Annotated in this window: 54 protein-coding genes and 1 tRNA gene (1 of these 55 cut by a window edge); 22 read left to right on the top strand and 33 right to left on the bottom strand. The window is 64.1% G+C overall.

What is annotated here, in order from left to right; genetic code table 11:
• Window positions 1-632, top strand: partial view of a precorrin-3B C(17)-methyltransferase gene (locus CK227_RS20820; protein WP_095773031.1) — the 3' portion only. 133 nt of this gene lie to the left of the window's left edge; the window shows 632 of its 765 coding nt (coding positions 134-765); its start codon lies beyond the left edge, outside the window; it ends in the stop codon at window positions 630-632.
• On the opposite strand, the gene CK227_RS20815 is transcribed toward CK227_RS20820, so the two are convergent.
• Window positions 596-1357, bottom strand: coding sequence for a cobalt-precorrin-6A reductase (locus tag CK227_RS20815; RefSeq protein WP_095773121.1), 762 nt, complete (start codon window positions 1355-1357; stop codon window positions 596-598). The two genes, CK227_RS20820 and CK227_RS20815, sit on opposite strands and share 37 nt — an antisense overlap.
• A 1-nt stretch (window position 1358) precedes the next feature.
• Between CK227_RS20815 and cbiE the strand changes: the two genes are divergently transcribed.
• Genes cbiE through CK227_RS20775 form a run of 8 tightly spaced genes read left to right on the top strand, consistent with a single transcriptional unit; the run spans window position 1359 to window position 8457 of the window.
• Window positions 1359-2594 carry a precorrin-6y C5,15-methyltransferase (decarboxylating) subunit CbiE gene (gene cbiE / locus CK227_RS20810; RefSeq protein WP_095773032.1) on the top strand — a complete coding sequence of 412 codons (1236 nt, stop codon included), beginning with the start codon at window positions 1359-1361 and terminating at the stop codon, window positions 2592-2594.
• Window positions 2591-2977, top strand: coding sequence for a cobalamin biosynthesis protein (locus tag CK227_RS20805; protein ID WP_095773122.1), 387 nt, complete (start codon window positions 2591-2593; stop codon window positions 2975-2977). Before cbiE ends, CK227_RS20805 begins: the two co-directional genes overlap by 4 nt.
• Window positions 2974-3738 (top strand): precorrin-4 C(11)-methyltransferase, encoded by a 765-nt coding sequence (cobM, locus tag CK227_RS20800; protein ID WP_095773033.1) that lies wholly within the window; start codon window positions 2974-2976, stop codon window positions 3736-3738. Before CK227_RS20805 ends, cobM begins: the two co-directional genes overlap by 4 nt.
• Window positions 3735-4553 carry a uroporphyrinogen-III C-methyltransferase gene (gene cobA / locus CK227_RS20795; protein ID WP_095773034.1) on the top strand — a complete coding sequence of 273 codons (819 nt, stop codon included), beginning with the start codon at window positions 3735-3737 and terminating at the stop codon, window positions 4551-4553. The genes cobM and cobA overlap by 4 nt, the downstream gene beginning before the upstream one ends.
• Window positions 4550-5869, top strand: coding sequence for a cobyrinate a,c-diamide synthase (locus CK227_RS20790; RefSeq protein WP_095773035.1), 1320 nt, complete (start codon window positions 4550-4552; stop codon window positions 5867-5869). The genes cobA and CK227_RS20790 overlap by 4 nt, the downstream gene beginning before the upstream one ends.
• On the top strand, window positions 5866-6642 hold the full coding sequence (locus CK227_RS20785; RefSeq protein WP_095773036.1) for an adenosylcobinamide-GDP ribazoletransferase: 777 nt from the start codon (window positions 5866-5868) through the stop codon (window positions 6640-6642). Before CK227_RS20790 ends, CK227_RS20785 begins: the two co-directional genes overlap by 4 nt.
• Before the next feature lie 39 nt (window positions 6643-6681).
• Window positions 6682-7692 (top strand): nicotinate-nucleotide--dimethylbenzimidazole phosphoribosyltransferase, encoded by a 1011-nt coding sequence (gene cobT / locus CK227_RS20780; protein ID WP_095773037.1) that lies wholly within the window; start codon window positions 6682-6684, stop codon window positions 7690-7692.
• 24 nt (window positions 7693-7716) lie between these two features.
• Window positions 7717-8457, top strand: a complete 741-nt coding sequence (locus CK227_RS20775) for a hypothetical protein (protein WP_095773038.1) — start codon at window positions 7717-7719, stop codon at window positions 8455-8457.
• Window positions 8458-8572: 115 nt separating this feature from the next.
• Here CK227_RS20775 and CK227_RS20770 read toward each other — a convergent pair.
• Both CK227_RS20770 and CK227_RS20765 read right to left on the bottom strand, forming a co-directional pair.
• Window positions 8573-8648: transfer RNA gene (locus CK227_RS20770), tRNA-Lys, on the bottom strand.
• A gap of 106 nt (window positions 8649-8754) precedes the next feature.
• Window positions 8755-9663 carry a PhzF family phenazine biosynthesis protein gene (locus CK227_RS20765; protein ID WP_095773039.1) on the bottom strand — a complete coding sequence of 303 codons (909 nt, stop codon included), beginning with the start codon at window positions 9661-9663 and terminating at the stop codon, window positions 8755-8757.
• Window positions 9664-9764: 101 nt separating this feature from the next.
• Here CK227_RS20765 and CK227_RS20760 point away from each other — a divergent pair, with 101 nt between their 5' ends.
• The 4 genes from CK227_RS20760 (at window position 9765) to CK227_RS20745 (ending at window position 13459) form a co-directional block, all read left to right on the top strand.
• The gene (locus CK227_RS20760; protein ID WP_095773040.1) at window positions 9765-11057 is read left to right on the top strand and encodes an efflux RND transporter periplasmic adaptor subunit; all 1293 of its coding nucleotides are present in this window, start codon (window positions 9765-9767) and stop codon (window positions 11055-11057) included.
• A 4-nt stretch (window positions 11058-11061) separates the two neighbouring features.
• Entirely contained in the window at window positions 11062-11769 is a 708-nt protein-coding gene (locus tag CK227_RS20755; RefSeq protein WP_095773041.1) for an ABC transporter ATP-binding protein, read from the top strand.
• A 103-nt stretch (window positions 11770-11872) separates the two neighbouring features.
• Window positions 11873-13090 carry an ABC transporter permease gene (locus tag CK227_RS20750; protein ID WP_095773042.1) on the top strand — a complete coding sequence of 406 codons (1218 nt, stop codon included), beginning with the start codon at window positions 11873-11875 and terminating at the stop codon, window positions 13088-13090.
• A gap of 126 nt (window positions 13091-13216) precedes the next feature.
• Window positions 13217-13459 (top strand): hypothetical protein, encoded by a 243-nt coding sequence (locus CK227_RS20745; RefSeq protein ID WP_095773043.1) that lies wholly within the window; start codon window positions 13217-13219, stop codon window positions 13457-13459.
• On the opposite strand, the gene CK227_RS20740 is transcribed toward CK227_RS20745, so the two are convergent.
• Together CK227_RS20740 and CK227_RS20735 are read right to left on the bottom strand one after the other, a co-directional pair.
• Window positions 13456-14172: a hypothetical protein gene (locus CK227_RS20740; RefSeq protein ID WP_095773044.1), complete on the bottom strand. Its 717-nt coding sequence runs from the start codon at window positions 14170-14172 to the stop codon at window positions 13456-13458. The genes CK227_RS20745 and CK227_RS20740 overlap by 4 nt on opposite strands.
• Window positions 14173-14212: 40 nt before the next feature.
• A complete protein-coding gene (locus CK227_RS20735) occupies window positions 14213-15328 on the bottom strand; it encodes an endonuclease/exonuclease/phosphatase family protein (RefSeq protein WP_095773045.1) in 1116 nt (371 codons plus the stop codon).
• A 188-nt stretch (window positions 15329-15516) separates the two neighbouring features.
• On the opposite strand from CK227_RS20735, the gene CK227_RS20730 reads away from it, so the two are divergent.
• Window positions 15517-16113 (top strand): BA14K family protein, encoded by a 597-nt coding sequence (locus CK227_RS20730; RefSeq protein ID WP_095773046.1) that lies wholly within the window; start codon window positions 15517-15519, stop codon window positions 16111-16113.
• Between the two features lie 184 nt (window positions 16114-16297).
• On the opposite strand, the gene ilvC is transcribed toward CK227_RS20730, so the two are convergent.
• From ilvC to CK227_RS20715, 3 genes are all read right to left on the bottom strand, one after another.
• Window positions 16298-17317, bottom strand: a complete 1020-nt coding sequence (ilvC, locus tag CK227_RS20725) for a ketol-acid reductoisomerase (RefSeq protein ID WP_010910140.1) — start codon at window positions 17315-17317, stop codon at window positions 16298-16300.
• Window positions 17318-17343: 26 nt separating this feature from the next.
• Entirely contained in the window at window positions 17344-17997 is a 654-nt protein-coding gene (locus CK227_RS20720) for a TetR/AcrR family transcriptional regulator (RefSeq protein ID WP_095773047.1), read from the bottom strand.
• 168 nt (window positions 17998-18165) lie between these two features.
• Entirely contained in the window at window positions 18166-18624 is a 459-nt protein-coding gene (locus CK227_RS20715) for a MarR family winged helix-turn-helix transcriptional regulator (RefSeq protein ID WP_095773048.1), read from the bottom strand.
• Window positions 18625-18721: 97 nt separating this feature from the next.
• On the opposite strand from CK227_RS20715, the gene CK227_RS20710 reads away from it, so the two are divergent.
• Window positions 18722-19450, top strand: coding sequence for a glutathione S-transferase family protein (locus CK227_RS20710; protein ID WP_095773049.1), 729 nt, complete (start codon window positions 18722-18724; stop codon window positions 19448-19450).
• 38 nt (window positions 19451-19488) lie between these two features.
• On the opposite strand, the gene CK227_RS20705 is transcribed toward CK227_RS20710, so the two are convergent.
• The 3 genes from CK227_RS20705 to CK227_RS20695 all read right to left on the bottom strand — a co-directional run bounded on the left by CK227_RS20705 (window position 19489) and on the right by CK227_RS20695 (window position 24083).
• A complete protein-coding gene (locus CK227_RS20705; protein WP_179296435.1) occupies window positions 19489-22269 on the bottom strand; it encodes a CHAT domain-containing tetratricopeptide repeat protein in 2781 nt (926 codons plus the stop codon).
• A 63-nt stretch (window positions 22270-22332) separates the two neighbouring features.
• Window positions 22333-23619 (bottom strand): NAD(P)/FAD-dependent oxidoreductase, encoded by a 1287-nt coding sequence (locus CK227_RS20700; protein WP_143750513.1) that lies wholly within the window; start codon window positions 23617-23619, stop codon window positions 22333-22335.
• Window positions 23620-23672: 53 nt separating this feature from the next.
• Window positions 23673-24083, bottom strand: coding sequence for a helix-turn-helix domain-containing protein (locus tag CK227_RS20695; protein WP_095773051.1), 411 nt, complete (start codon window positions 24081-24083; stop codon window positions 23673-23675).
• Window positions 24084-24219: 136 nt separating this feature from the next.
• Here CK227_RS20695 and CK227_RS20690 point away from each other — a divergent pair, with 136 nt between their 5' ends.
• The gene (locus CK227_RS20690) at window positions 24220-25113 is read left to right on the top strand and encodes an SDR family oxidoreductase (protein WP_095773052.1); all 894 of its coding nucleotides are present in this window, start codon (window positions 24220-24222) and stop codon (window positions 25111-25113) included.
• Window positions 25114-25147: 34 nt separating this feature from the next.
• Here CK227_RS20690 and CK227_RS20685 read toward each other — a convergent pair whose 3' ends face one another.
• The 3 genes from CK227_RS20685 to CK227_RS20675 all read right to left on the bottom strand — a co-directional run bounded on the left by CK227_RS20685 (window position 25148) and on the right by CK227_RS20675 (window position 28978).
• On the bottom strand, window positions 25148-26173 hold the full coding sequence (locus tag CK227_RS20685) for an aldehyde reductase (RefSeq protein WP_095773053.1): 1026 nt from the start codon (window positions 26171-26173) through the stop codon (window positions 25148-25150).
• Window positions 26174-26214: 41 nt separating this feature from the next.
• Window positions 26215-28134: a potassium transporter Kup gene (locus tag CK227_RS20680; protein WP_095773054.1), complete on the bottom strand. Its 1920-nt coding sequence runs from the start codon at window positions 28132-28134 to the stop codon at window positions 26215-26217.
• 100 nt (window positions 28135-28234) lie between these two features.
• Window positions 28235-28978 carry a pyridoxine 5'-phosphate synthase gene (locus CK227_RS20675; RefSeq protein ID WP_095773055.1) on the bottom strand — a complete coding sequence of 248 codons (744 nt, stop codon included), beginning with the start codon at window positions 28976-28978 and terminating at the stop codon, window positions 28235-28237.
• A gap of 159 nt (window positions 28979-29137) precedes the next feature.
• On the opposite strand from CK227_RS20675, the gene CK227_RS20670 reads away from it, so the two are divergent.
• Window positions 29138-29557, top strand: coding sequence for an STAS/SEC14 domain-containing protein (locus CK227_RS20670; RefSeq protein WP_095773056.1), 420 nt, complete (start codon window positions 29138-29140; stop codon window positions 29555-29557).
• Window positions 29558-29559: 2 nt separating this feature from the next.
• Here the strand turns inward: CK227_RS20670 and CK227_RS20665 are convergent, their stop codons facing one another.
• From CK227_RS20665 to CK227_RS20625, 9 genes are all read right to left on the bottom strand, one after another.
• On the bottom strand, window positions 29560-30687 hold the full coding sequence (locus CK227_RS20665; protein WP_010910153.1) for an ATP-dependent RecD-like DNA helicase: 1128 nt from the start codon (window positions 30685-30687) through the stop codon (window positions 29560-29562).
• A gap of 136 nt (window positions 30688-30823) precedes the next feature.
• Window positions 30824-31186, bottom strand: a complete 363-nt coding sequence (locus CK227_RS20660; RefSeq protein WP_179295870.1) for a nitrile hydratase accessory protein — start codon at window positions 31184-31186, stop codon at window positions 30824-30826.
• Window positions 31155-31814, bottom strand: a complete 660-nt coding sequence (gene nthB / locus CK227_RS20655) for a nitrile hydratase subunit beta (RefSeq protein WP_095773058.1) — start codon at window positions 31812-31814, stop codon at window positions 31155-31157. Before nthB ends, CK227_RS20660 begins: the two co-directional genes overlap by 32 nt.
• Window positions 31811-32428, bottom strand: a complete 618-nt coding sequence (nthA, locus tag CK227_RS20650) for a nitrile hydratase subunit alpha (RefSeq protein ID WP_095773059.1) — start codon at window positions 32426-32428, stop codon at window positions 31811-31813. Before nthA ends, nthB begins: the two co-directional genes overlap by 4 nt.
• 78 nt (window positions 32429-32506) lie before the next feature.
• A complete protein-coding gene (locus tag CK227_RS20645) occupies window positions 32507-35668 on the bottom strand; it encodes an efflux RND transporter permease subunit (protein ID WP_095773060.1) in 3162 nt (1053 codons plus the stop codon).
• Window positions 35665-36927, bottom strand: a complete 1263-nt coding sequence (locus CK227_RS20640) for an efflux RND transporter periplasmic adaptor subunit (protein ID WP_095773061.1) — start codon at window positions 36925-36927, stop codon at window positions 35665-35667. The genes CK227_RS20645 and CK227_RS20640 overlap by 4 nt, the downstream gene beginning before the upstream one ends.
• A 213-nt stretch (window positions 36928-37140) precedes the next feature.
• Window positions 37141-37737 carry a LysE family translocator gene (locus CK227_RS20635; protein WP_095773062.1) on the bottom strand — a complete coding sequence of 199 codons (597 nt, stop codon included), beginning with the start codon at window positions 37735-37737 and terminating at the stop codon, window positions 37141-37143.
• Between the two features lie 119 nt (window positions 37738-37856).
• Window positions 37857-38432 (bottom strand): acetolactate synthase small subunit, encoded by a 576-nt coding sequence (gene ilvN, locus CK227_RS20630; RefSeq protein ID WP_095773063.1) that lies wholly within the window; start codon window positions 38430-38432, stop codon window positions 37857-37859.
• 78 nt (window positions 38433-38510) lie between these two features.
• The gene (locus tag CK227_RS20625) at window positions 38511-40292 is read right to left on the bottom strand and encodes an acetolactate synthase 3 large subunit (protein WP_095773064.1); all 1782 of its coding nucleotides are present in this window, start codon (window positions 40290-40292) and stop codon (window positions 38511-38513) included.
• A gap of 516 nt (window positions 40293-40808) precedes the next feature.
• Here CK227_RS20625 and CK227_RS20620 point away from each other — a divergent pair.
• A complete protein-coding gene (locus CK227_RS20620; RefSeq protein WP_095773065.1) occupies window positions 40809-42611 on the top strand; it encodes an NAD(P)/FAD-dependent oxidoreductase in 1803 nt (600 codons plus the stop codon).
• Between the two features lie 278 nt (window positions 42612-42889).
• Here CK227_RS20620 and CK227_RS20615 read toward each other — a convergent pair whose 3' ends face one another.
• A complete protein-coding gene (locus CK227_RS20615; RefSeq protein ID WP_095773066.1) occupies window positions 42890-43474 on the bottom strand; it encodes an HD domain-containing protein in 585 nt (194 codons plus the stop codon).
• Window positions 43471-44622, bottom strand: a complete 1152-nt coding sequence (locus CK227_RS20610; RefSeq protein ID WP_095773067.1) for a gamma-butyrobetaine dioxygenase — start codon at window positions 44620-44622, stop codon at window positions 43471-43473. The genes CK227_RS20615 and CK227_RS20610 overlap by 4 nt, the downstream gene beginning before the upstream one ends.
• A gap of 118 nt (window positions 44623-44740) precedes the next feature.
• Between CK227_RS20610 and CK227_RS20605 the strand changes: the two genes are divergently transcribed.
• Complete coding sequence (locus CK227_RS20605) at window positions 44741-45628, top strand: LysR substrate-binding domain-containing protein (RefSeq protein WP_095773068.1); 888 nt, start codon at window positions 44741-44743, stop codon at window positions 45626-45628.
• Window positions 45629-45704: 76 nt separating this feature from the next.
• Here CK227_RS20605 and CK227_RS20600 read toward each other — a convergent pair whose 3' ends face one another.
• Together CK227_RS20600 and CK227_RS20595 are read right to left on the bottom strand one after the other, a co-directional pair.
• Complete coding sequence (locus CK227_RS20600) at window positions 45705-46013, bottom strand: hypothetical protein (RefSeq protein ID WP_095773069.1); 309 nt, start codon at window positions 46011-46013, stop codon at window positions 45705-45707.
• A gap of 4 nt (window positions 46014-46017) precedes the next feature.
• Entirely contained in the window at window positions 46018-46581 is a 564-nt protein-coding gene (locus CK227_RS20595) for an XRE family transcriptional regulator (RefSeq protein WP_095773070.1), read from the bottom strand.
• Window positions 46582-46735: 154 nt separating this feature from the next.
• On the opposite strand from CK227_RS20595, the gene CK227_RS20590 reads away from it, so the two are divergent.
• Window positions 46736-48568: an ATP-binding protein gene (locus CK227_RS20590; RefSeq protein WP_095773071.1), complete on the top strand. Its 1833-nt coding sequence runs from the start codon at window positions 46736-46738 to the stop codon at window positions 48566-48568.
• A gap of 208 nt (window positions 48569-48776) precedes the next feature.
• Here the strand turns inward: CK227_RS20590 and CK227_RS20585 are convergent, their stop codons facing one another.
• Window positions 48777-49568: a GGDEF domain-containing protein gene (locus CK227_RS20585; RefSeq protein ID WP_095773072.1), complete on the bottom strand. Its 792-nt coding sequence runs from the start codon at window positions 49566-49568 to the stop codon at window positions 48777-48779.
• A gap of 105 nt (window positions 49569-49673) precedes the next feature.
• A complete protein-coding gene (gene miaA, locus CK227_RS20580) occupies window positions 49674-50639 on the bottom strand; it encodes a tRNA (adenosine(37)-N6)-dimethylallyltransferase MiaA (protein WP_095773073.1) in 966 nt (321 codons plus the stop codon).
• On the opposite strand from miaA, the gene serB reads away from it, so the two are divergent.
• The gene (serB, locus tag CK227_RS20575; RefSeq protein ID WP_095773074.1) at window positions 50629-51516 is read left to right on the top strand and encodes a phosphoserine phosphatase SerB; all 888 of its coding nucleotides are present in this window, start codon (window positions 50629-50631) and stop codon (window positions 51514-51516) included. The two genes, miaA and serB, sit on opposite strands and share 11 nt — an antisense overlap.
• Window positions 51513-52085 (top strand): GNAT family N-acetyltransferase, encoded by a 573-nt coding sequence (locus CK227_RS20570; RefSeq protein ID WP_095773075.1) that lies wholly within the window; start codon window positions 51513-51515, stop codon window positions 52083-52085. Before serB ends, CK227_RS20570 begins: the two co-directional genes overlap by 4 nt.
• Window positions 52086-52236: 151 nt before the next feature.
• On the opposite strand, the gene CK227_RS20565 is transcribed toward CK227_RS20570, so the two are convergent.
• From CK227_RS20565 to hflK, 4 genes are all read right to left on the bottom strand, one after another.
• The gene (locus tag CK227_RS20565; protein ID WP_095773076.1) at window positions 52237-53751 is read right to left on the bottom strand and encodes a DegQ family serine endoprotease; all 1515 of its coding nucleotides are present in this window, start codon (window positions 53749-53751) and stop codon (window positions 52237-52239) included.
• Between the two features lie 149 nt (window positions 53752-53900).
• On the bottom strand, window positions 53901-54089 hold the full coding sequence (locus CK227_RS20560; protein WP_056573074.1) for a DUF2065 domain-containing protein: 189 nt from the start codon (window positions 54087-54089) through the stop codon (window positions 53901-53903).
• 3 nt (window positions 54090-54092) lie between these two features.
• Window positions 54093-55058 carry a protease modulator HflC gene (locus tag CK227_RS20555; RefSeq protein WP_095773077.1) on the bottom strand — a complete coding sequence of 322 codons (966 nt, stop codon included), beginning with the start codon at window positions 55056-55058 and terminating at the stop codon, window positions 54093-54095.
• Window positions 55058-56101 (bottom strand): FtsH protease activity modulator HflK (gene hflK, locus CK227_RS20550; protein WP_095804204.1); only part of this gene is annotated, 1044 nt, incomplete at its 5' end. The genes hflK and CK227_RS20555, both read right to left, overlap by 1 nt.

Here is a 56101-nt window from a genome sequence, read left to right as displayed (position 1 = left end):
GCCCGGACCAGGCTCGTGTCGCGTCCGACAACCGCGAGGAACTCGCCCGCTCCAAGGATGCCTTGATCAAGGCCGCCGAGGGCCACGACGTTGCCGTGGTTTCCGGCGGCGATCCCGGCGTCTTTGCCATGGCCGCGGCCGTCTGCGAGGCGATCGAGGCCGGCCCGGCCGAATGGCGCGCGGTCGATGTCGCCGTCGTGCCTGGCATCACCGCAATGCTCGCTGTCGCCGCCCGTATCGGCGCCCCGCTCGGTCATGATTTCTGCGCCATTTCGCTGTCCGACAATCTGAAGCCGTGGGACCTGATCGAGCTGCGTCTGCTGGCGGCGGCCGGCGCCGGCTTCGTCATCGCGCTCTACAACCCGATCAGCAAGGCGCGCCCCTGGCAGCTTGGCCGCGCCTTCGAGTGCCTGACCGCGATCCTGCCCGGAACCACGCCAGTCATTTTCGGCCACGCCGCCGGCCGTCCGGACGAGCGCATCGAGGTTTATCTGCTGGCCGATGTCGACGCGCAAAAGGCCGACATGGCGACCTGCATCATCATCGGCTCGCCGGAAACCCGTATCATCAAGCGCGGCGACAAACCGGCGCTGGTCTACACGCCACGCTCGGCAGCGGGCTCGACGAAATGATCCACCATCGCGGCGAGCTCATCGACGGTTTGAGCCGAAGGCACCTCCGGCAGATCAGGCCTGCGGACCATGATCACCTCGATGCCAAGCGATCGCGCGGCGGCAATCTTGCCGTACGTGGCAGCGCCGCCGCTGTTCTTGGAGACGACCACGTCGATGCGATGCTTTTCGAGCAGCGCGCGTTCTTCCGCCTCGCCAAACGGCCCGCGCGCCAGCAGATAGGTCGCATCCGGCACGGCCAGCTGCGGCTCGACCGGATCGACGCTGCGAATGAGGTAGTGATGCCGGGGGGCTGCTTCGAAGGCAGCAACCTCTTGCCGGCCAAGCGCCAGGAAGACGCGCCGCGGCGCCGGGCCAAGCGCTCGCACGGCATCGCCTGTTGTATCGACCAGCGTCCAGCGGTCGCCTTCGACTGGCTCCCAGCCGGGGCGGCGCAAAGCAAGGATCGGCACACCGGTCAGCCGCGCCGCTTGCGCGGCATTGGCGGCGATTCGCGCCGCGTAAGGATGTGTGGCGTCGATCAGCAGACCGGTGCCGGTCTCCCGGAGATAGGCGGCCAGCCCCTCGGCGCCGCCAAAGCCTCCGCTTCGCACTGGCACGCCTTGCGCGATCGGGTTTTCCGTGCGGCCGGCCAGCGACAGCGTGACCGAGGCGCGTACCGCCAGTTTGACGGCCAGTTGCCGGGCTTCCGTGGTGCCGCCGAGGATCAGAATGCGGTGGGTCATCATGCCTGCTGAAAGTTCGCGCGGCGCCAGGCCGAAATGGCTGACGGTGATCGGCATCGGCGAGGACGGTTTAGCGGGTCTCGGCGACGAGGCCAAGCAGCGGATTGCCAAGGCCGAGATCATCTTCGGCGGCAAGCGGCATCTGGCGCTGGTCGCGTCCTTCGCCAAGGGCGAGCCGCGGCCCTGGCCGGTGCCATTCGATGCCGGGATGGCCGATGTGCTGGCGCTTGCCGGCAGAAACGTCTGTGTGCTCGCCTCCGGCGATCCTTTTTTCCACGGCGTGGGCGCCACCCTCGCCCGCAAGGTCAAGCCGCGGGAGATGCATGTCATCCCCGCGCCGTCGGCGGTTTCGCTGGCCGCCGCCCGCCTTGGCTGGGCGCTGCAGGATATCGAGATCGTCTCGCTGCATGGCCGGCCACTCGACCTGATCCGGCCGTTGCTGCAGCCCAATGCGCGCATCCTGGCGCTGACATCTGATGCCGAAGCGCCTGATGCAATTGCCCGCCTGCTCACCGAACTCGATTTCGGCGCCTCGCGGTTGACGGTTCTTGAGGCGCTGGGCGGGCCAAAGGAGAACCAGCGCGCCGCCCGCGCGGATGCCTTCGACGTCGAAAACATCAATCCACTCAACGTGCTGGCGATCGAAATTGATTCGAACCCGCAAGCCCGCGTCTTGCCGCTCACGGTTGGTCTTGCCGACCACCTGTTCGACCATGACGGCCAGATCACCAAACGCGAAATCCGCGCCATCACCCTGTCGTCGCTGGCGCCGAGGCGCGGCGAATTGCTGTGGGACATCGGCGCCGGCTCGGGCTCCATCGGCATCGAATGGATGCTGGCGCACCCCTTGATGCGAACGATCGCCATCGAAGCCGATCCGACCCGCGCCGCCCGCATCCACCGCAACGCCGCCGCCTGTGGCGTTCCCGGCCTTGTCGTGGTGGAAGGCAGCGCGCCCAAGGCGCTGGCCAGACTGGACACGCCGGACGCGATCTTCATCGGCGGCGGCGGCAGCGATACCGGCGTGTTGAACGCTGCCATCAAGGCGCTGCGTTCCGGCGGCCGGCTCGTCGCCAACGCTGTGACGCTGGAGATGGAAGCCTTTCTTCTCGCGCAGCACACAAAGCTCGGCGGCGATCTTACCCGGATAAACATCTCTCGCGCATCTCCGGTCGGCTCGATGCAGGCCTGGCGGCCGGCAATGCCGGTCACCCAATGGAGCTGGGTGAAGCCATGATGGTCGCAGGCATCGGCAGCCGCAAAGGCGTGAGCGCTGAAGACGTGCTTGCCGCGATTGAAACCGCTCTCGAAGCGCATGGGCTGGCCGTGACGGCGCTTTCCGCACTGGCAACTGCCGCACCGAAGAAGGATGAAGCGGCGATTGCCGCCGCCGGCCGCACGTTGAACCTTCCGCTCATCATCGTCGATGACGCGGCCCTTCGTGGCGCCGCAGGGGACACGCTGAGCCACTCCGACCTGTCGCAAGCAGTCGCCGGCACGCCCTCGGTTTCCGAGGCATCCGCCCTTGCCGTGGCCGGCACCGGCGCAAAGCTGCTTGGCCCCCGCATCGTGCTCGGCCCGGTCACCTGCGCCATCGCCATCAGCGGAGACGCGCCATGACCGTTCATTTCATCGGCGCCGGTCCGGGTGCGGCCGACCTCATCACGCTGCGTGGCGCAAGGCTCCTGGCAAGCTGCCCGGTCTGCCTGCATGCCGGCTCGATCGTCGCGCCTGAATTGCTGCAGCATTGCGCGCCGGGGACGAAACTGATCGACACCGCGCCGATGTCGCTCGACGAGATCGAGGCGGCCTATGTCGAGGCACACAAATCGGGCCATGATGTCGCCCGCCTGCATTCCGGCGACCTGTCGGTGTGGAGCGCCGTTGCCGAACAGATCCGCCGGCTGGGAAAGCACGGCATCCCCTACACGCTGACGCCGGGCGTGCCCTCCTTCGCGGCCGCGGCCGCAGCACTTCGCCGCGAGCTGACCATTCCCGAAGTCGCGCAAAGCCTGGTGCTGACCCGCGTTTCCGGACGTGCTTCAAAAATGCCGCCGGGCGAAACGCTGGCCGGCTTCGGCCGCACCGGCGCGACGCTCGCCATTCATCTGGCCATCCACGCCATCGACCGCGTCGTCGCCGAATTGACGCCGCATTATGGCGGCGATTGTCCGGTGGCGATCGTCTTCCGCGCCTCCTGGCCGGACGAGCGGGTGCTGACCGGTACGCTGGAAACGATCGAGGCACGGCTGGCCGCCGATCCGATGGAGCGCACCGCGATCATCTTCGTCGGCCGCTCGCTGGCAGCGGAAGGTTTTGGCGAAAGTTCATTGTACGACGCCCACTACCAGCGGCGTTTTCGCGGACGGGACGGATTGTGAGCGGCAACACCAAAAACAACGGCGGCAACGCCACGCTCGAACGGGCCTTTTCGCGGCTGAATTTCAAGCCGCACCCGCTGGAGCCGGGCCATGTCTGGCTGGCCGGGGCCGGCCCCGGCGACCCCGGCTGCCTGACGCTGGAAGTGCTGGCGGCTTTGGCCGAAGCGGATGCGCTGGTCTACGACGCTCTGGTTTCACCTGACGTCGTCGCCGTTGCCGCAAGCGCCGAGCTGTTCTTTGCCGGCAAGCGCGGCGGCCAGCCCTCGATGAAGCAGGATGACATCACCGCTCTGCTGGTCCGGCTGGCGCGCGCAGGCCGCCGCGTTATCAGGCTCAAGGGCGGCGATCCCTATATTTTCGGCCGTGGCGGCGAAGAAGCCTTGGCACTCGCACGCGAAAACATCCCCTTCCGCGTGCTGCCGGGCCTGACATCCGGCCTCAGCGCGCTCGCCGCAACCGGCATCCCGGCCACCATGCGCGGCATCAACAAGGCTGTGATCCTGGCGACCGGCCACGCCGCCGGCACTGACGACGATATCGACTGGGCGGCGATCGCCCGCACCGGCCAGCCTGTCGTGGTCTATATGGGCATGGCCAATTTGCCTTTGATCGCGGCAGCTCTGCTCGATGGCGGGCTGGCGCCGTCGACGCCGGCGGCGGTGATCGTCGCCGCCACCACGCCGCAGGAGCGGACCGTCGTCGCCACGCTCGCCACAATCGCCGAGGAAGCAGCCGCCGCCGGGCTGACCTCGCCGGCGCTGATCGTCGTCGGCGGCATAGTCGCCATGCGCGCCGCATTGACGGGGCAGGCATGACCGCCCGCGCCATCATCATCGGCGCGCCGCGCTCCGGCTCGGGCAAGACTAGCGTCACCATCGGTATCTTGCGCGCGCTCGCCCGGCGCGGCCTGAAGGTGCGCGGCGCCAAATCCGGCCCCGACTATATCGACCCCGGCTTCCACACCGCCGCCACCGGCCTTTCCGGCGTCAATCTCGACAGCTGGGCGATGCCGCCGTCGCTGCTCAATGCGCTGGCCGCGCAACAGGCCGACGACACCGATTTCGTCATCCTCGAAAGCGCCATGGGCCTGTTCGACGGCATTCCGGCCGCGCCGGGGCGAACCGGCTCTGCCGCCGACCTTGCCCGGCTCTATGGCCTGCCGGTGCTGCTGGTCCTCGACGTGTCGGGCCAGTCGACCACGGCGGCCGCTGTCGCCAAGGGGTTCGCCACCTACGATCCGCATGTGCGCATGGCCGGCGTCGTGCTCAACCGGCTGGGCAGCGAACGCCATCGCAAGCTGTCCGGCGACGCCATCGAGGCGATCGGCCTGCCCGTTGTCGGCGCCATTTTACGCGACCCTACGCTGAACCTGCCCGAGCGCCATCTCGGCCTCGTCCAGGCCGGCGAGTATGATGATCTGATGGCGCATCTCGACCGGCTGGCCGACATGGCGGAGAAATCGCTCGACCTCGATGCCGTGATGAGGCTGGCGACGCCCCTCGCCCCGGCGGCCGGCGATTTTGGCGATGCGCTGCGGCCCCCCGGTCAACGTATCGCGCTTGCCGAGGATGCCGCCTTCACTTTCCTTTACCCGCATGTCGCAGCCTATTGGCGCAAGGCCGGCGCGGAGATCGTTCGGTTCTCGCCGCTTGCCGATGAGGCGCCCGACGATAGCTGCGATGTCTGCTGGCTGCCCGGCGGCTATCCCGAGCTTCACGCCGGCAAGCTTGCCGCCGCTGCGAATTTCCATACCGGAATGGCGCATTTCGCCGCGACCAGGCCCGTCCATGGCGAATGCGGCGGCTTCATGGTGCTTGGCGAAGCGCTGGAGGATGCTGCCGGCGAAACGCATCGCATGCTCGGCCTGCTCGGACACGCCACCAGCTTCGCCAAGCGAAAGATGAATCTCGGCTATCGCGAGGCGCGGCTGCGCGCCGATTGCCCGCTGGGGGTTCAAGGCGCGCTGATCCGGGGCCATGAATTCCACTATGCGCAGATGACGGCCACCGGCAATGACGAGCCTCTGGCCGACCTTGCCGACGGCCAGGGCAATCCGATCGGCGCTTCCGGCTACCGGCGTGGTCGTGTCAGCGGTACCTTCTTCCATGCGATAGCGAGGGCCAGCGCGTGAAGCTCCCGAATTTGACCCTTTCGCCCAGGCAAATCCTCGACGACATCGCGCTTTGCCTGGTCTTCTTCACCCGCCTGCCTTTGCCCGACCTCGACTTTCGCGGCCGCGGCCTTGCCGCCGCGATCTGGGCCGCACCGGCCACCGGCCTCGTCGTCGGCCTGATCGGCGCCATCGTCTTTGCCACAGCGGAACGATTCGGCCTTGCCATGGGGCCGGCGGCAGCACTTGCCCTCGTGGCAACCGTGATCACCACCGGATGTCTGCACGAGGATGGACTGTCCGACGTCGCCGACGGCTTTGGCGGCGGCAAGTCGCGCGGCCGCAAACTCGACATCATGCGCGACAGCCGCATCGGCGCCTATGGCGCCATGGCGCTGGCCCTGTCGCTGCTGATTCGCTGGAACGTGCTTTCGGAACTGGTGGATCCCACCCAGGCGCTCTTTGCCCTTGTTGCCGCGCACGCGGCATCGCGGGGCGTACTGGGCGCCTTCATGCATCTGTTGCCGCCGGCGCGCACCGACGGCCTCTCGGCCGGCGCCGGCACCGTCTCGCTTGAAACCGCGATCGCCGGCGCCGTGCTTGGCGCGATCCCGCTCCTCTTGCTCGGGGCCGGCGGCGCCATCGCCGCGCTGATCCTGCTCGGCCTGTTCTTTGCCGCCTTCCACGCCCTTTGCCTCAACCAGATCGGTGGCCAGACCGGCGACACGATCGGAGCCTTGCAGCAGGTGAGTGAAATCGCGGTGCTTCTCGTCGCCTCCGTTGCGCTTTCCTGATTCCCTTCGACTTGATTCCCTTCCGGAGACCTTGCCCCCATGCCTTTCAAATCCCTCGATGAATTGCGCGCCGCCTGCCTCGACCTGCCTGCCGGCAGCGATACAGCCGCCAAAGCCGTTGCCACCCGCCAGGACACGCTGACGAAGCCGCAAGGCAGCCTCGGCCGGCTGGAAACCATCGCCGCCTGGCTGGCGCGCTGGCAGGGCCGCGACATGCCCAGGCTCGACCGGGTGAAAATCTTCGTCTTCGCCGGCAATCACGGCGTCACCGCTCAAGGCGTGTCGGCCTATCCCTCCGAGGTCACCGTGCAGATGGTGGCGAACTTCGCCGGCGGCGGTGCCGCCATCAACCAGCTTGCCCGCATCGCCGGCGCCGAACTCGATGTCATCCCGCTCGATCTCGATCATCCCACCGGCGACTTCACGCAAGTGCCGGCAATGGATGAGAAAGCCTTTCTCGCCGCGGTCTCGGCGGGCTATGACGCCGTAACGAAAGACCTCGACCTGGTCTGCTTTGGTGAAATGGGCATCGGCAACACCACGCCGGCGGCTGCCATTTCGGCGGCGCTGTTTGGTGGTGGGGCGGAAAAATGGACCGGGCGCGGCACCGGCGTCGACGACGCCGGCCTGAAGCGCAAAGTGGTCGCCATCGAAGCCGGGCTCGAGCGGCACGCCGCGGCCCTCACCGACCCGCTGGCTATCGCCGCGGCCCTTGGCGGCCGCGAACTCGCCGCCATCTTCGGCGCGACGCTGGCCGCCCGCCATCTCGGCATACCCGTGCTGCTCGACGGCTTCGTCTGCACCGCCGCCGCCGCCCCGCTGGCCAGGCTGCATCCGACTGGCCTCTCCCACACCATCGCGGCCCATGTTTCGGCCGAATCGGGCCATCGCCGCCTGCTCGAAGCGCTCGGCCTGCCCCCCCTGCTCGATCTCGGCATGCGGCTCGGCGAAGGCTCCGGCGCCTGCCTGGCCGTCAACATCGTCCGCTCGGCGCTGGAGTGCCATGCGAGGATGGCTAGCTTTGCCGAGGCCGGGGTATCGGAGAAGTAGACCGCAACGCCCGGATCACACCTGATGAATGAGCCCTTGCAGATTCTCGGGGACCCCAAACAGGGACTTCGCGATATTCTTGCTCGGATTATCCGGGATTTCGACAGCAAAAGCGGGGCTTTTGCCGGCCTGAAGTACAATTCGCCGTGGATACTGGCAACACAGGATTGGGCAGAACGATCTGGCCATACGGTCGAAGAGCTGTGCGAGATGATTTCTCAATGGCGAATTTCAATCTTTTCCGGCGAGCAGGCAGGCCCGGGAATCGTTCAAGTTTTTGAAGACGTCCGCAGCGCTGCAGAAGAGTGGAGAACCGAGACAGGTTACGTCGATCCACCCCTTCCTCATGATCCTGAAGAGGCAAAATTCCCCAATCGCAAAGAACTAAAGGCGCATACCCTTAAAGCTTGGGATTCTTTGGGATTATCGACGCAATGGCATCACTATGATGCCCGAGACCTTAGTTTCAGCGGAATCTTCGAAGATAGATTTGGTCACAACGTTAGATTATCGATGACGTTCAAGCTCGCATATGGTGGCCCTATAAGATTGTTCTTCCAATTCCCTTACTATTCGGAAGGCGATCCGAGACATCTAGATCTCTTTATACTTTCGGGCGGGTTTGTGCGCCAGGACCTTCGTTTGCCCGAATCACCCGATCTTAAATGGATCGTCGGTAAAAGCAGGACAAACTTCGACACCATCGACGGCGTCTTGGCCATCGTGCGGGCAATCCTCAGTTATTTGCGACCCACGCTTCAGTAGCCAAGCCCGCACCGCCGCTCGAGCCTCGGCAGGCTCGCGCCGGAATCGACGCATGCTTAAGACGCGCCAAACGCATCTCGCTTTCAGGGTCTTTCCACCAAGTCTTCAAGGAATTTGGTGGGTGCGCACAGGATTGAACTGTGGACCCGCTGATTAAGAGTCAGCTGCTCTACCAACTGAGCTACGCACCCACTCGGCCGGCAAAAACCGGCGTTGGCGGGCATATAGCCGCCACCATCGGTCATGTCTAGCCCTGCCGGAATCATTTCCCGACAAATCGACAAACCCTTCCTGCGATCAGACGAACAGCCTGCCTTCCGCCACCTTGACCGCGTTACCGCCAATGCGCGCCGAGGCCAGTTTTCCGCCCTGCACGGTCAGTTCCAGGCGGATGCGCGACGGCCGGCCCATCTCCAGCCCCTGCTCGATCCACAGCTGCGAAATGCCATCCGTCGGAGCATCGAAATGCATGATGGCGCCGGCAAAGGCCGCCGCTGCCGAACCGGTCGCCGGATCTTCATAGGAAGGCGTGCCCGGCACGATCATGCGCACATGGAAGGCGCTTTCATGGTTCACCGTCTCGCGGCAATAGACATAGGGGCTGGCGAAGGCCCACTCGCTCTTGCGCGGCGCCAGTTCCGACCAGGCCTGGTTGTCCAGCCGGATGCGGCCCGCCGCTTCGAGATTGGCAACAGGAATGGTCACATAGGGCACGCCCGCCGACCAGAAGGCGACGCGGTGATTCTCGAAGCCGATCTCATGCGGCGCCAAGCCGAGGGCGGCGCCGATCGCCTGCGGATCGGCCTCGAGCTTCAACGGCTCCGGCAATTTCGCCAGGTCGAATTCGGCGAAAGCGGCGCCGTCATGCCTACTGACGGCGCAGCGCACCGGGCCGATGTTTTCCTCCAGCACGAAGATGCCGGCCCCGCTTTCGCCAGCCAGGTCGGCCAGCGCGATTGCCGAGCCAACTGTCGGGTGGCCGGCGAACGGCATTTCATAGTCCGGCGTGAAGATGCGGATGCGGTTTTTATGCTTGGGATTGTCCGGCGGCAGCACGAAGACCGTCTCGGACAGGTTGAATTCGCGCGCGATGGCCTGCATCGCTGCCGTGTCCAGACCTTTGCAATCCAACACCACGGCCAGGGGGTTGCCGGCCAGTCGCACGGTCGTAAACACATCGTAAAGCAAGTAGTTCCGGGGTTGCATTCCTGCCTCAATCCCAACATGGGCGAAATTTAATTTGATATTTGAACCGGTAACCCTGATCTGTGCACAGATAGGGACATTGCGCATCATAGGGGTCCGACGTGGACCAGATTGTCAATCTGCCAAAGACGGAATCGGATTCCGCCATCGCGACGGCGCTCGGGCTCGACAAGAAGGGGCGGAGCAAGACGCGCCGGCGTGGCTGGCTCTATGTGTTGCTGGCCCTGACCGTGCTCGCCGCCGGTCTTGGCCTCTATCAGTGGTATGCGGGCACGCCCGCCAGGATCGACTACACCACGGTGCCGGCCGCCAAGGCCGACCTTACCGTCCAGGTCTCGGCAACGGGCACGCTGCAGCCGCTCACCCAGGTCGATATTTCCAGCCAGCTCTCCGGCATCATCCGCTCGGTCTCTGTGAATGAGAACCAGCAGGTGAAGAAGGGCGACGTGCTGGCGGCCCTCGACACCACCAAGCTGCAGGTGCAGATCGAGCGCGCCGAGGCTTCCGCCAAGGGCGCGGCCGCCAATGTCGAGGACGCCACGGTGACGCTCGCCGAGAACGAGCGCGCGCTGGTGCGCGCGGCCGCCTTGACCAGGCGCGGCATGGCGACCGACCAGTCGCTGGAGGCGGCGACGGCGACGCGCGACCGCTCGAAGGCCGCGCTTGATAGCGCTCAGGCCAATCTCGCCATCGCCAATGCCGATCTGAAATCGCAGCAGACCGACCTTGCCAACAGCACCATCTATGCGCCGATCGACGGCATCGTGCTGACGCGCTCGGTCGACCCCGGCCAGACGGTCGCCTCCTCGCTGCAGGCGCCGGTGCTGTTCATCATCGCCGCCGATCTGCGGAACATGGAGCTGGTGGCGGCGGTCGACGAGGCCGATATCGGCGCCGTCAAGACTGGCCAGCATGCGCGCTTCACCGTCGACGCCTTCCCCGAGCGGCCATTCGACGCCGAGATCCGCGACATTTCCTATGCCTCGGTCACGACGGACGGCGTCGTCACCTACAATGCGCGGCTCGAGGTCGACAACAACGAGTTGTTGCTGCGCCCCGGCATGACCGCCACGGTTTCGGTCGTCACAAGACAGGCCAAAGATGTGCTGACCGTGCCCGCCAGCGCCTTCCGCTATCGCCCGACGCAGCAAGCAGCACGCGCATGGAGCTTCAGCGACCTGTTCACCGGCCGCATGGGCCGTCCGGGCGGCAATCGCCAGCGCCAGGCCGCAACGGCCCCCACCGACGGTTCGCGCACGCTCTATGTGCTGGAGAACGGACGGCCGCGTGCGGTCAACGTCAAGATCGGCTCGACCGATGGCGAACTGACCGAGATCACGTCCGGCCTGGAGGAAGGCGCGCAGGTCATCACCGCCTCGCAATTGCGGAGCTGAGGCCGTGGCCGCGGGCGCGCCTCTCATCACCTTCGACAAGGTCTGGAAGAGCTACGGCCAGGGCGAGGCCCGGGTGCACGCGCTGGCCGGCGTCGACCTTGCCATCCGGCGCGGCGAATTCGTCGCCATCATGGGCCCGTCCGGGTCGGGCAAATCGACGGCGATGAACATCATCGGCTGCCTCGACACGCCGACGGCCGGAACCTACTCCTTCTTGGGCGTCGACGCCGGCCGGCTCGACCGCAACCGCCGCGCCATGCTGCGTAACCTCTATGTCGGCTTCGTCTTCCAGGGCTACAATCTCCTGGCGCGCACCACGGCGGCGGAAAATGTCGAACTGCCGCTGATCTATCGCGGCGTGGCCAGCCGCGAGCGTCGCGACCTTGCCATGCAGGCGCTCGCCCAGGTCGGCCTGGTCGGCCGCGAGCATCACACGCCGGCCGAGCTCTCCGGCGGCCAGCAGCAGCGCGTGGCCATCGCGCGCGCCATCGTCACGCGGCCGATGCTGCTCGTCGCCGACGAGCCGACCGGCAATCTCGACACCGCCCGCACGCATGAGATCATGGAACTGCTGACAAAGCTCAACAAGGAGCTCGGCCTGACCGTCACCATGGTCACCCACGAGGCCGATGTCGCCGACTATGCCGAGCGCACCATCCGCTTCCTCGACGGCCATGTCGCCTCCGACGACGTGAACTTGGAAACGACTTAGCCATGACGCCGAAAAGTGGAATCCGGTTTTCGGTCAGAATCATGGCCAAACAGGAAGATAGAGCCCCATCCCGGCTCTTTCGGGATGGGTCAGGCACTATATCATGATCTGGGAAACCGTCCGCCTCTCGCTACGCTCGATCCGCCGCAACGTGCTGCGCTCCTTCCTGACGCTGCTCGGCATCGTCATCGGCGTCGCCGCCGTCATCGCCATGCTGACCATCGGCTCGGGCACGACGCAGAAGGTCAAGGCCGACATCTCCAAGCTCGGCAGCAATCTTCTGGTCGTCCGCGCAGGACACCCGGCAGGCCCCGGCGGCCCGGGCGGGCTCGACCAGGTGGTGCGGCCGCTCGCCGAGAAGGACCTCGCGACGCTGGTCGCGCATTTGACCGGCGCGCGCGCCATTTCGCCGGCCTCGCAAAAGCAGGTCCGCGTCATCTTCGGCACCGAGAGCCTGACCTCAGGCGTCACCGGCACCGACAGCGCCTATCTCGATGCGCGCGACTGGAAGCTGGTATCGGGCCGTCCGTTCAGCGATTCCGAAACCCGCTCGGGCACCGGCGTCTGCCTGATCGGCGAGACGGTGCGCCAGCAATTCTTCGGCGCAGGCGATCCCGAAGGCGAGATCATCCGCGTCAACCGCACCTCCTGCAAGATCATCGGCCTGCTCGAACCCAAGGGCTACACCGGCTTCGGCCAGGACCAGGACAATGTCGTCCTGATGCCGCTGCACGCCTATCAGCGCCGCATCGCCGGCAATCGTGACATCGACAACATCTACATCGCCGCCGACGACCGCACGCCGACCAGCGAGTTGCAGCCGCGCGTCGAGGACATTTTGCGCGATATCAGGCGCATCACGCCGGATCGCGAAAGCGATTTCGCCATCCGCGACATGACGCAGATCGCCGACGCCATGGCCAGCGCCACCACCACCATGACCGGCATGCTGGGCGCGGTCGCCGGCGTCAGCCTTCTGGTCGGTGGCATCGGCATCATGAACATCATGCTTGTCTCGGTCACCGAGCGCACGCGCGAGATCGGCATCAGGCTCGCCATCGGCGCGCACGAAAAGCACATCCTGATTCAATTCCTGGTCGAGGCGACGGTGCTGTCGCTGCTCGGCGGCATCATCGGCATCCTGATCGGCCTGGCACTCGCCGGCCTGGCCTCAGCGACGCTGACCATCCCCTTCGTGCCGAGCCCGGCGGTCATCCTGCTCGCCGTCGGCTTCTCGGCGCTGATCGGCATGGTGTTCGGCTTCTTCCCGGCCCTGCGCGGTGCGCGCCTCGATCCGATCGACGCGTTGAGGCACGAGTAAAAGGCCGGACCGGCTCCGCCACGACTGCGGCCATCCCCAACCTTGGACGCTCGCCTGCATCGACAGCCCTGTCGCCTGCTGGTCGACGATGCTAAGGCAAGACATCTCCGGTCGAGGGAACGACACATGAGCAAGAAGACACGACTGATCGTGACGATGGTGATCATCGAGGCCGCCCTGGCAGGCATCTGGTGGTATCTCGCCCGCTTCGGCATGGCCAATCCCGATCGCGTCACCTCGGATTTCCAGGCAGTCGTCGGCCAGACCATGGGAATGGCCATGGGTGGGTTGCTGGGCATCGGCTTTATCTTGTTCCTCGTCGCGGCCCGCAACGACCGCAAGGCGGCGCAGGAGAAGACGCGCCCTTAATCCACGCCGGAAAAGTGCCACTCGATCAGCGGCTTCATATACGATGTCAGCCCGTCCGGCAGGTCGCCGGCATGGCGTATGACCACCGGCCCTTGGATCTCCGGATCGGTTTCGCTGGCGACGAAGGCTGAGATTCGCCGCGCGATCTCATCAGCCGGCGCCGGCTCGTGATAACGGCGGAAGATCACCGTGCCGCTGTTCGTCGACAAGGCGTGATAGCGCTCGCCGCGCTCAGCAGCCGACAGGTCGAGGCCGGTCTCCTCGCGCACCTCGCGGATCATGTTGAAGTCGACATCGACCAGCCCATCGCGGAAATCGACCGGCTCGAACGAACCGGCGGCGAAATAGACGCGGCCGGCATTGACCGTGTGACGTCCCATGCGGATCGCCACCAGCGCATTGTCGCCGGCCACCAGCATGGCATGGGCATAGGCGTGCTCGGCTCCGGAATTCTCGCGCTGCTTCCGCCAGAGCATGAAGGTGGAGTAGTTGACCGCATGGCAGCGGCCGATCAGGCTGTTGTCACGCCAGGCAAGCTGCGACAGCAGCACCACCGTGCCGTCGAACAGCGCCGGATTGGCTGCTATCTCGCGCTGCCAGTTCTCGGCGATCGCCGCGGCATTATCCCTGGCGAAGGGATGCGGGCCGGGATCGAGCCGGACGTCGACGGCATCGACGGGCAGGATGACATTGCGCGGAAGATCGAAACTCATGCGTCTAAGCCCCAATGTCGCCTATCGAGCCCGATTATGCTTATCCAACCATGTCCAGCGTGATCGCCACCGGGCAATGGTCCGATGCTTTCGGCCGGTCCCAGCCGGCGCGCGGAAAGCGCTCGACTTCCTGGCCAGCCGGAAAGATCGTGCGCCAGGGCTGGCCATTGCGGATGATTTCGGGAACAGCGGTGGTGTTCTTCGCCGCCAGCCCCCTGGACAGCAGGATATAGTCGAGCTGGCAGAGATGCCGCTCCTCGGGTCCGCGCGTGTGATAGAAGGTCCAGCGGTTCATTTCCGGCCGACGCTCGATGACGTTCTCGCAGAAGCCGCCGGCGGTCAGCACGTCGATGCAGGACCGCGCCTCGTCGATCACCTCGAAATGGTAGCCGTCGACATCATCGCCGGCGATCTTCACGCGCTGGCGGTAATCGTTCATGTCGCCACAGATCGCCCAGCGCTTGTCGGCGGCATGGTCCTTGCCGAAACGCTCCTCGATGATCCGCCGCACCGCTTGCGCCTCGGCGATGCGCACCGGCATCGTCGCCTCGCGCCCGTCGAGCCCGTTGCGCGGCGAGCCCATCGACTTGAAATGCACGAGATAGAGCGTCAGCGGCACGCCGCCGACGGTGATGTCGACTTCCAGGCAGTCGCGCCGGAAGATGCGTTCATTGGCCTGGCTGCCGAGGGCCGCCAGTTCAGGCGTGTGCAGCCCGAACTGCTCGTAGGTGACGTAGGCATGGCTGGTCATGCGCACGAATTCGATCGGCTGTCCCTGCGCGGTCTCGTTGCGCATCATCACGGCGACATCGATGCCGCGCGAGTCATTGCCCGAGGTGGTGTATTTCTGCCGATAGCCCTGCCCCACCATCTTGAACAGATAGCCGTATTCGAAGGCCTTCAGCGCCTCGATATTGTCGACCTCCTGCATGCAGATGATGTCGGCCCGGGTGGCGGCGATCGCCAGCGCCGTCAGCTGGCGCGTGTCGTCGGACTGCGCGATGGCGCGGGCCTGCTCCAGCATCTTGTATTCGGCTTCGCTCTGTATATCGAACAGCGCCAGCGTCCGATCCTCGTTGAGCTGGTTGCGATAGCCGGAAAAGTCGAACCTGTTCATCAGGTTCTCGACATTGAAGGTGGCAAGGCGCAGCGACATGCCCTGACCTTTGCCTGCAAGAGCGCCGGAACACAAGATCGCAGGACCACAAGCCAAGATCGTTTGGACCTGACGGCATTCGCGCCATGGTTGACGGAACCTTTCCGTTCATCCGCCGTTCAGACGCAAAGATCCACAGTAGGCCCATTCCAGGGTAGGCGTGGGGCCTTTAGCTCTTGGAGAGTGTTATGAACTCGCTCTTTTCATCCACGGTAAAATCGGGGCTTGTCGCCCTGGGCGTCATATCAGGCATCACGGCGCCATCAGCTGCCGGACCGATCATGCAACCGGATCTGGCGCTTCCCACAAGCACGCCGGCGCCAACGGTCACGCCGGTTCGCGACGAGTGGGCGGGCGGCAATGACCGCCAATTCAACAACGACAATTGGAGATGGCGCCGGTCAGGTAACTGGAACGGTGGTCGGCACTGGAACGGTGGAGGCAACTGGAACGGCGATCGGCACTGGAACGGTGGAGGCAACTGGGACGGCGGCGACAATTGGCGCTGGCGCCATGGTCGCCGGCACTATCACGGCGGCTACTATGACGATGGCGCAGCCGCGATCCTTGGCCTTGGCCTCGGGCTTGGCCTCGGCAGCATGTACAACAATTACAACAACTACGACTACTATGCGCCGGCACCGCGCCGCTACTACCGCGCCGGGCGGCTTTCCAACGCCCATGTCCGGTGGTGCTATAACCGCTACCGGTCGTACCGCGCCTGGGACAACACGTTCCAGCCCTATGGCGGCCCGCGCCAGCAATGCTGGTCGCCCTATAGCTGAGCTGTAGGTCAGACCGAACAAGGTAAAATGAAAACGGCGCCGCGCGGCGCCGTTTTTTGTTTTGATCAGGAAGAACGGATTTCGCTCAGCTCTTGGCCTTGTCGACCAGCTTGTTCTTCGAAATCCCCTGCGTGCCCGCAGGGCGCAGCCCGAGGACGCGCAAAGGCAATAATGGGGATTTCGATCAGTTCTTGGCCTTGTCGACCAGCTTGTTCTTCGAAATCCACGGCATCATCGCGCGCAGCTTGGCGCCGACTTCCTCGATCTGGTGGCTGTCGTTCATGCGGCGGATGCCCTTGAAGCGCGACAGGCCGGCGCGGTATTCCTGCATCCATTCCGAGGTGAATTTGCCGGTCTGGATGTCCTTCAGCACGCGCTTCATCTCGGCCTTGGTCTCGGCGGTGATGATGCGTGGGCCGGAGACATACTCGCCCCATTCGGCGGTGTTCGAGATCGAGTAGTTCATGTTGGCGATGCCGCCTTCATAGATCAGGTCGACGATCAGCTTGACCTCGTGCAGGCACTCGAAATAGGCCATTTCGGGCGCGTAGCCGGCTTCCACCAGCGTCTCGAAGCCGGCGCGGATCAGTTCGACCAGGCCGCCGCACAGCACGACCTGCTCGCCGAACAGATCGGTCTCGCATTCCTCGCGGAAATTGGTCTCGATGATGCCCGAACGGCCGCCGCCGACGCCGCAGGCGTAGGACAGTGCCAGGTCGAGCGCATTGCCCGAGGCATCCTGGTTGACGGCGACCAGGCACGGCACGCCGCCGCCCTTCTGGTATTCGCCGCGCACCGTATGGCCCGGGCCCTTCGGCGCGATCATGACGACGTCGACGGTCGACTTCGGCTCGATCAGGCCGAAATGCACGTTGAGGCCGTGCGCGAAGGCGATCGCCGCGCCGTCGCGGATGTTCGGCGCGATCTCGTTCTTGTAGATGTCGGCCTGCAGCTCGTCGGGCGTCGCCATCATCATCAGGTCGGCCCATTTGGCGGCGTCCGCCACGCTCATCACCTTGAGCCCGTCGGCCTCGACCTTCTTGGCGGTCGCCGAGCCGGCCTTGAGGCCGATGGCGATTTCCTTGGCGCCAGAATCCTTGAGGTTGAGCGCATGCGCCCTGCCCTGGCTGCCATAGCCGATGATGGCGACCTTCTTGCCCTTGATCAGGTTGAGATCGGCATCACGATCGTAATAGACGCGCATTTTTACTTCCTTCCCGTTTCTTGAGATCAGAGGCCCTGCGGCCCGGTTTTTGCTCCGAAAAGAGCGAGAAACTGCTGCGTCGCCCGCACGGCATCGCCGCCGATCGTCGCCTCAGTCAATTCCAGCCGGTCGCCAAGCAGCAGACGGATCTGCACGTCACGGGCGACCAGCCCGAAAAAGCTGCGGAATGCCGTCTCGGCATCCGCGAAATCGAGAAGCCCGGCCTGGCGCCCTGCCTCGAGCACCGGCTTCAGGCGCCTGGCCAGCGCGAAGCGGCCATTCTCCAGCACCACGGCGCCAAGGTTGTCCTTGCCAGAACCGGCATGGCCGACCGCCACCCGGTTGAGCGCGATCGAGGTGTCGCTGGAAATCACCTTCAGCCAGTCGGAAGCAAAACGCTCGAGGCTCGCCGTCAGCGAGGCAAGGTCGAGCCCTTTGCCGTCGACGGGCGCCACGCGCACCTTGGAGGCCTGCCACTGCACGGTCGCCGTCAACAGCCCGTCGCGGTCGCCGAACCATTTGTAGAGCGTTTCCTTGGAACAGCTGGCCCGCCGCGCCACCGCGGTCATGGTCAGCTGATCGCCCTCCTCGACCAACAACCGCAACGCCGCATCCAGAACGGCCTTCTGCCGCTCCGTCAGCGTCTCGCTGGTGTCGATGTCAGGTACGATGTGCAACACGCTCTTCCCTCGCGGACAGCCAAGCCAATCATCCTGGCAAGCCGTACCGTACGTTACGGTTCGGCATATTGCGCAATCCGGCCCGGCGCGCAAGGGGCGGCGCGGAAAAAGATCGACGGCCGCGAGCGCCAACGCTTTCATTGAGGCATCGCGGCACAGCGGCCAAGATCAGTCGAGGACAGGCGGATCACGCAGCCGGCCAAGCAGCGTCGACATCATCTTCAGTTCGTCCGCTGAAAGTTTGCCGCCAACCAGTTCGGCGATTGACCGTCCGTAGACAGTCCACATCCGGCGGCGCGTCTCACGCCCCTTGGCCGTGATGCGGATCGTCTGCCCGCGACCATCGTCGGCCACCGGCAGCTTCTCGACCAACCCGTCCGCCTCGAGCCGGGCCAGCAGCCGCGAGATGTTGTACTGCGCAAACAAGGTGCGCTCGATCAGTTGAAACGGCCGCAGACCGCCCTCTCCCGCTTCGGCAAGCTCGTGCAGCACGTCGTACCAGGCAAGCGGCGGCAGGCCGCCCTCCTTCAGCGCGTCTTCGACGCTTTCCACAAGCTGGCGCGAAACCCGCATCAGGCGAGCCCAGGCCTTGATGGCTTCCGGCGAAGGCGTGGCTTTCTCGGTCATGGCCCACCCTAGACGATAGATGCAAATGCATCAAGCTTGACGGTAGATGCAATTGCATCTATATGCATGCAACTGCATTAACATCGGAACCAAATCCATGAACGCCCTCATTCTCGTCAGCCACCCTCTCTGCCCGTATGTCCAGCGTGCGGCGATCTCGCTGATCGAGAAAGGCGTGCCGTTCGAGCGCGTCGACATCGACCTCGCCGACAAGCCGGACTGGTTCATGGCCATCTCGCCGCTAGGCAAGGTGCCGCTGTTGCGCGTCCAGCGAAATGGCGACGAAACGACAATCTTCGAATCCGCCGTCATCCTCGAATTCCTCGAGGAGACGCAGGCCAAGCCCCTCCACCCGGCCGACCCCTACGCCCGTGCCCGGCACCGTGCCTGGATCGAATACGGTTCGGCCGTGCTGAACACCATCGGCCGGCTCTATTCGGCACCGACCGAGGCCGGTTTCCTTGCCGAGTCCCGCGCGCTGTCGGGGATGTTTGACCGCCTTGAGGCCGAACTGGCGGACGGTGCCTTGCGGAGCGCGCCATGGTTCGCCGGCCACCGCTTTTCGCTGGTCGATGCGGTGTACGGCCCTGTCTTCAGATATCTCGACGCGTTCGACCGCATCGGCGATTTCGGCATCCTGGACGCCAAGCCGCACGTCCAGTCCTGGCGGAAGGCGCTGAATGATCGTCCGTCGATCAAGCACGCCGTCGCGCCGGACTATCCGCAGCGTCTGCATGCTTTCCTGCAAGCAAAGGGATCCTTCCTGTCGAGCCTCATCCGCCAAGGCGGTCAAGCCGGACCTTTTGCTTTGGCACGATCGGCTTGAACGCACGGATCGCGAGCAAGCATGTGCTTCGAGTGGCCTCAGTTCTCGAACATGACAAAGGCGGCCCAGACCCGCGGATCCTGGGCGCCTGATATCTTGCCGTCGCGGGCATCGCGTCGGGTCTGGCGCAGCGCTTCCGGATAGGTTTGTCCCGCGGCAAGATGGCCGTAGAACCCTACCATGAAAGCAGCGGTTCCGGCGTCGTCCACGGGCCACAGCGTCAACAGCGAGCGTTTCGCGCCGGCAATGTCGATTGCCGTCGGCAGGCCGCGCAAACCGCCGACGAATGTCTCCTGGCCGCGAGCCGTCTCACAGGCGGACAGGACAAGCAGATCGAGGCCCGACAAATCCCAGTTCATCAATTCCATGCCATAGAGCCGACCGTCATCGTCATCACGTTTCATCGACTGCCGGTCTCCCGACTGCGACAGCACGACCTGGCTCTGCCAAAGCGCGTTGACGGCGCCCACGCCGCCCTCTTTCTCATCACGGTAGGCGCCATGGGTGGCCAGATGCGCAATCGTCGCCTGCTCCATATCCTTGCGCAGCATCCGCTCGCTGGCCGCTGTACCGGTGAGCATTTCGACCGAATAGTGATCGGCGCCCAGGATCGAGGCGATCGCGTCGACCTCCTTGCGGGTGCCCGGCAGCGGCTCCGCCCCTTTTTCCGAACCGCGCGCATAGTCCAACCCGCCGGTCAGCAAGGCTCTGCCCGTCTTGGGAAAACTCTGATCGACGCCGGCATTCAACAGCGATTCCGGCCGCGTCAGCACGCGCACCACGAAACGATCATCGAGCGACGCCCCCCTGCCGTCCTGCAGCAAGGGGAATGGCACCGAAAACAGTTTTCCGTCCGGCACCACGAAAAGCGTATCGGCGCCACCAAGCGACGGCTCCAACGGCGCGATCAGACCGGAATAAAGCCCGGTGAATGTGGCGTTCAGATCGATCAAGGTCACGGCGCCCCGTTCCTGCGCGGAGCGCGTCGACCTCAGCTTCGCGATGCGTGTTTCGCGGGCGGCCGGGATGAGCCGGCGGGGATCGCCGAGATCATAGAGAGACGGCGGCCGATCCTTGCGGGTGACGATCGCATAGAGGCGCTCGTCTTCCAGCGGTTGGGCACTCTCCCGATCCGCCCGCCACTTGCGGGTGATGAAGTAGTCGATCAGCGCCTCGTTTGGCTTCAGCAGGGCGCCGGCCGACGGCAGTGGCTTGTCCACCACGCCCTGGCTGAAACTGTATTTGGCCATGACTCTGGCCGTGGCCTTTTGGTATGCCGCTTCAACCTGCTCCGGCTGCACTGCCCCAGGATCGTCGGAACTGTCACCGCTGGAGGCCGCCTCCTGATAGGCCAGGGACATCCGGATCCCGGCCTGGATCAAATACCGCGTCTCCGTATCGTTCGGATCGATCAAGCGGGACAGTCTGCGCAACAGATCGCGTTTCTCGTTTTCAAGCGTCGGCCAGCGGCGCACGGCTTCGGCAAACGCCGGCACCGCCGATGCATTGTCTTTTGCGAGGCGCGCATAGTCGTACAGCATGTCGTCGGCGAGGGCGCGGCTGGCCTCGGCCACGATTGGATTGCCGGCCGTGCTCACCTGGAACCAATTCCAACGCAGCATGTCTTCGTCGAGAGCCGCGAAATCGGCAGCCGCCTTCTCCGGGTTCGTCTTCGCTTTGAGATTTGCGATGGCCTGCCGCGCGGCAAAGGTCAGCGGGTGCACCACCCCGTACGTCGCTTCGGCGATGCTTTGGGCTCGCTCAAGCTGGCCCATGCCGTTTTCCCTGTCGCCCACTGCGACGAAATGCGCGGCGAGCAGGTTGGCGATCTTGATTGCCAGTATTTCGGGATAGTTCGGGTCGGTGGTCAGTTGTTGCAGCCTTGCCAGCGTCGGCTGATCGAGCGGCTGCGCGCTAGAGAGCGCCCTGGTATAGAGCAGCCAGGCATCGGCCTGTTCGACCAGATTGCCTTCCTGCTTGAGAACGACGGCAATGTCTCGATCCTGCTGGAAGTAGCGCAAGGCCTCGTCGTATTTGCCAAGGTCCAGATAGTCCTGTGCCGTGTTATTGGCGCTGACCAAAACGTTGAAGTGATCCGAGCCGTAGTAGCCGATCCGCTTCTCCAGCACGGCCAGATCGTATTGCAAGGCGCGTGTCGGAGCCCCCATCTGGCGCAGCATGTCGGCCAGATTGTTCTGCAGCTTCCAGATGAAACGATCATCGGGACCGGCTACCTGCGCCGCCAACTTCAGATTACGCTGTTCGATATTGATCGCCGACGCGATTTGACCGAATGCGGCGACCCCAGTCGCCAACACATCGTTGGCAAACAGGAGTTCCTGGGATTCCTTGCCGTGGTATTGGGCGTATAGATTGGTGGCTGTCGCGCACATGGAAACGAAGCCCTGATAGTCCTTCTCGGCCTGCTTCAGCATTGCGTAATTGAGATAAAAGTCGCCGCGCTTCTCGACATCCTGCTGCATCGCCCGGGTTTTCAGGCCTTCGGCAAAAATCTCTTCGGCGTAGTCGAGGATCTGGTTGTTGAGGAAAGTCGCGCCGGCGTTCGAGTAGCTCTCCACGGTGAAGTCGTAAAGGTCGCTTCTGGCGGCATCGAGCAGCGTTGCGCGCAATTGCGCATAACCTTCATCGAAGCGTCCTGCGTCCATCATCAGCTTGTAGGCCGCGTCAATGCGGGCTTTCAGCGCCACTTCGGTGTCAGCCGCCCCCTGCTGGCTCGCTTGGCCCGGCGTCTGGGCTTGCGCCTGCGGTGAGGGAAACGCTACCGCCAGCATCACTAGGATAGATGCAACAACGCGCATCAGATGTTGCGATTCTCGCGTTCTGAACATGGCGTGCATGCGAACCGGCATGGGCGAAAAACTCTATGAAGAGGTCGTATCATGACCTGAATTTTGACCGAAGTCCCATCGCGCTTCCGTCAATCCTGCCCGCCTGAACGGGTCGATCACCGTGCCGGCGACCATCGAGGCAAGAAACTGCGGCGCCGGCGGAATTTTCGCGACGGTCGCCACCAGCCTGTCGCGGATGAAGGGCAGTGCCACCGAATCCGATTGGTAGAACGGCGTGAATGCCAGCGACAGCGCCTGGAAGACACGCACGTGCCAGCGCCGCGCCTTGGCATAGGCTTCGAGCGCTGCCTCGATGCTCTGCGTGCGCGCCAGCGCATGGCTGAGCGCCGCGGCATCGAGCAGCGCCATATTGGCCCCTTGCCCAAGCTGCGGGCTGGTCGAGTGCGCGGCATCGCCGATAACGGCAAGCCTCCGCGCGACCGGCATCTTCATCGTGTGGTGGCCGTAGCGGGCCAGCGACAGCTGGTCGAAACTGTCGATCTGACTGGTGAACGCTTCGCTTTGCGGCCACAGCCGCACCACCCTTTCCTTCCAGGCGTCGATGCCGACAGCGCGCACCGCGTCGGCATCATCAGGCTTCAGGCTCCAGAAGAAGGCCGCCATCTTCTCTGCGCCCGGCTCCGGCCGGCCGATCGGCAGCACGCCGATCATCACGCTGGCCTTGTCGTAGCGCTGCGACAGCGCGTGCTCGTCAAAACCTTCGCCACGCCAGCCGAGCGATGCCCAGAACGCACCATAAGTCAGAGGGCGCGGCGCGCCCGCAGCGCCAACGCATTGCCGCAGTTTCGAGCGCGAACCGCTGGCGTCGACGACCAGATCGAAGGGCCCTGCGTTTGGCCCATTGCCTCGGATCAGCGTCGCCCTTTCGCCTGCCTCGACCGTCTCGACCTCGACGCCGGTCTCGATGGCGATGGCCTCGCGCCGAGTGGCGCGGAAGAGCACGCCGAACAGCGCCGCACGGTGCACGGCCAGGCCGAAACGGCGGCCGCGCTGGGCGTCGTAGCGAACGTCCAGCACGGTGCGACCGGTCGAGGCATCGGCGCCGTGCAGCCGGTCGATGCGGGCGCCGAGCGCCAGTATGTCGTCGAGCAGGCCGAGATCGGCCAGAACGGTCAAGCCGGTCGGCTGCAGGATCAACCCGGAGCCGACGGGCTTCGGCTCCTCGAAGCGCTCGAAGATGGTGACCCTGTGCCCTGCCCGCTTGAGATACAGCGCCACGGCCAGCCCTGCCGGACCGGCGCCTGCAATTGCAATGTCGTAGGAAATGCCGATGCCCCCAAGCCGAACTGGCCGGGACAATCCTTCAGCCGCCTGATGAAATCAAGTCGCGCCGCCGAACGCCGTCGCGCTGCTCAAGCCTGCGCTGCGTCGAAACCGGCGCGCGCCTCACGCACCGCATCGTGGTTGAGTTCGGCCCATTGGATCAGGTGATGCAGGGCGCCGAACATCGAGCGTCCGAGGTCGGTGAGGCTGTATTCGACGCTGGGCGGCTTGGTCGGGAACACTTCGCGATGCACATAGCCGTCGCGCTGCAGGTCGTGGAGCGTCTGGGTCAGCATGCGCTGCGAGATGTCGGGCACCAGCCGCCGCAATTCGCCGAAGCGATACGGCTGTTCGGCGAGCGCCGCCATCAGCAACGAGCTCCATTTGCCATTGAGCCCCTGGATGACCTCGCGGACCGGACAATCGGCAAGGTTTCCGCCACCGGTCATGGCCTTGTAGACGTCGAGTTTGGACCTCAGATTGACGATCCGGCTGTCCATGGCTGGTTCCTTGCGTGTGCCTACCTCCCGAAAAACTGCCTTCTTTACGGCACCGGGTCAATTCCTATTTTAGTGCTGGTCTCTTTTTGAGACCATTAAGAGCACCCGCCATGCTGGCGCAAAATCAGGATCTCCCATGACCGAAACCCTTCTCGTCACCGGCGCTTCCGGCCAGCTCGGCCGCAGCGTCATCCGCTATCTCCTGGACACGCACAAAGTTCCGCCGGGAAAGATCATCGCCACCACCCGCAACCCGGAAAGCGTCGCCGATCTGGCGGCGCGTGGCGTCGTTGTCCAGGCCGCCGACTTCAACGATGCGACCTCGCTGGAAAACGCATTCAAGGGCGCCGACAGGGTGCTGATCATTTCGACCAGCGATCTCGATCTCAAAACCGGCAGGCGTCTGAAGCAGCATGAGGCGGCGGTGGCGGCTGCGAAGAAAGCAGGCGTTTCGCATCTGCTCTACACCTCGATGCCCAATCCGGAGCCGGTTTCGCCAGTGCTGTTTGCCGGCGACCACTACGGCACCGAGCAGGCGATCAAGGCCAGCGGTATCGCCTATACGATCTTCCGCAACGGCTGGTACCAGGAGAACCTGTTCATGGCACTGCCGAACGCCATTGCCTCGGGGCAGTGGTATACGTCCGCCGGCGACGGCCGCATCGCCCATGGTGCACGCGACGACATGGCCGCGGCCATCGCCGCTAGCCTCGCCTCCGGTTCGGCCGACAGCAAGACCTACACGCTAACCGGGCCGCAGGCCTATACGACAGCCGAAATCGCCGCCCTGGTGAGCGAAGTCACCGGCAAGCCGCTGAACGTCATTCAGCTGCCCGACGAGGCCCTGACCGAAGGCGTGAAGGCGGCCGGCGTCCCCGAGGAGTTCGCTCGCGTCATCGTGTCTTTCGATGCCAACACGCGGTCCGGCCGCATCGCCATGGCAACGGACGCGGTCGAAACGCTTTCCGGCAGGAAGCCGCGAACGCTGAAACAGTTCCTCGAAGCCAACAAGGCCGCACTGGCTGGTTGAAAGGTGCGCGGCGGGAGGTCTCCCTCCCGCCGCGCTACGTCTTGAGCAGGCCGAGCCGGATCAGACTCTCGCCGGTGGCGGCCAGCGCGTCTTCACGCGAGCGCGGCGCCCAGCCGAGCACATGTGCCGCCTTGGCGTTGGTGGTATTCTTGACCTTGCCCAGTTCCGTCACCAGCTGCGCGGCTTCAGGGTTGAACAGTCCCACGATCCGCACCAGCCAATCGGGAAGTTCCCGGGTCTTGACGCGCGCAGCCGCCTCGCCGAGCCTCGTCTTCAAGGTCTGCGCGATTTCCCGCACAGTCATGAAATCACCCGATACCGCCAGGAAGCGCTCGCCTTCGGCGGTTGGATCGGCCATGGCGCGCACGTGCAGGTCAGCCACGTCGCGTGCGTCGACCACGCCGAAGGACAGGCGCGGCAGCCCCGGCATTGCACCGTTCATCATGCGCTGGACGAATTCGGTGGAGGTCGAATGGTCGGAGCCGAGCACAGGCCCGAAGATGCCGACCGGATTGACGACCGCCAATTCCAGCCCGCCGCCTTCGGCGGCAATGAAATCCCAGGCTGCGCGCTCGGCAAGCGTCTTCGACTTCACATAGGCGCTGACCTTGGCCGTCGGATCGGTCCAGCTCTCCTCGGTGAAGGGCCGGCCGTCGGGCGGCATCTTGCCGTAGCCGATGGCCGCGAAGGACGAGGTCAGCACGACGCGTTTGACACCAGCGTCCCGCGCCGCCCGCAGCGCCCCCTCGCGAGCCGGGATGATCAGGTCATCCTCGTGCTTCGGCACGCCGGGTGGAAATGGCGAGGCGACATGCAGCGCATAATCACAGCCTGCGACCGCTTGCGGCCAGCCGGCGTCGATCATGAGGTCGGCGACGGCAAAGGACAGCCGACCGCCCGGTTCGGCACCGCCAGCCTTGAGCATGGCCAGAACATCGGTTTCACGCCTGGCGGAGCGCACTGTCGTGCGCACGCGGTAGCCCGCATCCAGCAGGGCAAGGACACAGTGGGCGCCGAGGAAGCCCGATCCGCCGGTGACAAGCACCACTTCACCGCTCATGCCCGCCTCCGCACCTTGTCAGGTAAAGGCGATCGAGCTCGTCAGATCGCCACCTGTGTGCCGATCTCTACCACGCGCCCGGTCGGGATCTGGAAATATTCGGTCGCGTCCGCCGCCGTGCGCGCCAGGCCGATGAAGAGGCGGTCCTGCCACACCGGCATGCCGGAATTGGGCGAGGCCTTGAGCGAGCGCCGCGACAGGAAGAACGACGTCGTCATGATGTCGAACTTCCAGCCCTGCTTGCGGCAGATTGCCAGCGCGCGCGGAATGTTGGGCTGTTCCATATAGCCGAAGGTCAGCGTCACCCGCATGAACAGCTCGTTGACCGTCTCCATCTTGACCCGGTCGCTGTCGGACACCACCGGCTGCGGCGCCGTCACCACCGAAAGGATGACGTTCTGCTCATGCAGCACCTTGTAGTGCTTGAGGCTGTGCATCAGCGCTGTCGGCGCGCTGAGCGGATCGCTGGTCAGGAACACCGCGGTGCCGGACACCAGCTGCGGCTTCTTCTTCAAGAGATTGCCGGCGAGGAAATCGAGCGGAATCTCGTTGCGGCGGGTCTTGTCGAACAGATAGCGGCTGCCGCGCACCCAGGTCCACATGGCCATGATGATCGCGAAAGCTACCGCCAGCGAGGCCCAGCCGCCCTCGAACACCTTGACGATGTTGGAGGCAAAGAAGCCGATGTCGATCAGGCCGAACAGCGCCGTCAGCGCAATTGCCGGCCAGAGATTCCACTTCCAGATGCGCGTCATGATGACGAAGAGCAGCGTGGTCGTCACCAGCATGTTGCCGGTGACCGATATGCCATAGGCCGAGGCCAGCCTGCTGGACTCGCCGAAGCCGACCACCAGCAGCATCACCGCCAGCGCCAGCAGAAGGTTAACGCGCGGCATGTAGATCTGGCCGGACTGTTTTTCCGAGGTGTGCAGGATTTCCAGGCGCGGCAGCATGTTGAGCTGCACCGCCTGCCTGGTCAGTGAGAAAGCGCCTGAAATCACCGCCTGGCTGGCGATCACCGTCGCCGCTGTTGCCAGCACGACCATCGGGATCAGGGTCCAGCCCTCGTTCATTTCGAAGAACGGATGGCCGACGACGCCGCCATTCGCCAGCACGAAAGCGCCCTGTCCGGCATAGTTGAGCAGCAGGCAAGGGAACACGATCGCCAGCCAGGCCAGCACGATCGGCTTGCGGCCGAAATGGCCGAGATCGGCGTAGAGCGCCTCGGCGCCGGTGACGGCGAGGAAGACCGCGCCGATCGTCACGAAGGAAACGTCGGGCGAATTGATCAGGAAGGCAACGATATAGTGCGGGCTGATCGCCCACAGGATTTCCGGGTCGGCGATGATGTGGTTAAGGCCGGAAAGGCCAATGGCCAGGAACCAGACCGCGGTGATCGGACCGAAGACCAGCCCCACGCCGCCGGTGCCGAAGCGCTGCACCGCGAACAGCATTGCGAGAATGACCAGCGTCAGCGGCACGACATAAGGCTGGAAAGCGGGCGTGACGACATTCATGCCCTCGACTGCCGACAACACCGAAATCGCTGGCGTGATGACGGCGTCGCCGAAAAACAGCGAGGCGCCGACGATGCCGATGCCGAGAATCAGTGCCGAGCGCTTCGGGAAACTGCCGCGCGCCAGCGCCATCAATGACAGCACCCCACCCTCGCCGCGGTTGTCGGCGCGCAGCACGAACATGATGTATTTCACTGTCACCGTAATCGTCAGCGACCAGATGATCAGCGACAGCACGCCGAGAATATCGCCACGGTTGGCAACGTTGCCGCCGGACGAGGCATGCAGAGCTTCGCGTAACGCATAGATCGGGCTGGTGCCGATATCGCCATAGACAACGCCAAGCGCACCCAGCATCAGCACCTTCGTGCTGTGCTGCTCGATTTCGGGATGGCTCGATTGGTCGACGGGTTCTGCCTCACTACCAGCATTGGCAAGGGCCATATACGACACTCCGGTAAACGCGCGGTGCTCTACTCTTGCTGCGATGCAATATCAAGTACCGTCGCGTTATGGCTGCCATGCTTACCGCGCGAGGCTGCCGTCATTTCCACCCGCAAGCCCTGAGGAACCGGCCCACCGTGCCGGCCATGCCATACTCCAACGCGTCGGCTGTCAACCCATGTCCGATCGATACTTCGGCCAATGCCGGAATGCGCTTGGCCAGGGCCGGCAGATTGCCCACCGTCAGATCGTGCCCGGCATTGACCTGCAGACCGGCGGCGAGTGCAGCGTCGGCCGTTTTTCCCAATCGTTCCAGTTCCTTGGCGGCTTTTGCGGAATCGGAATGGTAACTGCCATAAGGGCCGGTATAGAGCTCGATCCGGTCGGCGCCGGTATCGCGCGCGGCTGTCATGCCGGCGGGATCGGCGTCGGAAAACAGCGAAACCCGGAGGCCGCCCTTCTTCAGGCGCCTGACGATAGGCGTCAGCAACGCCGCATCGGCGACGAAGTTCCAGCCATGGTCGGAGGTCGCCTGCGCCGGATCATCGGGAACCAGCGTCACCTGTTCGGGCTGATGCTTTTCCACAAGCGCCAGGAAATCCTCGCTCGGGTAGCCCTCGATGTTGAATTCCGCCTGCGGAAACTCATCGTCGATCAGCGCCCGGATCTCGGGCAGGTCGGAATGCCGCGTATGACGCTCGTCGGGACGCGGATGCACGGTCAGCCCATGCGCCCCGGCGGCAAGCGCAAGCCGGCCGATGCCGGTGACACTGGGCCATGGCAGGTCGCGCCGGTTGCGCAGCATGGCGATGGCGTTGAGGTTGACGGAAAGCTTTGCGGGCATGTCTGGTGTCCGTGAAATCAGGCGGTTAGCACGCGCCACACCTATCCATTCAGCCGCGGCGCGCTTGAGACTGGGCATCTATAGCGCCTTTGACGGGAACAGATAGGGGTTTCCGGTGTTCCAGAAGACCGACGCTGTTTTGCGCAAGGAGGCCCATTCGTGAATTTCCTGCAATCCGTGCCGACGATCCGTCGCATCGACACCGATCGCGACGACCTGTTCGCCATCGACGTGGTCGGTCATGTGTCGGCGGCCGATGCGGAAAACCTGTTCGGTCTGCTGGAGGCGGCCTACGCGCTGCATCAGCGAATCGACGTGGCCGTGCGCATCGTCGATCACGACGGCGTCGACTGGACCGACATCTCCGACGAGACCCTGAAGCAGGGCACCATCCATGCGCTGGAGCATATAGGTCGCTGCGCGGCGATCGGCACGCCGGACTGGACACCGGACGCGCGACACGCTTTGCCCGCATCGTCGCCCATCGAATTCAGGCATTTCAAGGCCGAGGACGAAGAAGAGGCCTGGGAATGGCTTGGAGTCCGGCGGGTCGGCGTACGAGAGAAGCCGGCGTCGTAACTCTATCGGACAATGGTCAATCGTTCGGCCGCGCGGGTGATCGCGGTATAGAGCCAGCGCTGGCGCGTTTCCTTGAAGGCCCAGCTTTCGTCGAACAGCACGATTTCGTTCCACTGCGAGCCCTGCGCCTTGTGCACGGTCAGCGCATAGCCATAGTCGAAATCATCAAAACGCTTCTTCTGCTGCCAGGGGATATCGGCGTCGGGATCCTCGAACGCCGCCTTGAGCAGCTTGATCTTGGCGACGCCGCGGTCCGGATCGTCCTCTTCCGGCGAAACCAGGAGGTTGATGCCGGGCTTCACTGTCTCGCGCGACGAGGTCATAACTTTCCACAGCGAGCCGTTGAGCAGGCCCTTGGCCGGGTCGTTGCGCAGGCAGACCAGCTTGTCGCCGGCCTGGGGATAGTCGGCGTTGAAGCCCTTGAGTTCGCGCAGGCGCTGATTGTAGCGGCGGCGCGTGCGATTGGTGCCGACCAGCACCTGGTCCGCCTTCAGCACCAGTTCCTGGGTGACGTCTTCCTTGCCGATCACCTGCGCCGTGCCATAGTCGCCGCGCATGAATTCGCGGCCTTCGCGCACGTCGAGCGCCAGCCGCAGGATCGGATTGTCGCGCGCCTGCCGGTGGATTTCGGTGAGCAGGAAGTCGGGCTCGTGATCGGTGAAGAAGCCGCCGCCCGAGATCGGCGGCAACTGGCCGGGATCGCCCAGCACCAGGATCGGTGTGCCGAAACTCATCAGGTCGCGGCCGAGTTGCTCGTCGACCATCGAACATTCGTCGATGACGACCAGTTTCGCACGCGAGATCGGGCTCTGCCGGTTGAGCGAAAAGGTCGGCGACATCGATGTCTTGCCGGTCACCTCGTCTTCCACCGATTCCTCGCCCTTGGGCCTGTAGATCAGCGAATGGATGGTGCGGGCGTTGACCGCCCCCTTGGAGCGCAGCACCTGGGCGGCCTTGCCGGTGAAGGCGGCGAACTGCACCTGGCCGTCGACATGTTCGGCGAAATAGCGCGCCAGCGTCGTCTTGCCGGTGCCGGCATAGCCGAACAGCCTGAACAACTGCGGCTTGCCGGCCTGCAGCCAGCGGGCGACCGCTTGCAGCGCCTCATCCTGTTGGGGAGAAAATTCCATCTGATCGTGTGACCGGATTCGCAAGGGAAAGACAAGATAGCCGCCACCATCGATACAAACGGCGGCTAACTCCCCACGCGCAGACTATCAGGCGCAACCAAGAACGTAAAGGGAACAAACGTCGCTCCGCCCGTGATCATTGCGCGGCGTGCGGATCGTTCTCCAGCAGGATCGGCTTGCCGTGCGGCGTGGCATGAGCCGCGCGCTCCCAGGCCTGCGCCATCGCATCGACATCGGATTTGGCGGCCAGCCCCTTTGAGGCAAGCAGGCTTTCCAGCGCCGCCAGCCAATGCTCGTAATAGTCATGGCCATCGCTTGCAGCGCCCGGCTTCTTGACCTCGGCGGACAGGGCCTCCGCCCATTCGCTCCACGAAAACAAGCCCTTGTCGTGCAGTGCCACCGTCATCGCAAAGGCTTCAGCCTGCCATGGTTCTGAAAATACCGGTTCGTCGAACGGCAAGGTGCCTTCATGCCGGCTCAAGATAGCTCTCCCAGGCATCGATCGAAACGGTCAGCGTCGGATCGGCGCCCTCGCCCCAGATCTCCTTACCTTCGAAAACCACCGTATAGACCCATTGCGGGTTTTCGCCTTGCCCATGCGCGTTGCTGTCGGGAAAGACGAAGCCCTCGCGCACCGCCTCGATCTTGCCTTGCCTGCCACGCGCATAGCGCGGCAGCCTTGTGTGGCCGGTCGGGTTGAAATTCTTCGTCCGCACGGGATCGCCGGCCTTGAACCGCGCCGGCTCCGCCATCGGCCGGTTGCAGGGACCGCCCTTGGCCAGCACGGCAGGCACATTTTCCGCCTTCAGCACCCGTTTCGGGGTCGCCGCCGCATCGATCGCTTCGCCCGCCTCGATATCGCGCTCGCTGACGAACCCATGGCGCTTGAGCAGCGTTTCCAGCGCCTTGATCCAGATCTGGTAATAGCTGGAGGAATAATAGTCGGCCGGATGCAGCGATTCCCGCGCATGCCGGCTCTCGTCGATGGTCCAGGCGCCCATGGCGCCGGCGCACAGCGTGACGCCGAGCGCCCGCCTCTCCCATTCGGCGTGGAAATAGGGCTCGTCCTTTTCGGGCGCGACCGGCCCGAACCCCATTTGTCCGCCGAGATCCTGCGGCCCGTTCATGCCGGCGCCCCCTCCGGTGCTTTGGCCAGCGCGGTGCCGATCATCGCATCGCGGCTCACCAGTGCGGCCAGCCGTTCCTCGCTCCAGCCTTCGGTACCCTTGGGGCGCATCGGCACGACGAGATAACGTAGTTCCGCCGTCGAATCCCAGACGCGTATCTTGGTGGTGGCCGACAGCGCCAGCCCGAATTCCTCGAGCACGCCGCGCGGATCGATCACCGCGCGCGACCGATAGGGCGGCGCCTTGTACCAGACCGGCGGCAAGCCAAGAACCGACCATGGATAGCAGGAGCACAGCGTGCAGACGACGATGTTGTGCGTCTCCTCGGTGTTGAACACCGCCTGCATGTGCTCGCCCTGGCGGCCGGTATAGCTCAACGATTCGATCGCCGCCGTCGCATCGCGCTTGAGCCAATCCGCATAGGCAGGATCGCTCCAGGCCTTTGCCACCACTCTGGCGCCGTTGCGCGGGCCGATCTTGGTCTCGTAGGTATCGACGATGACGTCGATCGCCGCCGGATCGATCAGCCCCTTGCGGGTCAGGATGGTCTCCAGCGCCCGCACCCGGGCGGCAAAAGGATCGAGCTCGTTGTCGTGGTCATGATCATGGGACATGGCCGCAAATTACGGTCGCGAGCCGCCGGTCGCAAGCATGACGACTTGGGCCAGCGGAAATCAGCGCCTACTGGCCGGCTATTCGGCCGCCGTCTTCTGCGGCTCGGCCGGGATGTCGTCGTTGATGCCGAACAGCGAGGGCTGTTCGGCATTCCCGACCGCGGGCAACTCGGCCTTGCGCTTCGGCATGAGCCCGGCGAGCCAGCCCGAGAAATTCTCCATGTAGACGTAGATCACCGGTGTCACGAACAGGGTGAGCGCTTGCGAGGCCAGCAGGCCGCCGACAACGGCAACGCCCAGCGGCTGGCGTAGTTCGGCGCTGGCGCCGGTACCGAGCGCGATCGGGAACGTGCCCATCAGCGCCGCAAGCGTCGTCATCATGATCGGCCTGAAACGCATCAGGCAGGCCTTGTGGATGGAGTCCTTGGCCGACATGCCCTCTCGTCGCAATTCAAGCGCGACATCGACCATCATGATGCCGTTCTTCTTGACGATGCCGATCAGCATCAGAATGCCGATCACCGCGATGACTGACAGATCCATGCCGGCGAAGCGCAAGGCAACGACCGCGCCCAGCACCGCCGACGGCAGGCCGGTGAGAATGGTGAGCGGGTGGATGAAGCTCTCGTACAGGATGCCGAGCACGATATAGATCGTCAGGATGGCGCCGCCGATGAGCAGGCCCTGATTGGCAAGCGAATCCTGGAAGGTCTTGGCCGTGCCGGCGAAGGAAGTCGAGATAGCCGTCGGCATGCCGATCTGCTCCTTCAGCGCGCTGATGCGAGCCGTACTGTCGCCAAGCGCCACGCCTTGCGGCAGATTGTAGGAGATGGTCACGGCCGGAAGCTGACCGAGCTGGTTGACCGTCAGGGTGCCCGCCGTGCGATCGACGCGGGCGAAGGCGCCAAGCGGAACCAGGCTGCCGCTTGCCGTCCGCATCTGGATGGCGAGCATCCGCTCGGGCGACCATTCGATCTTGGGATCGAGCTCGGTGATGACTTCGTAGCTGTCGGCCGAACCGAAGATCGTCGAAACCTGGTCCGTGCCGAAGCCGCCATAGAGGGCGGAGCGCAGCGTGTCGGTATCGATGCCAAGCTGGGCGGCCTTGTCGCGATCGACGACCAGCGATGCCTGCAGCGCATTGTTCTGCAGGTCGCTGGTGACGTCGGTGAAGGTCGCATGGTCGGCCGCCATTGCGTCATTCAGTTTCTGCGCCCAGATATCGGTCTGGACGGTATCGAGGCCTTGGACCACCAACTGGTAGGCGCTAGCGGACGACCGCGAACCCAATCTTAGGTTCTGCACTGGCTGCATGTAGGTTTCGATACCCGCCACGCCGGCCAGCTGCTTGCGCAGATCCGCCTGTACCTTCTCGATGTTGGGTCGCTGACTCTTGTCCTTCAACTGCACATAGAGCTGGCCCTGGTTCAATGCATTGTTGCCGCTGCCTGCCGACCAGGCCACATGCGAAACATAGGGCGAATGGGAAAAGACGCTTGCCACCTGGCCCTGCAGCTTTGCCATGGCGTCAAAGGAAATGTCCTGACGCGCGATGGTGGTCACCGAGATCTGGCCGATATCCTCTTGCGGGAAGAAGCCCTTCGGCGAAATCTCGATCAGCCATACAGACATCGCCGCGGTGCCGATGAAGACGAGGAACACCAGGAACGTGTGGCGCAGGCAGAAGCTCAGGACCCGGTCGTAGCCGCGCGTGACGAGATCCCGCTTGTGGCCAGGGGCGTGTGCTTCGCGATCGGCCTTGGTGACCGACAAGAGCCGCGAGCACAGCATCGGCGTCAGCGTCAGCGACACGAACATCGATGCCAGGATGGCGACCGTCACGACCACGGCGAACTCGTTGAAGATGCGCCCGATGACACCGCCCATCAGAAGCACGGGGATGAACACGGCCACCAGCGAGATCGAGATCGAGATGATGGTGAAGCCGATTTCGCGCGCGCCCTTCAACGACGCGTCGAAGGCCGACAACCCATCCTCCTCCATGTGGCGGAAGATGTTTTCCAGCATGACGATGGCGTCGTCGACGACGAGGCCCACCGCCAGCGTCAGACCCATCAGCGATATGTTGTCGATGGAAAAGCCGAACAGGAACATCGCAGCCAACGTGGCAATCAGCGAGATCGGCACCGCCACGGCCGGGATGATGGTCGCCGTCACCCGGCGCAGGAACACGAAGATCACCATCACCACCAGGGCGATGGTCAACAGCAGCGTGAACTGCACGTCGTCGACTGCCTGGCGAATCGAGGTCGAGCGGTCGTTGAGCAGCTTGATCTGGGCAGCGGCCGGCATCTGGTCCTGGAAGGACGGCAGCATCGCCTTGACCTTGTCCACGACGTCGACAGTGTTGGCATCGGGCTGGCGCTGCACGGCCATGATGATCGCGCGCGTGCCGTCATACCAGCTCGCCGTCGTCGTGGTCTGCACCGAATCGACGACGCGGGTCACCTCGCCCAGCCGCACCGGATGGCCGTTCTTAGTGGCGATGATGAGGTTGGAGAACCCCGCGGCGTCGGTCAGCTGGGTGTTTGCTGTGATGGTCAACTGCTGCTTGTTGTTCTGCAGCACGCCGAGCGGCGTATTGCTGTTGGCCGATGCGACCGCCGCCTGCAACTGGTCGATCGAGATGCCGCGCGCGGCAAGCGCTGTCGGATCGATCTGGATGCGCACGGCATATTTCTGCTGGCCGAAGATCGAGACCTGCGCCACGCCGTCGATGGTCGACAGCGACGGCGAGATGACGTTCTCGGCAAAGGCGTCGAGGTCGGTCAGCGGAACCGTGTCGCTGACCAGCGACATCAAAAGGATCGGCGCATCGGCCGGATTGACCTTGCGATAGCTGGGTGGCGACGTCATCTGCGGCGGCAGCGATTTTTGCGTTCGCGCGATCGCGGCCTGCACATCCGCCGCCGCTGCGTCGATATCCCTGTTGAGCACGAACTGGATGGCGATCGAGGTCTGGCCGAGCGAGTTCGTGGTCGAAATGGAATCAATGCCGGCGATGGTCGCGAACTGCTTGATCAGTGGCGTCGCCACCGATGTCGCCATGGTTTCCGGCGAGGCGCCAGGCAGCGAAGCCGAGACGTTGACCACCGGGAATTCGGCGCTGGGCAGTGCGGCCACCGGCAGGAATTTGTAGGCAAACAGTCCGCCCAGCACCAGGGCGAACGACATCAGGAGGGTGGCGACGGGCCTGCGAATACAGAATTCGGAGATCATCGGGCCGCCTCGCCGGCATTGGTTGCCTCAGCCACCTTGGGCGCGGCGGCCGCGGTGCCTTCGTGCACGGCGGCGCCATCCTTCAGCCTGGTCTGGCCTTCCGTGACCACTTTCTCGCCGGCTTTGAGGCCTTGGCTGATGGCGCTGTTTTGGCCTTCGGTCAACGCCACTTGCACCGGCCGCATCTCGACCGTGCTGTCCGGCTTGACCACATAGACGAACGGCCCCTTCTGGCTGGGCTGCACCGCGACGGTCGGAACGGAGGTCATCTGCGGCATGATGCCGGCGTCGAGCACGACATTCACATACTGGCCCGGCCACAGCGAAAGATCCGCGTTCGGTATGCTCGCCCGCGTGGCGATCGTGCCCGAGGCGGTATCGACGCTGGAATCGACGAAATCGAGCGTGCCCTTGCCGATCGGCGTCGGCTCGCCATCCTTGGTCAACGTCACCGCCCCTTGCTGCGGATCGGCAAGCGCCTTGTGCAGCAGCGCAAGGTTGCTTTCCGGCAAGTTGAAGTTGACCTGCAACGGGTCCATCTGGGTGATGGTTACCAGCGGCGTCGAGGTGCTGCTGTTGCCATTGCTGGTGGTCACCAGATCGCCGACGGCAACGTTGACCGCACCCAGCCTGCCCGCGATCGGCGCCGCGATGGTGGCAAAGCCAAGCTGGACATCGTCCGCGTCGATCGTCGCCTTGTCGGCGTCGACAGTCGCGGCCGCCGCCTTCTGTGCGGCCACGGCCTGATCATAGGTCTGCTGCGTGCCGGCCTGCTTGGCGACAAGGTCCTTGGCGCGCTGAAAATCGGAATTCGAACTGGCAAGCAGCGCCTGGTCCTTGGCGAGCGTGGCCTGGTCCTTGGCGAGTTGCGCCTTGAGCGCCCGGTCGTCGAGCGAGAACAGGATGTCGCCCGCCTTCACCATCTGCCCGTCCTTGACGTTGATCGACACGATCTGGCTGGAGACCCGCGCGTTGATGCTGACCACGGCGGGCGAAGAGACGAAGCCGATGGCGTAGCGCCGGATCGGGAAGTCGGCCGTGGTTGCCGTCGCCGAAACGATCGAGGCCGAACGGACGCCGCCGCCGGCCCCCTGCTTGCCCCCGGCTGCCTGCTTGTTGGTTGCCGCCTTGTCCGACGCCGCGACCTGCTTTGCGCCGATGAGTTGCTCAATCTTGCCCAGCGTGTCCGGAGACAGATAGAGCCAGCCCGCGCCCGCACAGGCGACGACAAGCAATGAAACAATGACTTTTCCACGCATCGACAAAGGCCTCTCCGTCCGACACGCCGTAGTCTGGGGTCGTATTCTAGCGCAATCCACGGCTCGTTGCCGCGATTTCGCCGAATAGATAGGACACGCATTTGTTGGAAAAGGGCCAAAACACGGCATTACGAAGATTTAATGTGCACTGCACAATCGGTAGGCAGCGCCGCTATCGCCGCGAGCCGACGCCCATCGAACCTTCGGGGAACCCTATTTCAGCATCGGCCAAAGCGTGGCCGCCAAGAGCACGCCCATGGCGATGTTGAACCATTTCAGTCGCACCGGATCCGACAGAAAGCCCCGCAGTGCCGTGCCGAATCCCGCCCAAACCGAAACGCTCGGCAGGTTGACGATGGTGAAGGCGATCGAGATCAACACCACTGACAGGAACGGGTGCTCGGCATTGGCATAGACAGCCATGGCGGTGATCGCCATCACCCAGGCTTTCGGATTGACCCACTGGAATGCAGCCGCATCGATGAAGCGCATGGGCCGCCCTTTCGTGTCACCCTTGCCGGTCAGCGAGCGCGACATGGCGATCTTCCAGGCGAGATAGAGCAGATAGCCGCCCCCGGCGATCTTCAATCCAGTGTGCAGCGCCGGAAACGCCGTCAACACAGCGCCAAGGCCAAGGCCGACGGCAAGCAGCAGCACCAGGAAGCCCATGCTGATGCCAAGCATGTGCGGAACGGTTCTGGTAATGCCGAAATTCACCCCCGATGCCAGCAGCATGAGGTTGTTGGGCCCCGGCGTGATCGAGGTCACGAAGGCATAGATGAGCAGTGCGAGGAATGCGTCGAATGACATGTTATCCCCCCAGATATGTCAGCATTATTGTCTCTATTTTGCTGGCCGCACAAAGGCCAGCGCCCGGCCACCGATCGAACCAGGCGTTGTAGCGACGGATTCCTTGCGCGGTGGCGTGTCTACATGCCCTGCGGGCCGCGGTTCATGGCCGCCACGCCGGTGCGGCAGATTTCGACCAGGCCAAGCGGCTTCATGATGGCGATGAACTGGTCGAGCTTCGAGCCCTTGCCGGTGATCTCGAAAATGAAATGCTCGGTGTTGGCGTCGATGACCGAAGCACGAAAAGCATCCGCCAGGCGCAACGCCTCGACGCGGGTCTCGCCGGTGCCGGCCACCTTGACCAGCGCCAGTTCACGCTCCAGCGGCCGCTCCTGGCCAAGCTCGTGCGAGCGCACGGTAAGGTCGACCACGCGATGCACCGGCACGATGCGCTCGAGCTGGTGCTTGATCTGCTCCATCACATGCGGCGTGCCGCGCGTCACGATGGTGATGCGCGACAGGTGCTTTTCGTGCTCTGTCTCGGAAACGGTCAGGCTCTCGATGTTGTAGCCGCGCCCGGAGAACAGGCCGATGACCCGGGCAAGCACGCCCGGTTCGTTGTCGACCAGCACGGAGAGCGTGTGATTCTCCGGCCGCTCCGTTTCCTTGGCGATGAAATAGGCGGAGCCGGTCGGTTGAAGGTGCTGTGCGTTCATGGCATGGATCTCGAATTCTTGGTCTGATTGTTTGTTTGCGCACGGCTTCTTTCGACAAGCCCTGCCTCGGCCCGTCGATTACACCAGCTCCCTGCCCTTGGCGTCGATGGCATTGGCCACGGCCTCGTCGGTGGCCTCGTCCGGCAACAGCATCTCGTTGTGCGCCTTGCCCGACGGGATCATCGGAAAGCAGTTGGCGAGGTTCGCCACGCGGCAGTCGAACAGCACGGGCTTGCGGACCGAGATCATCTCGGTGATGGCGTCGTCCAGTTCGTCCGGCTTCTCACAACGTATGCCATGGCCGCCATAGGCCTCCGCCAGCTTGACGAAGTCAGGCATCGCCTCGGTGTAGGAATGCGACAGCCGGTTGCCGTGCAAGAGCTGCTGCCATTGCCGCACCATGCCCATATACTGGTTGTTGAGGATGAAGATCTTGATCGGCGCCTTGTACTGCACCGCCGCGCTCATTTCCTGCATCGTCATCTGCACCGAGGCGTCGCCGGCAATGTCGATGACCAGCGCATCGGGATGCGCGATCTGCACGCCGAGCGCCGCCGGCAGGCCATAGCCCATCGTGCCCAAACCGCCTGACGTCATCCAGCGGTTCGGCTTTTCGAAATGATAATGCTGCGCCGCCCACATCTGGTGCTGGCCGACCTCGGTGGTGATGTAGGTGTCCTTGTCCTTGGTCAGTTCGTAGAGCCGCTGGATGGCGTATTGCGGCATGATCACGTCGTTGTTCATCTTGAAGGCGAGTGAATCGCGCGCACGCCATTTGGCGATCTGCTCCCACCAGGGGTAGAGCGCCTTCTTGTCGGCCTTGGCGGTTGCCCGCCACAGCCGCACCATATCCTCCAGCACCCGGCCGACATCGCCGATGATCGGAACCTCGGTGTGCACGTTCTTGTTGATCGAGGACGGGTCGATGTCGATGTGGATCTTCTTCGAGTGCGGCGAGAACGCATTGAGCCGGCCGGTGATGCGGTCGTCGAAGCGCGCGCCGATGCAGATCATCACGTCGCAGTCATGCATGGCCATGTTGGCCTCGTAGGTGCCATGCATGCCGAGCATGCCGACCCAGTTCTTTCCCGACGCCGGATAGGCGCCGAGCCCCATCAGCGTCGAGGTGATCGGGAAACCGGTGAGGTCGACCAGTTCGCGCAGCAAATGGCTCGCTTCCGGACCGGAATTGATCACACCGCCGCCCGAATAAATGATCGGCTTCTTGGCGGTGGCCATCAGTTCGACCGCGGCCTTGATCTTCTCCAGATCGCCCTGGACCTTCGGCTGGTAGCTGGTGCGCGGCGCGATCTGCGGCGAGACGTAAAACCCCTTGGCGAACTGCACGTCCTTGGGGATGTCGACCACAACCGGACCGGGACGACCCGTGGTGGCGACGTGGAAAGCCTCATGGATGGTCGCGGCGAGCTCGTTGACGTCCTTCACCAGCCAGTTGTGCTTGGTGCAGGGCCGCGTAATGCCGACCGTATCGCATTCCTGAAACGCGTCGGAGCCGATAAGAGAGGTCGGCACCTGGCCCGTCAGGCAGACCAGCGGGATCGAATCCATCAGCGCATCCTGCAGCGGCGTCACCGCATTGGTGGCGCCGGGGCCCGATGTCACCAGCATGACGCCGGCCTTGCCGGTCGAGCGCGCATAGCCTTCGGCCGCGTGGCCGGCACCTTGCTCGTGCCGCACGAGAATGTGCTCGACCTCGTCCTGCTGGAAGATCTCGTCATAGATCGGGAGAACCGCGCCGCCGGGATAACCGAAGACATGCTTGACGCCATTGTCCTTCAGCGCCTGCACCACCATTTCGGCGCCCGTCATCTCGCGCCGCTCACTCTGTCCGTTGCTCATCGGTCTGGTCCCGTACTGTCGCCGCTTGGGCGTTGCCACTTGGGTGTTGTCGGTCGTTTAGTCGTGTTTCAGGCAATAAAAAAGGCCCCCGAGGGAGCCTGTGTGTTGCGCATGGGAGGTTTTCGCCCGGCGGTTACACCGCCTTGCCCACGCGCCTTCCTACGAGAATGAGTGCCTTTTTCATGGTCGCGGACACTACGGGCCGGCAAGGCGCCCTGTCAACGGCAAAAATCTCAACGGCAAAAATCGCGCCGGCGATCAAGGCGCTTTCCAATTCGACAAATGGCCCGTCACGATTTCGCGATGGGCGCCGCATCGTGCCGACACCGCCACCATCGCCCTTCGCAAGAGCGCTCCAATCCGGCTCGGAAACCGCTCTCTCCAGATAAGTCCTTGAAGCCACGCGAAACTATGGTGGGGCGTGACGAAGGCCGTCCTCTCTGCCGATACTTCATCGTCCGGCTTGCAAGTCGGGAGGAGCCACCATGACGGCCTGGATTTCACGGAGGAAAACTTATGCTCGACAAGGCCCCAAGCAAGAAACTGTCCGACCTGCTCGACCAATTCGGCGGAGCCCTCGCCGCCAATGACATCGACAGGGCTGTCGGTTGCTTCCAGGAGGATTGCTACTGGCGCGACCTCGTCACCTTCACTTGGAACATCAAGACCATGGAGGGCAAGGACCAGATCCGCGACATGCTGAAGAGCCAGCTGTCGAAGACAAAGCCGTCGCATTGGGCACTCGCCAAGGGCGAGGACGCGACCGAGAGCGGCGGGCTGATCGAGGGCTGGATCAGTTTCGAGACCGAAGTGGCGCGCGGCTTTGGCCACATCAGGCTGAAGGACGGCAAGATCTGGACGCTGCTGACCACCATGGTCGAATTGAAAGGCCACGAGGAACCGGCCGGCTTCGCGCGGCCGATGGGCGCCAAGCATGGCTCGGGCAAGAACCGTCCGACATGGAAGGAAGAACGTGAGAAGGAAGCCGCCGAGCTCGGCTTCAAGACGCAGCCCTATACGCTCATCATAGGCGGCGGCCAGGGCGGGATTGCGCTCGGCGCAAGGCTGCGCCAACTCGGCGTGCCGACCATCATCGTCGAGAAGAACGAACGGGCCGGAGACAGCTGGCGCAAGCGCTACAAGTCGCTCTGCCTGCACGATCCGGTCTGGTACGACCATCTGCCCTATATCGATTTCCCGAAGAACTGGCCGGTCTTCTCGCCGAAGGACAAGATCGGCGACTGGCTGGAAATGTACACCAAGGTGATGGAGCTGAACTACTGGTCGTCGACCGAGGCCAGGAGCGCCTCCTATGACGACGAGAAGAAGGAGTGGACCGTCGTCGTCCGCCGCGACGGCAAGGACATCACCTTGAAGCCCAAGCAATTGGTTCTGGCCACCGGACAGTCAGGCAAGGCCAATCTGCCAAAATTCAAGGGCATGGAGAGTTTCAAGGGCGATCAGCATCACTCCTCGAAGCACCCTGGCCCCGATGGCTATGCCGGGAAAAGAGCCGTTGTCATCGGCTCCAACAATTCCGCTCATGACATCGCGGCGGCCCTTTGGGAAGCCGGCGCCGACGTCACCATGGTGCAACGCTCGAGCACCCATATCTGCAGATCCGACACGCTGATGGAGATCGGACTGGGTTCGCTCTATTCGGAGCAGGCGCTGCAGAATGGCATCACCACGGCCAAGGCCGATCTTATCTTTGCTTCGCTGCCCTACAAGATCCTGCACGAGTTCCAGATCCCGGCCTATGCCGAGATGAAGAAACGCGACGCGGCGTTCTACAAAGGGCTGGAGAAGGCCGGTTTCATGCTCGACTGGGGCGACGACGAATCCGGCCTGTTCATGAAGTACCTCAGGCGCGGCTCCGGCTATTACATCGACGTCGGCGCCTCCCAGTTGATCATCGATGGTTCGATCAAGCTGAGGAGCGGCGTCGACGTCGAAGAGATCAGGCCACATTCGGTTGTGCTGAGTGACGGATCGGAACTGCCTGCGGACCTCATCGTCTACGCCACCGGCTACGGCTCGATGAACGGCTGGGCCGCCGATCTGATCTCGCGCGAAACCGCCGACAAGGTCGGCAAATGCTGGGGCCTCGGCTCCAACACCACCAAGGATCCAGGCCCCTGGGAAGGCGAATTGCGCAACATGTGGAAGCCGACGCAGCAGGAAGCGCTATGGTTCCACGGCGGCAATCTGCACCAGTCGCGCCATTATTCGCAGTTCCTGTCGTTGCAATTGAAGGCCCGGCATGCCGGCCTGCCGACGCCGGTCTATGGGCTGCAGACGGTGCACCACAAGGGATAGAAGGCCGGGTGGCCAGCTGTAGCCGGGCCGCAGGGAGGTGCGGCAAATGCCGCGCCTCCAGAATGCATCGCTATGCGCGCGGAATGTCTGTGACGCCGAGCGTTTCGGACCGGCTCGCCGGATCGAGAAGACCAAGCTTGCCAACAGCGGCACTGAGCTGCACCGGGGGACGCCTTCAACACGCCAGCGCTCCCGGCAATTTTCAGGCCTATGTGGCGTCACCGCCCCTTGCCCGTCGAAGCAGTAACATGGCTGTCCCCTCCGGTGATGATCCGCCGTCAGGCGCGGTTGCTGAATTCGTGCACGACACGCTGCAGCAGCGGCACGTAGTCGCGAAGCGCCCGCGTCTTCATGTTGGCGACCTTGCCGCCCTCGTCCCAGATACGGACCCGCACCGCTTCCTCGTGGAACGGGTTCTTGCGGAACTCGGCCACCTCGTCGGCGCTCATCGGTCCGCCCTGCAGCGACAGCGTATGGACCGAAGCCGGCGACAGCCTGGAGAAATAGGCCGGGTCGGTGGCGCAGAGATAGCGCTTGGCCGCGACATGCAGCCTCACGCATTCGACGATGATCGGCGGAAAGAACGGCGCCAGCACCTCCCCGCCGGCCTCGTCATGATGCTTGTCCTCGACATCGTCGGGCGAATAAGTGCCGAACTCGCTGGTGTAGTGGCCGATGTCGTGCAGCAGCGCCGCCGCCACCAGCACTTCGGGCGCACCATCCTGCTCCGCCAGCCAGGCCCCCTGCAGCATGTGCTCGGACATGGTGACGGGCTCGCCGAGATAGGATTCCGCGCCCCGGCGCTCGAAAATGTCGGCAATAAACTCGACGATATTGTCCGCGTTCAAATCCTGGCCGCTCATTCGGCGGCCTCCTTGAAGCTGTGCTCGATCGCCGCAAGCGTCGACAACAGGCCGTCCTTGTCGGCGTAGCAGCCCTGCAGCCAGCGCTTGCCGGTGCCCGAAAACGCCTTGCGGGCATGCATGACGCGCGTGTTGTCGACGATGAAGGCTTGGCCAGGCTGAAGCTTGAACGTCACTTCGAAGGCGGGATCCTCGATCAGCTCCGCGAACCGGCGATAGGCGGCATAGTAGGCGTCCATATCGGCGAACGGCACGTCGACCACAGGCGCCAGCGAACGGTTGTTGAAGCGGATGCAGATCAGCTCGCCATCCGGTCCGAGTTCGATCATCGGCCGCTTCGCCTGCAGCCGCACGCCGGACGAGCCGGCATATTCGAAGCGCGCCGGACAGGAACTCAGCAGCCGGAAGCCCTCAGGGTTTTCCGCCTGCAGCGCGGCCGCAACGGCAAAGCCGTCTACGACGCTGGACTCACCACCCTCCACCGTATTCTCGACACAGGCCAGGATCTGCAGCGTCGGAACCGGATCTCGATAGGGATTGTCGGTGTGCGCCTGGAGACCGAGATTGGTGTAGGCGAGATTGTTCGGATTGACCTCGGCGCGCACTTCGAACCAGCGGCCGTAATTGGTCTCCCTGATATAGCCGAACAGGTCGGAGACCTTGCACAGCGCCCCGGACTCCGCCGGCAGTCCGTCCATCACCGCAAAGCCGTAGGTCCTCACCGCCGAAAGCCATTCGCGCAGGATGCTGCGGCCGTGAAAGGCCGCCTTGTAGCTGGCGCGCGGCACCGAATTCTGCATCGTCGCCTTGGTCCAGCGCTGGATGATATCGCCCGTCCAGCCGGGTTCGCGAAGCTCGTCGCGATCATAGGCGTTGGCGCTCAACCATTGAGCGGGAAAGCTGACCGTTTTTCCTTCCGGCACGAAGCTGATTTCCAGCGCGCCGCCCTTGATCGCGGCAGCCCCAATCCTCGTCTCGGCTGGAATGTCGAGGATGGTGATCAGCCGCTGGCCATTGCCGGCGCTGCGCGTCTTGTCGTCGAGCGCATTGTCGCGCAGCCACATGGCGTGAAAGCGGGTGCGCCTCCCACCCTGCCAGCCAAGTTCGATCGTTCTGCCTTCGTCGCCAATCAGCGCGTGGGTGAGCATGGATCCGTTCCTGTCCTCTACGCCCCGCGGCCCGGTCCGCAGGGTTTCGATTGCATGTTGGCCATAAGAAAGGCATAACTCAAATTATCATTTTTCGGTCAAAGGCCACAAATTTATAATGCCTCGGAAACCCATTCCCCCTCTCCCTCCCCTCGACTGGCTGCGCAGTTTCGAGGCCGCGGCGCGGCTGTCGAACTTCACGGCGGCCGCGGCCGAACTCGGCCTGACCCAGGCGGCCGTCAGCCAACATATCCGCCTTCTCGAGGAGCGGTTGAAGGCGCGCCTGTTCTCGCGGCTGGCGCGCGGCGTCGCGCTATCGCCGGAGGGCGCCGCCTATCTGCCGCACATCCAGTCGGCCTTCGCCACCATCTCCAGCAGCACGACGGAACTGTTCGAGCCGCGCGCTGTCCAGACCGTCTCGATCAGGGTGCCGATCTCCTTCGCCTTGCTGATACTGGTCCCGGCGCTGCCCGATCTCGCCCAGGCGCTGCCGCGCATCCAGCTGGATCTGGTGACGATCCATCGGCCAACCGACTATGATTTGCCGGGCTCCGCGCTCGACATCCGTTTCGGCAACGGCTCCTTTCCCGGACGCGAGGCCGACAGGCTGACTGCCGAGCGGCTTGTGCCGGTGGCAAGTCCGACCCTCGCAGGTGGCGCCGACTGGACAGCTCTGCCGCTGCTTCTGGTCGCTGGCGCGCGCGAAATGTGGGCGGAATGGTTCACGGCTGCTGGACTGGCCGGCCACCCCCAGCGATCGCATCGCTTCGACAGTTTCGTCGCGGCGATGGAAGCGGCGAGCGCCGGCGCCGGCGTGCTGCTGGGGTCGCGGCCGCTTGTCGACGCAGCGCTCAGGAACAGGAGCCTGGTGCCGCTTTCCGATTTCGAGCTCTCCAGCAGCTCAGGTCATTTTCTGACCAGCGCATCGACCGCGCGCCTGACCAGTGCCGAACAGGAATTCCGCCAGTGGCTGCTGGGGCACCGGTCCAGAAAGGCCCCGGCGTGACCGGCACTGTCTGGCGCGATGTGGCGCCGACACGCTTCCAGCAAATCAGCGTGCCGGCCAACCCGCCATGCCGGCGTCAATCGAGACGGCGCACGCGGCGCCGCTTGCGCGCGGCCTTGATGGCGCTGATGCGCTCGGTGTCTTCTTCCCGGAGATGCCGTCCACGCTCGAGGATCTCGAGCGTGTATTCCTCATAGGTCAGGCCCAGCCGCTCGGCCTTGTCCATGCGCATCAGCATGACTTCACGGCTCGGCGCCTTCCATGCCTTGGCGTGCGCGGCCTGCCAGGCCAGGAAAATGTAGGGATCGCCCTTGCCCCAGGGCGGCCCCTTATACTCATCAAGAGGCGGCCCCCCGTTGTGGGAGCGCTTTGGCCGTCTCGCCATGATCTCAGCCCCTGACCAGCGCGACGAGATAGTCGGCGCCCGCCTCCAGGGCATGAAAGGTGCAGTCCGACGGCGCGCCGAGCGCCAGGCAGTCGCCGGGTTCGAGCTTGTGCACCACATCGCCCTCGGTGAATTCGAGCCGTCCGGAAATCAGCCAGATCTGCTGCTTGATGAAGGCGTAGGAAGCCGCCGGCAGACTGACCCTGGCGCCAGGCGGCAGATGCACCTTGATCAGTTCGAGCGGCATGTCGCCGGCCGGTGACAGATGCCGCCTGACATAGCCTGTATCGGGATCGCGCCACACCGGCTGATCGGCCTCGCGCAGCAACCCGCCGCCTTGCAATTCCGCGCGCGCGATGAGGGTCGACAGCGTCATGCCGAAAGCCGCCGCGATGCGCACCAGAAGGGCCGCCGTCGGGCTGGTCATGCCGCGCTCGATCGTGCTCAGCATCGCCTTGGAAACACCGGACCGCTCGGCAAGCTCGGCCAGCGACCAGTCCCGCATGACCCTCTCGGCATGGATCCGCCTGCCGATGGTCGAAGAAATATCGTTCGCTATATCATCCATTCGTCCATCATAGCGAAAGACAAGGATTGGTGAAGAGCCGTTTCGCGACAATTTTCGCCAGGCGCTTAATCCTCTCTACACCATCCGACCTCATCCGGCCTTAACCCCATTCCGGTAGGGTCTGATGTCAAGGGAAATGGGGATTGGCCTGTCCATGTATGTCGAACGCGAAGCTTCCGTCGGAGAACCGACATCGCAGGAGCGCCGCAACGCAGAGCAGAACGACCGGCGCATTCTGGGCAATGTCGTGCAATGCGACGGCGCGCGCGCCACGATCGCCGCCTATGCCGATGACGTCGACGGCGCGGTGACCGGCCTTTGGACGGTCGGCAAGATGATCTCCATCAATTTGGGCACGACGCGAACCGTTGGCCTGGTCTATGGCATCGGCAAGTCGGACCGCGCCTGGAGCAATGAAGGCCAGAACGCCATCGAGGTCAGCATCGAGCTGATCGGCGAAGTGCGCGATGGTGCCGAGCCCGGCGCCAAGCCGGTCTTCGACCGCGGCATCACCGCCTATCCGCATATCGGCGCGATCGCGCACCGCATCCGCAGCCGCGACCTGCAGGCCGTCTACGATCTCGCCGGCCGCCATTCCATCACCATCGGTTCGCTGTCGCAGGACGAGGCGATCGCCGCCAACATCGCCATCGACGACACGCTGGCGCGCCATTTCGCCATTGTCGGCACCACCGGCGTCGGCAAGTCCACCGCCGTCTCGCTGCTGCTGCGCAAATCGATCGCAGCGCGGCCTGATCTGCGCATCCTGATCCTCGACCCGCACAATGAATTCGCGGCGTCGCTGCCGGAATATTGCGTCAAGGTCGATTCCAAGACGCTCGACCTGCCGTTCTGGATGTTCAGGCTCGAGGAATTCGCCGAGGTGTTGTTTCGCGGCCGTGAAACGGTGCCGGAAGAGATCGACGCGCTGCGCGACCTCATTCCGCTGGCCAAGGGCCTCTACCGCAACCCGAATTCAGGCGCCTATATCAGGCGCGGCAACGATGCCCTGACCGCCGATACGCCGGTGCCTTACCGCATCGCCGATCTGCTCAAGCAGATCGACGAGCGCATGGGCATGCTCGAAAGCAAGAACGAGCGCCCGACGCTCAAATCGCTGAAGACGCGCATCGAATCGGCGTCCGCCGATCCGCGCTATCGCTTCATGTTCAGTTCGCGCCTGATCGAGGACACCATCCACGAGACGATCGGCAACATCTTCCGCGTGCCGCATCACGGCCGGCCGGTGACCTGCTTCGAGATGGCCGGCATGCCTTCCGAAGTGGTCAACTCCGTCTGTTCGGTGCTGGCGCGCCTGGCCTTCGACCTCGCTCTGTGGAGCGAGGGCAAGCTGCAGCTGCTATTGCTGTGCGAGGAAGCGCATCGCTATATGCCGGCCGATCCGCGTCTCGGCTTCGCGCCGACCAGGCACGCGCTGTCGCGCATCGCCAAGGAAGGCCGCAAATATGGCTGCTATCTCGGCGTCGTCACCCAGCGCCCCGGCGAGCTTGACCCGACCATCCTGTCGCAATGTTCGACCTTCTTCGCCATGCGGCTCGCCAACGAGCAGGACCAGGCGATCATCCGCTCGGCCATCGCCGACTCCTCCGCCTCCACGCTTGCCTTCCTGTCGTCCATGGGACAGCGCGAGGCCATCGCCTTCGGCGAAGGCGTGGCGACGACCATGCGGCTGAAATTCGAAAGACTGCCCAGCCACCTGCTTCCCGGCGCGGCCAAGCGCGAACAGATCGAGTCGCCAAAGGCCGGCGATGATGTCGACCTGGTGGCGATCGTCGAGCGGCTGCGCAACGTGCCGAAACCGACGCCGCAGGCGATGGCCTTCGCCGAAGTGGTCGATTCCGGCCGCCAGGCCGGCGATCCCGATTACCGCAAGCCGGCAACCGGCCGCGCGCAAGCGGACGACGATTTCGACATGCGCTACGGCCTGAAGCCCGCCACCTTCGGCCTGCGCCCCCAGAACGACTGAGCCTGCAACTTTCTGACGAAGAGCGGCACCAGCTTCGAAAGGCTCGACGTCGAACCAGCTTGGGTAAATCCCGAAAGGGAATTCATCAGGCCGGATTGAATGGCGCGGTTTTCGAGAAGCCGGAGCGGAGCGGACACTCAGTCCGTGAGCACCGGAAGTCGAGAAAGCCGCGTCAGGCAACCGGCCTCATGAATTCTTCTTCGGGTTTTTAGGCGCAGACGCGGTTGCGGCCCTGCCTCTTCGCCTCATAGAGCTGGCGGTCGGCGCGGCGGTAGAACTCCTCGGCCGTTTCCTTGCGGTCCCAGACGGCAAGGCCGACGCTGGTGGTGATCTTGAGCCGGACGTTGCCCGAAAGGATCGACATGTTGGCTACCGCCTTGCGGATGCGCTCGGCGAACTTGGCCAGCAACTCCGCCTCCATGTTGGGCGTGACCACGGCAAACTCCTCGCCGCCCAGCCGTGCCACCACGTCGTGGAAACGTGTCATGTCCTTGAGGCAACTGGCGACGGCCCTGAGGACCTCGTCGCCGACATCGTGGCCGTGCGTGTCGTTGACCTGCTTGAAATGGTCGAGATCGAGGATCATCAGCCCGACCGGCTTTTCGATGCGGCGGAACTCCTCGAGATATTCCTTAAGCGCATCGTCGAAATAGCGTCGGTTCTGCATGCCGGTCAGGCTGTCCGTCAGCGCGGCGTGCTCGAGCGTTTCGGAGCGAGCGCTGAGCGAAACCGTCATGGCGCGCAGCTTGCCTTCTTCCGTCGCCTGTTTGCGGATCAGCGGATAGATGAAGAAGATGCCGAAAAACAGCGCGGTCGCAAGCAGCACGCCGGTCGCGAACAACAGCTTGTTGAGGTAGATGACCTTGTCCTGGCCCGACTGCGCATGGAGTTCCGTGGCGAAGGATTGCAAGAGCCCATAGGCGTGCAGCGTCACCAGGCCAGCGGCCAGGATCACGAAAATAAAGACGAAAAAAGCGGATTCCGCCTTATGGAAACGCATCTGCTCCCCAATGGAAAAGTGCCCATCGACCTTATGGCACGGACCGCCTTACGGAGCGTTAATCCCGGCAACTTCGGCGCGAACCCTTCCGTCATGGTCGACTTTTTAGGTTGCATTAGCAACAAGTGTTTGGATCGTGGTTTCGAGATTGTCACCGGGGTGCAATCTCTGCCATTCGGGCCCCAGCTGGTGGCGAAACCAGGTCGCCTGCCGCTTGGCGTATTGCCGGGTTGCAATCTTGGCGCGCTCGATTGCTTCGGCAAAGCTCAACTCTCCAGCCATCGCCGCCTGCAGGTCGCGAACGCCGATCGCCTTCATTGCCGGCAGATCCGGATCAAGGCGAAGGGCCGCAAGCTGCCTGACTTCCTCCAGCGCGCCCTTGTCTAGCATCTGGTCGAAGCGCCTCTCGATGCGATCGACCAGCGCGGCCCGATCCGGCTCGATGACCAGGAAACGCGCCGTCTGCCTGTCGATGAGCGGCCGGCCGCGCTCGGCCTGCCATTCCAGGATCGATCGGCCGGAGGCGTCGAGCACTTCGAGCGCCCGCACGATGCGCTGGCTGTCGGTTGGCTTGAGCTGCATGGCGGCTCTCGAATCCTCGCGCAGCAGCAGGCCGTGCAGCTTGACCGCGCCTTGTTCCTTCAACTCGTAGCGCCAGCGGTCGCGGATGCGCGGCGGAATGTCAGGCATTTCCGAAATACCCTCGGCCAGCGCGCGAAAATAGAGGCCGGTGCCGCCGACGAAGACCGGCCGCCGCGACAGTTCGCCATCGTCGATGAGTTTCATCACGTCGCGCAGCCACGCGCCCGTCGAATAGGCGGTCGCGGGATGGACGTGGCCGTAGAGAAAATGCGGCACGCGCGCGAGGTCGCCCGGCTCCGGGCGGGCGGTCAGCACGTCGAGCACCGAATAGCCTTGCATGGAATCGGTGTTGACGATGACGCCGCCTGCGCGTTCGGCCAGGTCGAGCGCCAATGCCGACTTGCCGCTGGCGGTCGGCCCGGCTATCAGGATCACGTTCTTCACGCGACCTTCGCCCGCATCCGTGCCGGAATCCTCTATGCCGCTCATTGCCACGCTTGTTTCCCGTCCCGCTGACCGCGCAGTATCGCCGTCGCTTGCGAATATGGCCTCGCGGTCGGTGGGCGCAAGCACTGTCGTCTGGCTGGCCGAAGGCATTGCCTGCGATCTAGCCCTGCCGCAAGCGGCCGACACCGCCAATACCACGGCTGCCCTGCGTGCCGCATTGGCCGCGGAACCGGTCGACGTGATTGTCCAACAGGCCGAAACGCGCCGCAAGAAAATCCTCATCGCCGACATGGATTCGACCATGATCGACCAGGAGTGCATCGACGAGTTGGCCGACGAGATCGGCCTCAAGGAGCACGTCGCGGCGATCACCGCGCGATCGATGAACGGCGAGATCGCCTTCGAGCCGGCCCTGCGCGAACGCGTCGCGCTGTTGAAGGGGCTCGAAGCCGCCATCGTCGACCGCATCGTCGCCAATCGGCTGACATTGGCCTCGGGCGGCCGCGCGCTGGTGCAGACCATGCTTGCTAATGGCGCCTGGGCGGCGCTCGTCTCGGGCGGCTTCGAAGTGTTCACGACCCGCATCGCGGCCATGCTCGGCTTTCAGGAGAACCGCGCCAACCGCCTGCTCGAACAGGATGGGCGCTTTACTGGCCTGGTCGGCGAGCCGATCCTCGGCCGCGCTGCCAAGGCCGACGCGCTGCTCGAAATATCCGCACGCCTTGGCCTGACGCCGGCCGACGCCATCGCCGTCGGCGATGGCGCCAACGACCTCGACATGATCCGCCTCGCCGGCACCGGCGTCGCGCTGCATGCCAAGCCGACCGTGGCGGCGCAGGCCAAGGTTCGCATCGACCATGGCGACCTCACCGCATTGCTCTATCTGCAGGGCTATCGCCAGGAAGAGTTCGTCCAATGAAACCCATGCGCACCGAACGCCTCATCCTGCGCAATTGGGAAGAGCGTGACCGCGAGCTCTTCCATCGCATCAATTCCGACGAGCGCGTCATGGAATTCTTCCCGTTCCGTCGTGACCGTGCCGCCGCGGACGCCAAGATGGACGAGGTCCGCGCATGGATCGATGAGGACGGCTATGGCTTCGCCGCGGCCGAGATTGCCGCCACGGGCGAGTGCATCGGTTTTGTCGGCCTGTCTGGAACAGAGGATATCGACGTCCTGCCCGCCGGCACCATCGAGATCGGCTGGCGGCTGGCGCCCGAATTCTGGGGCAAGGGCTATGTCACCGAGGCGTCGCAAGCCTGGCTGGCTTACGGTTTCGAAACATTGGCCGTCGAAGAGATCGTCTCCTTCGCGGTCGCGGGAAACCACCGCTCGACCGCCGTCATGAACCGCCTCGGCATGACAGCCGATCCGGCGGCCGACTTCGACCATCCCGGCATTCCCGACAGCCATCCAAAGCTCAAGCGGCATGTGCTCTACAGGCTTTCGCGCGAGGACTGGCAGGCAAGAAAAAAGGCGGCCGGTTAGAGCAATTCCAGGAAAAGTGCGAAGCGGTTTTCCCGGGAAAAGCGCATAGCGCTTTCCCTTGGGAATTGCTTCAAAACAAAAGCATAGAGCATTTCACCGTTTCCGTGTGAAATGCTCTATCCGCCTTTTTGAAAATCGCCGGATTGAAATCTCAATCCATCCGGATCGTCACGAAGCGCAACTCGCCGGTCTTCGACGCCAGCATCAGGAGCGCGTTCTTGCGGCCCTGCTCCTTCAGCGCGCCGATCCGGTCCATGACGTCCTTGGGCGTGGCGACCGATTCCTGCGCGATCTCGGTAATCACCTCGCCCGGCTGTATGCCGCGTTCGGCGGCGGCCGAATCCTTGGCCACGTCGGTGATGACGACGCCGGAGACATCGGCGGCGATGCTGAACTTCTTGCGCGTCTCGTCATTGAGTTCGCCGACGGTCATGCCGAGCACCGAGGCGGTCGAAACGGCCGGAGCCTTGTTGCCCTTGTCCTGGTCAGTGTTGCCGTTCTCGCCGCTGGCAAGCTTCTCGCCATCCTCGAGCCGGCCAAGCGTCACCTTCACCGTCTGCTCGACGCCCTTGCGCACGATCAGCACGTCGACGGCCTTGCCGACGGGGCTTTCGGCGACGACGCGCGGCAGGTCGCGCATTTCATGGATGTCCTTGCCGTCGAACTTGATGATGACGTCACCGGCCTGGATGGTGCCGTTGTCGACCGGGCCGCCCTTGATGACGCCGGCGACCAGCGCGCCCTTGGCGGTCGCCATGCCGAGGCTTTCGGCGATGTCGTCCGTCACCGGCTGGATGCGCACGCCGAGCCACCCGCGCCGCGTCTCGCCAAACTGGCGCAACTGGTCGACGACGCCCGCGGCAAGCTGCGAGGGAATGGAGAAGCCGATGCCGATCGAGCCACCGGACGGCGAAATGATCGCGGTGTTGATGCCGATGACTTCGCCGGCGCTGTTGAACAGCGGTCCGCCCGAATTGCCGCGATTGATCGCCGCGTCGGTCTGGATGAAATCGTCATAGGGGCCGGAATTGATGTCGCGGTTGCGCGCCGACACGATGCCGACCGTCACCGTGCCGCCGAGGCCGAACGGATTGCCGACCGCCATCACCCAGTCGCCGACGCGCATCTTGGTGGAATCGCCGAACTTCACCGCGGTCAGCTTGTGGCCTTTCGGATCGACCTTCAGCACTGCGACGTCGGTCTTGGTGTCGGTACCGACCAGCGTCGCCTTCAGCGTCACGCCATCGGAGAAGTTGACCTCGATGTCGTCGGCGTCGGCGATCACGTGATTGTTGGTGACGACGATGCCTTGCTCGGCGTCGATGACGAAACCGGATCCCAGCGACTGCACTTTCTGCGCGCTATTGTCCTTGTCGCCGCCGCGGTTCTTGAAGAAATCGTCGAAGAAATCCTGGAACGGCGAGCCCTCGGGAAGCTGCGGCATCGGCACCGCGCCTGGCCCCTCCGTGCCCTTCACCGTCTGCGAAGTCGAGATGTTGACCACCGCGCCGAGCACGCCCTGCGCCAGGTCAGCCACCGAAGCAGGCCCATCGGCCGCGAAGGTCGGCGCCACGAAGGACGGGACGGCGACGGTGCCGACGAGCAGCGCTGCCGTGCCGGCGATGAAGGTCCGCCGCGCCGCGCGCAAAAGGAGTGTGGATGTCATCGAGAAGCCTCCCGGTCTTTCTGAAAGAGAAAGCGCAACGGCGAAAACACCGCGTTGCGCTATGTTGGCAAAAAATACGGCACGTTTGCGGCTACGACTATCGGCAGAGGATTAATCCTCCGTTTTGCCGCGGACGAATAACGGCCATCTCATCCGCCCCGCACCAGCCAGACGATGCCGACACCGATGGCGATCGCGACCAGCCCGGCGATCCGCAATGCGTTCTCCGGCATCGACAGCACCTCGCCGGCGAGCTTCCGCGCGAAGCCGGGAAAGCCGCCATAGACCAGGCCCTCTATGACGAGGACCAGGCCTATCGCCGCGAAAAAGTCCTGCACCCGCTATTTCTGGCCGGTGCTGGGTTGTGTCGTCGGCGCGGCGGGCGCCGTTGCCGGGGCGGCGGGTGCCGCCGGTTTCGCCGGCCCTTCCTTGCTATCGGGATCGCGGAAGTAGCGGAAGAACTCCGAACTCGGCGACAGCACCATGGTCGTCCCGGTGTTGTCCAGCGCCGTGCCGTAGGCATTCATCGACCGGTAGAAGTCGAAGAAGGCCGGGTCGCGCTTGTAGGCGTCCGCGAAGGTAGCGCTGCGCTGGGCTTCGCCCTCGCCGCGCAGGATCTCGGATTCCTTCTGCGCTTCGGCAACGATCTCGACCACTTCACGATCGGCCCGCGCCGTAATGCGCTGTGCCGCCTCGTTGCCGCGTGCCCTGAGCCGGGCGGCCTCGGCCAGACGTTCCGCCTTCATGCGATCGTAGGTCTGCTGTGAAACCTCGGCCGTGAGGTCGGTGCGGCGGATGCGGACATCCTCGATCTGCAGGCCGAGCGAGGTGGCGTCGGGCCGGAGTTGATCGCGCACCTCACGCATCATCACGGCACGCTGTTCCGAGAGTGCCGCCTCGAAGTCGCGCAGGCCGTAGACGCGGCGCAAGGCAGCGTCGAGACGCGTCCTCAGCCGCGCCTCGGCCAATTCGATCTGACCGGACACGGCGGCACGGAAGACGCGCGGATCCGAGATGCGATAGGCGATGAAGGCATCGACCTCATAGAACTTGCCGCCCGACACCTGGACGCGGATGTTGTCGAGGTCGAAGCGCAGCACCCTGTTCTCGATCAGTTGCACCGTATCGGCGTCGAAGAACGAGAACGGCGCCTTGAAATAGATGCCGGGCTCGGTCTTGACGTCGACGATCTCGCCGAACCTCAACACCAGCGCCTGCTGGCGCGCATTGACCACGAAGACCGAGGAATAGATCAGGAAAAGCACGACCGCCGCGATGACGACGAAAATGGGAAGACGGTTGGCCATCACTGTGTACCTCCCGTGTTCGCGGCAGGCGCGGCCGGAGCCGGCGGTTTCGCCTGCAATGCCGGCAACGGCAGATAGGGCACGACACCTTGTCCGTTGCCTTGCTCGACGATGACCTTGCTCGAGTCCTTCAGAACCCTCTCCATGGTTTCCAGATAGAGACGCTTGCGGGTTACATCCGGCGCCTTGGCGTACTCGTCATAGACCGAGATGAAGCGCTGGGCCTCACCTTCGGCTTCCTGCACCACACGGTTCTTGTAGGCGGCCGCGTCTTCGCGGATCTGTGCCGCCTGGCCGCGCGCCTGGCCGAGCTTCTGGTTGGAATACTGGTTGGCCTGCTCGACGAACTTGTCCTCGTCCTGCTCGGCACGCTGCACCTCGTCGAACGCATCGGCCACTTCGCGTGGCGGCGCTGCATCCTCGATCGATACGGCGTTGACGTTGAGACCGGCCTTGTAGCCGTCCAGCGTCGACTGGATGATTTCGCGCACCGACGCCGCTATGCCCTGGCGGTCGTCGCGGAAGATATCCTGTGCCGGCCGGCGGCCGACGGCTTCGCGCATGGCGCTTTCGGCAACCTGCCGCAGCATGCCGTCCGGATCCGAGACGTCGAACAGATAGGCCCGGGGATCGGAGACCTGGTAGGCCACCGAAAACTGCACGTTGACGATGTTCTGGTCGCCCGACAGCATCAGGCCGTTGCCGCTGGTATTGCCGCCGCCAATGTCGACGAGCTGCTCGGAAATCTTGGCCGTCTCGACGGTTTCAAGCGGCCACCAATGGAAATGCAGGCCAGGTTGTGAGAGTTCGGGCTTCGGCTTGCCGAAACGCAATTCGACGGCGACCTCGTCGGGCTGCACCGTGTAGACCGCCTGGAATGCCCACAGAACGACCAGCACCGCGGCAATCAGCCCGAACACTGCCGGACTGGCGCCACCGCCGCCGGGCAGAGCGCGCCGCAGCCGGTCCTGGCCGCGGCGGATAATGTCTTCGAGGTCCGGGGGCGAGCCCTGTGGGCCGCTTGGCCCCTTGGGCCACTGCCC

This window comes from Mesorhizobium sp. WSM4308, assembly GCF_002294905.1.
Lineage (GTDB): Bacteria > Pseudomonadota > Alphaproteobacteria > Rhizobiales > Rhizobiaceae > Mesorhizobium.
Note: the sequence above shows the minus strand (reverse complement) of the source record. Positions and strands in the feature narration are given on the sequence as shown.

Coding starts and splice junctions, on each gene's coding strand:
- CK227_RS20815 (WP_095773121.1), bottom strand. CDS start 1,357: ATGACCCACCGCATTCTGATCCTCGGCGGCACCACGGAAGCCCGGCAA.
- cbiE (WP_095773032.1), top strand. CDS start 1,359: ATGCCTGCTGAAAGTTCGCGCGGCGCCAGGCCGAAATGGCTGACGGTG.
- CK227_RS20805 (WP_095773122.1), top strand. CDS start 2,591: ATGATGGTCGCAGGCATCGGCAGCCGCAAAGGCGTGAGCGCTGAAGAC.
- cobM (WP_095773033.1), top strand. CDS start 2,974: ATGACCGTTCATTTCATCGGCGCCGGTCCGGGTGCGGCCGACCTCATC.
- CK227_RS20790 (WP_095773035.1), top strand. CDS start 4,550: ATGACCGCCCGCGCCATCATCATCGGCGCGCCGCGCTCCGGCTCGGGC.
- cobT (WP_095773037.1), top strand. CDS start 6,682: ATGCCTTTCAAATCCCTCGATGAATTGCGCGCCGCCTGCCTCGACCTG.
- CK227_RS20775 (WP_095773038.1), top strand. CDS start 7,717: ATGAATGAGCCCTTGCAGATTCTCGGGGACCCCAAACAGGGACTTCGC.
- CK227_RS20765 (WP_095773039.1), bottom strand. CDS start 9,663: ATGCAACCCCGGAACTACTTGCTTTACGATGTGTTTACGACCGTGCGA.
- CK227_RS20750 (WP_095773042.1), top strand. CDS start 11,873: ATGATCTGGGAAACCGTCCGCCTCTCGCTACGCTCGATCCGCCGCAAC.
- CK227_RS20745 (WP_095773043.1), top strand. CDS start 13,217: ATGAGCAAGAAGACACGACTGATCGTGACGATGGTGATCATCGAGGCC.
- CK227_RS20740 (WP_095773044.1), bottom strand. CDS start 14,172: ATGAGTTTCGATCTTCCGCGCAATGTCATCCTGCCCGTCGATGCCGTC.
- CK227_RS20735 (WP_095773045.1), bottom strand. CDS start 15,328: ATGTCGCTGCGCCTTGCCACCTTCAATGTCGAGAACCTGATGAACAGG.
- CK227_RS20730 (WP_095773046.1), top strand. CDS start 15,517: ATGAACTCGCTCTTTTCATCCACGGTAAAATCGGGGCTTGTCGCCCTG.
- ilvC (WP_010910140.1), bottom strand. CDS start 17,317: ATGCGCGTCTATTACGATCGTGATGCCGATCTCAACCTGATCAAGGGC.
- CK227_RS20715 (WP_095773048.1), bottom strand. CDS start 18,624: ATGACCGAGAAAGCCACGCCTTCGCCGGAAGCCATCAAGGCCTGGGCT.
- CK227_RS20710 (WP_095773049.1), top strand. CDS start 18,722: ATGAACGCCCTCATTCTCGTCAGCCACCCTCTCTGCCCGTATGTCCAG.
- CK227_RS20705 (WP_179296435.1), bottom strand. CDS start 22,269: ATGCGCGTTGTTGCATCTATCCTAGTGATGCTGGCGGTAGCGTTTCCC.
- CK227_RS20695 (WP_095773051.1), bottom strand. CDS start 24,083: ATGGACAGCCGGATCGTCAATCTGAGGTCCAAACTCGACGTCTACAAG.
- CK227_RS20690 (WP_095773052.1), top strand. CDS start 24,220: ATGACCGAAACCCTTCTCGTCACCGGCGCTTCCGGCCAGCTCGGCCGC.
- CK227_RS20685 (WP_095773053.1), bottom strand. CDS start 26,173: ATGAGCGGTGAAGTGGTGCTTGTCACCGGCGGATCGGGCTTCCTCGGC.
- CK227_RS20680 (WP_095773054.1), bottom strand. CDS start 28,134: ATGGCCCTTGCCAATGCTGGTAGTGAGGCAGAACCCGTCGACCAATCG.
- CK227_RS20675 (WP_095773055.1), bottom strand. CDS start 28,978: ATGCCCGCAAAGCTTTCCGTCAACCTCAACGCCATCGCCATGCTGCGC.
- CK227_RS20665 (WP_010910153.1), bottom strand. CDS start 30,687: ATGGAATTTTCTCCCCAACAGGATGAGGCGCTGCAAGCGGTCGCCCGC.
- CK227_RS20660 (WP_179295870.1), bottom strand. CDS start 31,186: ATGCCTGGGAGAGCTATCTTGAGCCGGCATGAAGGCACCTTGCCGTTC.
- nthB (WP_095773058.1), bottom strand. CDS start 31,814: ATGAACGGGCCGCAGGATCTCGGCGGACAAATGGGGTTCGGGCCGGTC.
- nthA (WP_095773059.1), bottom strand. CDS start 32,428: ATGTCCCATGATCATGACCACGACAACGAGCTCGATCCTTTTGCCGCC.
- CK227_RS20645 (WP_095773060.1), bottom strand. CDS start 35,668: ATGATCTCCGAATTCTGTATTCGCAGGCCCGTCGCCACCCTCCTGATG.
- CK227_RS20640 (WP_095773061.1), bottom strand. CDS start 36,927: ATGCGTGGAAAAGTCATTGTTTCATTGCTTGTCGTCGCCTGTGCGGGC.
- CK227_RS20635 (WP_095773062.1), bottom strand. CDS start 37,737: ATGTCATTCGACGCATTCCTCGCACTGCTCATCTATGCCTTCGTGACC.
- ilvN (WP_095773063.1), bottom strand. CDS start 38,432: ATGAACGCACAGCACCTTCAACCGACCGGCTCCGCCTATTTCATCGCC.
- CK227_RS20625 (WP_095773064.1), bottom strand. CDS start 40,292: ATGAGCAACGGACAGAGTGAGCGGCGCGAGATGACGGGCGCCGAAATG.
- CK227_RS20620 (WP_095773065.1), top strand. CDS start 40,809: ATGCTCGACAAGGCCCCAAGCAAGAAACTGTCCGACCTGCTCGACCAA.
- CK227_RS20615 (WP_095773066.1), bottom strand. CDS start 43,474: ATGAGCGGCCAGGATTTGAACGCGGACAATATCGTCGAGTTTATTGCC.
- CK227_RS20610 (WP_095773067.1), bottom strand. CDS start 44,622: ATGCTCACCCACGCGCTGATTGGCGACGAAGGCAGAACGATCGAACTT.
- CK227_RS20605 (WP_095773068.1), top strand. CDS start 44,741: ATGCCTCGGAAACCCATTCCCCCTCTCCCTCCCCTCGACTGGCTGCGC.
- CK227_RS20600 (WP_095773069.1), bottom strand. CDS start 46,013: ATGGCGAGACGGCCAAAGCGCTCCCACAACGGGGGGCCGCCTCTTGAT.
- CK227_RS20595 (WP_095773070.1), bottom strand. CDS start 46,581: ATGGATGATATAGCGAACGATATTTCTTCGACCATCGGCAGGCGGATC.
- CK227_RS20590 (WP_095773071.1), top strand. CDS start 46,736: ATGTATGTCGAACGCGAAGCTTCCGTCGGAGAACCGACATCGCAGGAG.
- CK227_RS20585 (WP_095773072.1), bottom strand. CDS start 49,568: ATGCGTTTCCATAAGGCGGAATCCGCTTTTTTCGTCTTTATTTTCGTG.
- serB (WP_095773074.1), top strand. CDS start 50,629: ATGCCGCTCATTGCCACGCTTGTTTCCCGTCCCGCTGACCGCGCAGTA.
- miaA (WP_095773073.1), bottom strand. CDS start 50,639: ATGAGCGGCATAGAGGATTCCGGCACGGATGCGGGCGAAGGTCGCGTG.
- CK227_RS20570 (WP_095773075.1), top strand. CDS start 51,513: ATGAAACCCATGCGCACCGAACGCCTCATCCTGCGCAATTGGGAAGAG.
- CK227_RS20565 (WP_095773076.1), bottom strand. CDS start 53,751: ATGACATCCACACTCCTTTTGCGCGCGGCGCGGCGGACCTTCATCGCC.
- CK227_RS20555 (WP_095773077.1), bottom strand. CDS start 55,058: ATGGCCAACCGTCTTCCCATTTTCGTCGTCATCGCGGCGGTCGTGCTT.